Here is a 57,671-nt window from a genome sequence, read left to right on the forward strand (position 1 = left end):
CCCTGTCCCTGATCATAAATTTTAGGACCGCCGGTAATCGCTACACGTTTACCATCTTTAAAATGATAAATATCGCCACCTTTTTCGGTTGCAAGGATGCTACCATCGGGAAGAAAATCAAACCCCCATGGAATTGACATGTTTTCAGCGATAACTTCGTACTCATACTCATTTTCTGGTGAAACAGCCTCTGGTTGCTCTTTAGGAACTGGATTATTAGAGTCCTGGTTATTTGTTTCTGCTGGTTCTTCCACCTCGGCTTTATCCTCAGATTTTTGATTATCTCCGCAGGCCGAGAATGTGAAAATTAAGCCTAATAATAATAAAATTCGTTTCATAATAATTTTTTTTGTGATTAGCTCATCCTGCAGTATTAGCAAGATTCAACTAATATATAAAAAATCTAAAGTTTTTCTTGTAGACTCATAACTTTTCTTATATTTGCACCCGCTTTGAGGGATATTGATGAAGACAAAGCATCTTGAAATATTGAATTTTAACTGGTAACGTAAGTTATCAAGCTATTGGGTATAGCCCCGACTAAAAGTTGGGATAAACACTGCCCACTTATCGCGCCGAGCGCGATTAAAAAATTACTCGGGGTGTAGCGTAGCCCGGTTATCGCGCCTGCTTTGGGAGCAGGAGGCCGCAGGTTCGAATCCTGCCACCCCGACTTTTACAAGTTATATTTTAACATAAAAAAAGGGTAATTGTATGAATTTCATATAGTTACCCTTTCTCTTTGTGCTCAAAAATTAACAAATAGTGTTAAATTTTATGTGAGTTCATCGTGAGTTCACTGTAAATTTGTGAGCTTATCGTGAGCTATTTTTTTGTACTTTTAGCTTACCGGTACTTCATAATTTCGTATTGGTAGTTTGACTTTCGCCTTAATTAATTGTTTCATTTAAACAACAAAGCTATGCGTACCAGTCAAACCTTTTCCATTTCTTTTATTATCCGAAAGAAGAAAAAACAACCAGACTTAGCCATTCTCTATGCCCGAATCACCGTAAATGGTAAATCACTTGAAATTAGTTTAAAACGAACTATTCCGCTTGACAAGTGGAATCAAGCTGCTAATAAACTTACTGATAGCAGTTCTGAAAGCCGGCTAATCAATAAAAAAATTGATGAAACCAAGGCGCAGCTCTATAAAATCCAGGACAGTCTTTTAAAAGAAGGACTTCTGATCACGGCACAGACGGTCAAAGCTAGATTTCTGTGGAGTGATCAGCAACATTATACGCTTATCTATCTGATCAACTTTCATAAGGAGAAAATGGGTAATGTTTTAAAGTATGGGACTATGAAAAACTATACTACTACGGAAAACTACCTCAAAGATTTTTTAAAAGCTCAGTATCATACTTCGGATATTTATTTAAAACAGGTTGATTACCAGTTTACTTTAGGGTTTGAAAGTTTTTTAAGGGGCTTGCCAAGCCTTCAAAATAATGGAGTTATGAAACATATGGAACGTTTTAAAAAACTGATGCGCCTGGCCGAAGATTTAGATTGGATTGAAAAGAACCCAGCCAAAAAGTTTAAACTCCGATTTGACCAAGTGGATATGGTCTACCTATCCAAAGCCGAATTACAGAAGATCAAGGAAAAGGAGTTCAAAAGATCTACTCACAATATCAACCGAGATATTTTTGTGTTCTGTTGTTATACAGGTTTGCCTTATGGCAATGTCAAGGAACTAAAGAAAAAGCATATTCAGATAGGTGTTGATGGGAATAAATGGATCTACACCCGAAGGATCAAAACGAATACGATGCTCAGAATTCCCTTATTAGAAGAAGCCGAGCGTATTCTTGAAAAGTACCAGGATCATCCAAAAGTAAATTCCAGTGATATTTTACTTCCTGTCTATTCCAACCAGAAAACCAACCAGTACTTACGCGAAATCACCAAAGCGGTAAAGATAAATAAAGAACTTAGTTTCCACGCCGCTAGGCATACATTCGCAACAACGGTAACCTTAGCCAATGGCGTTCCCATAGAAACGGTATCTAAGCTTTTAGGACATACAAAATTATCTACTACTCAAATTTATGCTCGGGTAATTGATTCTAAAATTTCAAGTGATATGGATAAGTTAAGAGGGAAATTATAAAAAATATTGGCTGCTATGGATTATCTTTTTTTGAAAGCTTTGAATAACATTTTTTACTAAAATCTGGCTCTATAGAATTAATGTAATTTAACCAACCTTCAATATTTAATTTCTCGAGATAAATTTTTGAATCTACATGCTTTTGAATTTCTTCATTTTGATCATACAACTGTTTTTCAATATTCAACTTATGCAAAACATGACCTCGATATCCGAATAAACTTATAAAATGGATTTTTTGTCTTATACTCCTTTTTATTTTTTTAGGTATTCTTGGGTACATTTCGTCAAAAACGGTTAAACCGGTAACAAACTGACTTCGCCCCCTAATCATAAATTTAGTTTTTTTAGAATTAACCTTAAATCCATAAGAATTTAAAATATCTTCAATATCCTTTTCAAAATTAATTCTTCCAGAAGTAGAAAAATATAAATCATCTGCATACCTTGTGTATGATACATTTTCATCTCCTAATCGGGATAATTTTAAATCTATTTCATGAAATACTATATTCGCAATAACTGGACTTGTATGAAAGCCTTGAACTAATTGATTCTTATGGGTTACAATTTTTGAGATTTTATCACTACAGTATTCGTTGTAGCCTATGCTTAAAATTGCTGATTTAACTTTTTCTATATCTATATTTTCAAAGTATTTATCAATATCTACGCAGTATACAACCCTTTTTGCTAAATGTTCCTGAGCATTTGTTTTAGTATTTCTTCCGGGCACAAAGCCATGAACATATTCAGTAGGCTTATAAAGTTCTTTGATTTTTCCTGAAAGAATTTTCAATGTATTTACGAGTATATCTGAGACTGGACTGTAAACATACCTATAACCATTACTTCGTTTTTTTATCTTTATTTCATTAATCAAACATCCTTTTTTAAAGTCTTTCTTAGAAGTAATTTCAGTTATGTAATCATTATCAACAATAAACTGAAGACTTTCCTTTTCAATCTTTAAATGATTTGCTAAAAGCTGGATATTTACTATTTCCTCTAATTTCATAGTTAAAAAGTGACTGTTAGGGTAAGAATATAGAGTTATTTCTTCAGCGAATACGACATCGTATTCCAATTTATCCCTGAACAGCCACCATTATTTTAAATTTTCTAAAGTTATAGAATTACTGCTATTTCCCAGACGGCTTAGATATTTGAAATCATCTCCAATAACCTCAATAAATCCTATTTTTTCTTTTAATAAATTGAATTTAAAAACCTCTTGCTCTGTACTTTTCTTTTTACAAATAATATTCTTGTATATATTAAATATCAAATAATTGAAATAATCTACAATAGCTAAATTTATATTTTGTTTATTAACAATTTTAAAAGAGAGATCATAGTTTTCAAATGGAGAAAATATGCTATTTAATATTTCTTGTAAAGACCCATTTTGAATAATTTTCTCTTCAAATATAAAATGATTGGATTCATCTCTATTTTTCCTTAACCTTGGTAGAACTAACTTTTTCAACATTATTTCAATAATTTTAGCTTCACCTTGATCCTTAATGTTGGAAAAATATTTAGACTCCTTATTGAGTATTACAAAATAAGCACGAAAATTTAACAAAGGTAGTTTTTCATAAATTCTAGTTCTTACATCAAAATGATCATCAACTGCATGAAAATTTCTATTTAAAAGATCTTGTCTTACGTTTTCAAAATAGGCTTGATTTATCAAAAATTCTTTTAATGATACAAAGAAGGATTCGATATCATCTGGTGAATCGGTTTTAATGCAACCATAAAGAAATAACTTATCTTTATTTAATATAACTCCACTTTCATCAATATAATACAAATTTCTTTTTTTCACCTAATTAATATTATTGGATATTTCTAATATAGGATATTTTTAGATATATGTAATCCATTGAAGTTTTTATTGAAAATTTTACAGATTCATTTGAGAGATGAAATCGAAGAAATGAATAGCAAGAGGGTAACACGCGATGCGATGTTACATACTCCTAATACATTGTAATTCAATAATTTATGAATTTTAATCCTATCATTTTTCACGGAATTTGCGACAAATGCTCTCGCACCCCCTGTAAATAGATGGTTTTTTGCGACAAATTTCACGGAAAACTGAAATTCAAACCCACTCACCACTTTTTCTTCCAATCCGCAAAAGCTCCGTTTCAGAAAAAGAGGTTCATTACAATTTGTCTTGGACACGAGCCAAAAAGCTTTGAAGATGAATTGGTAAACAAGATGATTCTAAAAGCTTTTTAACTCAAGTCCGCTTGACAGTAACTTAAATTCACCTATCGGGATTTCATAATTCTTTAAAATGCTTCTTACCACACCTTACCTTTTGCTGCTAAGGAACAAGCTTTAAAATTATCCGGAGCGCATAAACCGCTTTGCTATTTATAGCTCCTCAATAATTTCAAAACTTGAAAATGAAGGAACATCAAAAGGTAATGCGATGGCACTGAAAGAAGTAAAATTAAATTAGCGGAATATCTAATTCATCCTTCTCTACAGTTGTTTTTCTTTTCGCCGTTAAAAGGAAAATGCTCAAGATAAAAAAAGTAAATTGTGGGCTATGTAATCTTAAATCTACTAAACCTATTTCTGATCATTTAATATTGTTGCCCTAAATATATCACAGAATGAATCATGAGAAAAATTAGCAGGAAAAGTAGTAAATCCTTATTTGTTTTTTTCCTATTATACTTTATTTATTAGTTCTACTTAAGTTCTTCATGCAAATTCGCATTCATTAGATCCGTAAATCAAACCTACCCTCAGTTACTTTTACAATATTCCCAAATTCATTTTCAGCATTAAACCAAAATTCCCCTGAAATTACTCTTGCTTCTAAGTCAAAAAATAAAATTTTTAATTCTCCAACTTGTGCAGAGTTAGTCGAATATTCCTCTCCAGGTTTTAGCGCTGAAGTCGCTTCACCTGATAAATAAGTAGCAAAGCTTTCATTACTGTTTTCATCCTTTAAATTGAATGTTTGATCTTGCAAGTTGTTAATGTCAATATCGGTAACATATAATGCGACGGAAGTAAAACGATTTGGTCCTCCATCTCTACTAAAAAAGCTTATTATAAGAATGTTTATTTGTTCATCTGGTAAGTAGTCCAATTTGGATGTAGTATTTCCGTAAATTCCGCCACCACTGGGCTTGAGTATCTTTCCATCTACTAAACAAGAAATTCCTCCACTACCGTCATTATTAATTCCAGTTAAATTATTGTCACCCTTACTACAAGAAATAAATAATATCGCTACTATTAGTATTAATAATTTTTTCATTTTAAATTAAAATTACGCAGAGGTAAAATTGATGGCTAAATATACTTCATTTATAAGATGCGCTTTATCGCAATTGGTTGCGTCAAACTAAGTGCAAATTTATACTATGCTATTTTCGACTTAAACATCTCTTTTTTCATTGCGACCACCGGGAGTAATCAAGATTGTGCCCACAGACACACATCTTGCATTACTTTTCGAATTATAGCATTTTTTATAATTAATAGTCTTGGCAATATTTTCAATGAGGCTTTTTTATATTTACAAAATAAACTAACGGAATAATGACCACAGAGAGAATACGGGAAATTTTAAAAGAAGGAGAAGGCCTTGAAATTGAATTTAAAACTTCGACATTCGAATTAAATAAAGACGTCTTTGAATCTATTTGTGCATTTCTTAACCGGAAAGGCGGTCATTTATTGTTGGGAGTTAAAGATGATGGCACTGCTCAGGGAATAATAGAAGATTGCCTGGAAGATATAAATAATAATATTGTTACCCTTGCTAACAATCCCCAAAAGCTTAACCCGCCATTCTATTTATCAACGCAGATTGTAGATTATGAAGATAAAAAGATAATTTATGTTTTTGTTCCCGAGAGCTCCCAAGTCCATAGTACCAATGGGAAAATATTTGATCGAAATGAAGATGGTGATTTCGATATTACCCGTCAAACTGAACAGGTGACCCAACTCTATCTTCGAAAGCAAAGTATTTATTCCGAAAACAAAATTTATTCTCATTTAGGTATAAATGATTTTAAACAGGATCTTTTCAGTCGGGTTCGTACCCTTGCCAAAAACCAAAGAGCCGATCACCCCTGGCAGGATATGGACAATGAAGAATTAATGCGGTCATCCGGATTATATAAACGTGATCATCAGACCGGAAAAAATGGTTACACCTTAGCTGCAGTATTATTATTTGGTAAAGATGAAGTGATACAAAGTGTATTACCACACCATAAAACAGATGCAATCCTAAGGATTGAAAATACTGATCGTTATGATGATCGAGATGATATTCGAACCAACCTGATTGAAAGTTATGATAGGCTTATGAATTTTATTAGAAAGCATTTGCCTGACAAGTTTTATCAGGAGGGCGAACAGCGAATCAGTTTGAGAGATCATATTTTTAGGGAAATCATTGGAAACCTGTTAATCCACAGGGAGTATGGGAATGCCTTTCCGGCGAAACTGGTCATTGAAAAGGAACGGGTGATTACTGAAAACTGGAACCGGCCACATGATAGTGGCATTATAGACCCTGCAAATTTTTCACCTTATCCTAAAAACCCTGTAATTGCAAAATTTTTTAAAGAAATAGGCAGGGTTGATGAATTAGGCTCTGGGGTACGCAATACTTTTAAGTATTGTGGTATTTATACACCAGGAACCAATCCTCAATTTATAGAAAACGACGTATTTAAGACTATTATACCATTAAAACCCGAGCAGAATAATATTGTTAATACTTCCAATGATTGGGAGGAAGTTCGGAATAAGTTCGGAGAAAAGTTGGGAGAAAGTTCGGAAAAGATTTTATCGTTGATTTACAGTGATCGGTATATCTCGGCCTCGGCAATGGCCGAAATAATAAATATCTCAGAAAGAGCTGTAGAAAAACAAATTGCAAAATTAAAAGAGAAAGGAATCCTCAAAAGAATTGGGCCTAATAAAGGCGGCTACTGGAAGATAATTTTTTAAACGCTTCTTGTTTAAGATAAAGAGAAAGGCTGGTCAATGGAAGTAGATTTAATAAGTTCTTTATTTAAAGGCCGAACAGATGTATTTGCAATTCATTGGCAAAAGGGAAAGAAAAGTGGATATATGCCGGCTTATAGCTACGACCCTTATATGTATCGATTGCATAAAATGAAAGGGGGCTCGTTTAAAAATTATAAAGACAAAACCCACCAACCATTAACCGGTTACCAAATTGAAAAACACCTTAACGGTAAACAATTAATAGGAATTTACCCTTTATTGAAAGATAATACTTCTTGGTTTATCGCTGCTGATTTTGATAAGCATAATTGGATTGAAGAATGTCGGAAATTAATTGAAATTTGTTCTGATAATAATTTGCCAGCGTACTTGGAAAGATCACGTTCTGGTAACGGCGGACACGTTTAGATATTTTTCGATGAATCTTATCCGGCATTTAAAAGCAGAAGAATTTTAATCAGCTTAATGGAGAAGGCTGGTTTGTTTTCCATTTTTGAGAAAAACTCCAGTTTTGATCGGTTATTTCCAAACCAAGATTATCACTCTGGCAAGGGACTGGGCAATCTTATTGCCCTACCATTCTATAAGCCGGCAATAGAGAAAGGAAATAGCTGCTTTGTTGATCCAAATTCTGAGGAGTTAACACCGTATCCTGATCACGAGAAATTCTTAAGTACAGTTGAAAAAAATTCCATTGAAGATCTTGATCAATTATATAATTTGCTAGCAATTGAAACAAAGAATAATCCAGGTATAAAAAATAGTTCAGCAACACTCCGAATAAGTCTGAAAAATACTTTGCGTTTAAATAAGTCTGGAATTAATTCAAATTTGCTCCATTTTTTAAAAGAAGAATTGAATTTTGCCAATTCTGAATTCTTTATAAAGAAAAAATCTGGCAAAAATACCTGGGGAACACAGCCCTATTTCACTTGTATTGAAGATACGGAAAAAGAGATTATTCTACCACGAGGTTTTATTGGAAGGCTAATTCGTTACTGTAATAGCAAAAAATTTTGTTATGATTTCCACGATAGAAGACAAAAACAAGCATCCGTAGCATTCTCTTTTGATATAGAACTTCGCTCACACCAGCATTTGGCAATTGAAGCGGCTTCAAAGAAAGATTTCGGAATTATTTCTGCTCCACCGGGTTCTGGAAAGACCGTAATGGGCTTGAAGATTATTGCAGAAAAAAGACAGCCAGCACTTATAGTTGTGCATAGGAAACAGTTAATGGAACAGTGGCTTGAACGAATTATATCCTTAGAATTCCTAAAAATGAAATCGGAAAAATAGGTCAGGGAAAGGCTAAAGCGGGAAAGAAAATTACCGTTGCTATGATCCAAAGTCTGGGGAAACACCTTGAGAAGCAGGAATCAAATGAATTCAGCCGATCTTTTGGTACAATAATCATTGATGAATGTCATCATATACCGGCCAAATCATACAGAAATACAATATCAAAATTTTCCTCGTATTATCAATATGGTTTAACTGCTACCCCCTTTCGAAAAGGTAATGATGAAAAGTAATCTTTGCATATTTAGGAAATAATATTGCAGAAATAAAATCTACTGATATAGATGAATACAAGCGTCCAAGGATTGTGATTAGAAATACTTCCCTGGATATTCCTTTTAATTCCAAGACCGATACATTTGAAACCTTATCAAAAATCCTGATTCATGATTCTTCCCGAAATAAACTCATTCTAAATGATGTAGAGACTGAACTAAAATTGGGAAAAAAGGCTGTTATTATTACCGAGCGAAAAGAACATATTGAAACCTTGAACCAATACCTCAAACAATCTTATGAATCTATAACTTTAAGTGGGGATGATTCTGAGGCAAAGCGTACAACCAAATGGAAACTACTGAATGAAGGGAATTACCAGGTTTTAATTACTACTGGTCAGTTTTTTGGCGAGGGCAGTGATCTTCAGAATGCTTCCTGTCTTTTCCTGATCTACCCTTTTTCCTTCAAGGGTAAGCTAATTCAATATATTGGACGCGTACAACGTTCAGAGCTTACACCAGTCATTTATGACTACCGCGATTATAAAATCGATTATCTGAACCGTCTATTTCTTAAAAGGAATAAACATTACAGACATTTTGATAAACAGGCGACTTTGTTTGATGACGAAAGATATACAATAGTTTCTTCTCAACTTTTAACGATTGACAAGAAAGTTAAAATAGCAATAACTGATCTTGATTTCCGGTATGGAGCCGTTGCCTTTAATTATCAACCTTCTGAGCTTAATAAACCCCTTGAATTTGAAATTGAAAATGATGATTTACGGCCAGAATTTGATGTTTTAAAACCTTATTTCTCCAAAACATTAAAATCAAAGTATGTTGAAGTTGAAATTTATGCAGAATACGAAAACAAGGTCTTAATGGCTCAATCGGCTTATTCAAGAGATATAGATAACATTAACCAGGAGCTTATAGAAAGTGTAAGATTCAGATTTACAAAAAAAAATATTTCAGGCAGGAATTATTCAGATAAAGCAAATGGTGGTCTATTAGATCTTGAAGATTTACAGGATAGGAATAATACAGCTCTTTACAATTCCGAAGAAGATTTAATAAATGAATTATTAAAGAATAAAGATGTAAAGCATTTTCGACAAATACGCTACTTGGCTTTAAAACACGAAAGTAATATTATGAAACTTCGGTTTGTTTTACAGCCCTTTTCGTTTGTTTTCCTGATCCTAGGAAAGGAAGCATATCATCTTATCCTGGAAACTTTAGATACTGAAGAAGCAACTTATATATGGCACTTTGAAAGATTAGAGGAACTACAGAGTGATATCAATCTGGTTGATAAAAACTTAAATCTAATTCGAAATAAAGGCCGGCAAATTTTTTTAGAATCTCCTCCTGAAAATTTTAGCAGAATTGTACACGATTACTCCAACAAGCGTAAGGGTTTTATAATTTGGAAAAGCACGCTGGAAGAAAGGCTTTTTTAAGAATCCATTATTTTTGTATCTTTATAGCACCAAAGACGATCAAATATTATTAGTCTTATTGTTCTTTCTATTTTAGTGAATGATTCGGTGAATATATCCAGAATTTAGAATACAAAGTCGCGGTTTTAAAGGTCTTGTGAAGCCTAAAAAACTTCCTGCCACCCCGACTTTTTGAGTATCAAAATAGCTCAAAAACTACCTAAATAAATGATTTTCAGTGTTTTTATAAATACTGGGGATCATTTTTTTTTGTTTGATATCAAATAAAATGTGACCTATTCGGCTACCTATTTCTTCTTAGCTTTTAATTATTCCAGGTTTTTATTATAAGTTGACCTCTACAAGTATTTCGAATTGGTTTTCTCTAAATGAAAGGCTGTAAAAAAAATAAGTTCTTAAATAAGATTTAGATCTTTCACAAGGCTAATTAAATGCGTGGTATTTCTTGCCTGTAAACCTTCTTTCAATTCTTTTAATCTCTTTTCTATGGCACTTTTGCTATTTGGAAAGATATTTTTGGATTTAAAGTGATCTTTAATTTCATCCTGGGTATATCCCTTAGATACACATTGAAGCAGATTGATTTCAAAATCATTTAAAACAAAAAGGTTGTCCTGTTTTCTTTTGGCTTCTAATACGGGAGAAATGTATGAGTTCCCTTCGCTTATGGCAATAATTGCGTTTTCAAGATCCCTCATTCCGTAGCGGTCTTTACAAACGTAAGCTTCAATATTGCTCGATTTCCATAGCGTATTTATGGTTTGTGGATGATCTTCTATTGTATTTACAAGAATTTTTAAGTTAGGGTCCAGTTCTTTTAAAATTGCTATAAGTTCCTGGCCAGAACCTATTTTTTGGTTTTGGTGATCTTGTTTAAAAGAAAGGTCGCAGATCAATAAATCGTAAGCTTGCTCATCTAAAATTGCTTTTTTTGCTAAAATATAAGCTTTGTCGCAATATTGGGCGTGGTCTACATTTTCTATTTGCAGCTTTTTGAGAACACTGGCGACTGCGAAGTTTACACTATCCAGATCTTCGGCTACTAAAACCTTCTTAAACATTATCCTAATTATTCGGGTATTTGGATTTTAGCTTTAAATCCTTCTCCCTGTTTTGTTTCAAAAGTAATTAATCCCTTTACAGATAAAATACGGTTTTCCACATTTTGAAGTCCGTTACCTACTTTAATTTCTTCAAGGCTAGCTCCTTTGCCGGTATCAGAATAACTGATTTTTAATTTTTTATCCTCGTGGAAAAAGTTAAGTGCGACAAACTTTGCTTCACTGTGTTTTTTCATATTTACCATTAGTTCCTGCAAAACACGATAGATCACGATCTTTTTTTCTTCAGAAAATTTCTCCCAATTCACCGATTTTTCTCCTTTTAGAATTAATCTCGAATTTCCGCTGATATGACTTAAATTTATAATCAGCATTTCTCCGAAATCTTCATCAGTAGCAATTTCACTATTTTCTCGTGAAATATCTCTGGTTTGTGTATAGATTCTTTCTAATTTATCCAGGTCGTCTTTGCTGGCTATCATTTCAAGTCGGCTCATAATATTATAGATATCATTAGCCAGTTCATCATGTATTTTCTTAGAGATTCTGGATTCGGTTTTGTGAACTTCCTGTATTTTTTCTTTCCTATGTTTTTGTCTAAAATAGTAAAGCATAAAACTTCCGCCTAGAATTCCTAATAAAGCCAGGGCAGAAATAATAATACTTCGCTCTCTTAGGTTCTGAGTTTCCAGGGTTTGTTTTGCGGTGAGGGCTTCCAGACCTAAGATTTCTTTTTGTTTTTGTTCCTCGTCAAACCTAATTTTCGCGAAAGTATTTTTAGCGACTAGGTTAGCCTGGTTAACGCTATCATTCAGTTTAATATAATGCTTAACTTCAGTATTGCTTTGGGAAGCAGGTGCAAGTTCAATATATTTTTCAAGAGCTTCTAATTCAGCTTGTACCGAGCTATTTTTGGTGAGCTTCAACCATCTTTTTGCATATTTTATAGCCTCATTTTTATTGCTGTTTCTATAGAATTCTACTAAATGCGTGTAGCTGGCGTCCAGACCAGATTTATCATTAATTTCCCGACGTATATTTAAAGCTTTTAGAAAATCGGATTCTACTTTTGCAGTAGAATCCTGAAGCCATTTCGTATAAGCAAGATTATCTAAATACCTCGCTTCACTTTCCTTATCTAAAATTTGTTTCTGAGTTAGCAAATCCTGAAAAGAATTAATTGCTTTAGCATAGTTACCCTGGTCCCGTGTAATTAATGCAATATTGTTTAAATAAGTAAGGTTATCCTTCTTTTTTACGGCAAATTTCAGTGCTTCATTGTATTCTCTTAGTGCATCTTCTAAAAAGCCCTGATTTCTGTAAACCATAGCTACCAGGTTATGCGCACTACTTATATAGGCGGAATCTTCTTTTTCATCTAGTAGTCTTAAGGCCTCTATGGCATTTTCCTGGGCACCGTGATAATCTGAAATTCTGGATTGCGAATTCGCCATTTCCAGGGTTCTGCGTCCCGCTTTAGAGCTGTCACCAACCGCCAGGTAAAGTTGTCTTGATTTGTAACTGTTTCTAAAAACTTCCTCCTGATCTCCCAGGTAAAATTGGATTTTTCCTTTGCGATAATATCCCATGGCAATCCAGGAAGTGTCCTCATTCAATCTTCCCGAATTAATTAGCTTTTCAGCAAAAAGACTGGAACTGTCGTATTCTTTTAACCGAGTGTGGTAGTAGATTTTGTAATCATAAAGGAGGGGGAGAAGTGTGTCCTGCTGATTGGCAAACGAAATGGATTTATTTATTGTTTCAATTATCTGCCGGGATTCAGAAATTTCCTTAGATTTTTCAAAATAAAAGGTTACAGAATCATTTCTAATTTCAGTATTATCCTCTTCCTGAAAATTTTTATTACAGGAGATTAACGAAAAAAACAAGATAAATACTGGCCAATTGATAGACCGGGAAGTGTTCATAAAGAGGTCAAAACGAATAATATGAAGTAATAAATTGAATAATAAAAAGGGAGATTAATCTTGTAGAAAAATCCCCCTTTTTATTATTGTTTGTCTTCTTCCTCTTCGTCTTTTTCCGGAATTTCTACAATGGGCTCATTATAATCTGAATCGTCATAATCGTCTTCATCAAAATTAGCCATAGTATTTTCCAGGCGTGTACTTACTTTTACCAGGTAAATGGTATCTTCAGTTTTCACTTCAACCGCTTCAATCGTTTCATTTTTAGCATTTTTAAATGCAATAATTTGGTCGTCGTCATACCCATCAGGATACTTCTCCACTAATAGACCCAGGATCTCGGGAGTTAATTTTTTGTAGTCAACAATAATTCTTTTCATAAATAAAATTTTATGAGGATGTAGTTAGTAGTTTTTAAAAATAATCTTTTTAAATTATAAATCAAGCTTTCCTGTAAAATTCAAAAGCATTCCAAATAACCTCATTTGGTACCACCTTGCAATCTATCACTGTTTCTCCAATATCTTTTAGAAGAACAAAATTTATATTGCCATGGGAGTTTTTCTTGTCATACTTCATTAAATCGATAATTTGCTGAATATCTTCTTCTGAAAATTCTACCCGATCATAAATATCCAGAATCTTATGAGTGATCTCGTCTAATTTTGTTTCCGGGAACTCCTGAAGTTCCTTTGAAATATAGGTAGCGAGAATCATCCCAATAGCAATAGCTTCTCCATGAAGCAAAGTTATTTTTTCTGAATGAGTTAAAAAATAAGATTCTATGGCGTGCCCAAGGGTATGACCGTAATTTAAAGTTTTACGTAATCCATTTTCTTCAGGGTCTTCAGTTACCACTTTAGATTTTATTTCTACTGACTCTTTAATTATCTCATCAAGATCATCTAAAGTAAGTTCGCTTAAATTAGTCACCCTATTCCAATAATCTTCGCTGCTAATTAATGCGTGTTTTAGGATTTCGGCAAGGCCGCTACGCATTTCGTTTTGAGGTAAAGTGCCTAAAAAGGCTGGCTCTATTATCACCATTTCAGCGTGATTAATTACGCCAATCTGGTTCTTAAGATTTCCCAGATCAACGCCGGTTTTGCCACCTACCGAGGCATCTACCATGGCTAATAAGCTTGTAGGCACATTAATATAATTAATGCCGCGTTTAAAAGTTGATGCTACGAAACCGCCAAGATCGGTTACCACACCGCCGCCTAAATTTATCATTAAGCTTTTGCGATCGGCATCTAGTTCAGAAAGTGCATTCCATAGACCGGTGCAGGTTTCCAGGTTTTTATTAATTTCTCCGGCTTCAATTTCTAAAATCTCAAAATTTTCAGAAGCATCAATTTTCTGGAGAAAAGCACTAAGGCAATCACGATGCGTATTGTTATCTACCAGGATAAAGACATTAGAGGGTTTTGCTTCCTTTAAGTATGCATTTATCTTTAGAAATCCATCTTCCTGATAGTAAACCGGGCCTTTCCCTGTCATATTAGACATAGTTTCTTGTAGTTTTTAGCATTTGTGATTCGGCTTCGAAAATAAGCAGAAATATTCATAATAAAATCAAACTTCAATAATTATATTTGCTCCAATTAATACACGCCCATGATAAATAGAAAAATTTTTAATGACACAAAAACAGCTTTTAAATTAAAATCTGATTTAGAACTGGATCGTGCTATCTTTTTGTTTAGTATGATGAATAAAAAGACCCTGGTAGATGCAGGTTCGTGGTTAACCAAATTCTCTTTAAAACTTCATCTTCCGGTTGAAGGACTTATTAAAAAGACCATTTTCGAACAATTTTGTGGCGGTGTTACAGAAGAGGATTGTAAGCCACTAACCAAGGACATGTATTCTAAAAAACTACATAGCATCCTTGATTATTCAGTAGAAGGTAAAGAGACCGAAGAGGAATTTGACGCCGCTCTAGATAAGAAAATGAAGCTTATAAAATTTGCAGCCAAAAGTGAAGAATTACCTTTTTCTCTTTTTAAACCTACCGGAATTGGAAGGTTCGCTATTTGGGAAAAAATCACAGAACGCATTAACCTAAGTGACGAGGAAAAGGAAGAATGGGACCGTGTTAAGAAAAGAGTAGATACCCTTTGCCAATGCGCTTATGATAATAACGTTAGGTTATATGCCGATGCTGAAGAAAGTTGGATGCAACTCGCAGCAGATGAGTTGATGGAAGATATGATGAAAAAATACAATAAGGATAAAATTCTTATTTATAATACTTTTCAATGTTACCGTTGGGATAGATTAGAGTATTTAAAAGAACTTCACGAAAAAGCTAAAGCAGAAGGTTTTAAAATAGGAGCTAAAATTGTACGTGGAGCTTATATGGAAAAGGAAAATGCACGCGCAAAAAAATATAATTATACTTCTCCAATTTGCGAAAACAAAGAAGCGACCGATGTTAATTTTAATAGCGTGATGTCTTATTGTTTAGCTAACCTCCAGGATATTCATTTATTTATTGGAACACATAATGAAGTTAGTAATTACCTGGCGTTGCAAAGTATGGAGGATAAAGGCTTGTCTTTAGACGATGAGCGTATTTGGTTTAGCCAATTGTATGGAATGAGTGACCATATTAGTTATAACCTGGCTAAAAAAGGATACAATTCAGCTAAATTATTGCCCTTTGGGCCAGTTAGGGAAGTAGTACCTTATTTATTGAGAAGAGCCCAGGAAAATACTTCGGTTAAAGGGCAAACTGGACGTGAACTTTCTCTTTTAGAAGAAGAAAAGAAACGTAGAAAAGGACAACCTACAAAACACGATAGGGGAGAGCATTAAAAGTAAAAAGCTGTTTAGAAATAAGTTTCCAAACAGCTTTTTTTATGTCTTAAAATAGAGAAAATTAAGCATCCGTTTCTTCCATGGTGTGATATACATTTTGCACATCATCATCTTCTTCCAGTCTTTCCAGTAATTTTTCAACATCTGCAGCTTCTTCAGCAGAAAGTGGTTTTGTAACCTGCGGGATTCTTTCAAATCCTGAAGAAAGTATTTCAATTCCCCGGTTTTCTAATTCTTTTTGAATGGCTCCAAAATATTCGAAGGGGGCATAAATGTGAATACCATCTTCATCTTCAAAAACTTCTTCGGCGCCAAAATCTATAAATTCCAGTTCCAATTCTTCCACGTCAAGTCCTTCAGCATTTAATCTAAAGTTGCAGGTATGATCAAACATAAATTCTACTGATCCTGAAGTTCCAAGATTTCCATCACATTTATTAAAATGAGAGCGAACATTGGCAACGGTACGGTTATTATTATCGGTAGCGGTTTCTACCAATACGGCAATTCCGTGGGGTGCATAACCTTCAAAAAGTACAATTTTATAGTCGCCCTGATTTTTATCACTCGCCCTTTTAATGGCTCGTTCAATATTATCTTTGGGCATATTAACGCTTTTCGCGTTTTGGATAACTGCTCTTAGTTTGGCATTGGTATCAGGATCTGGACCACCTTCTTTAACAGCCATTACAATATCTTTTCCAATACGAGTAAAGGCTTTGGCCATTGCAGACCAGCGTTTCATCTTACGCGCCTTTCTAAATTCAAATGCTCTTCCCATGTATTTTTAATAAAAAATTGAAGCAAAAATATAAAAAAGCTTCCAATTCAATTTAAAAATTGGAAGCTTTAAATTTTAATGCTCTTTTTTCTGAATTTAAGCCGAAGCTTCAACTATTTCTTCAATAGCTTTTGCCAGTTTAAAATCTTTTTCTGTGACACCATCGGCATCGTGCGTAGAGAGTGAAATTTCAAGTTCATTATAAACATTTCCCCAACTAGGATGGTGTTCCTGGGCCTCGGCTTCAAAAGCAATTCGCGTCATTACCGTGAAGGCATCCTTAAAATTAGCAAACTGAAAAGAAGTATGAATCGCATCGTCTTTATAAACCCATCCTTCCAGACTTTCCAGCTTTTTATTTATTTCATCTTCGCTAAGCTTTTTCATTATAATGTTTTTTGTGATTAGTTCTTTAAATTTAAGCAACTAAAGCCTGAATTTTGAATCTAAATCACTTTTAGTACAAGATTAACAACTATTGTTTAACAGAAGCCTTTGCAACTTGCTGCACCGAAATCTGAAGATTCTTAGGTAATATGTTTTCCTTAGGTAACACCGCTAACAACCGGTCGAAGTTAGAATCGTAGATATTTTTGAAAACAAGATTTTTATGACCTAAAACTTCACAAACTTCTTCAATAAAATCTTTTTGATGCACTAGATCACTACTTCCTAAATGAAAAACACCTTGTTTTTTTCTATTAATAATGTAATGAACTTGTTGCGTTAATTTCTCAATTTCGGTAACATTAATCACCACGTTTGGAAAAACCTCTATAGCTTCCCCAAGATCAATAAGCGTTTTAATTTGCTTTAATCGCGGAGAATTCTGGCCAAAAACCATGGGTAATCTTAGGATATTGTATTTATCGTTGGGCAGTCTTAAGAGTGCGTTTTCGATCTTTATTTTAAACCTTCCGTAAATACTTTGCGATAAGGTCTTGTCATATTCATAAGAAGGGAAATTGGTAAAAGCATCAAAAACATTTGCTGAAGAAATAAACAGTAATTTACATTTATGAGTGAGGATGTAATTGATGATTTCAAAATGAGCTATAATTTGCGCATCAAAATTTCCGCGAACAGCCGAAATAATTATTGTTGGCTTCAGGTTCTTAAGTAAAATCTCAATATTCTCAGTTTCCATATCAAAATGATGAAACTGGTGATTTTCTTCAAAAACGCGGTTTGGAGTGTGATAGGTACCGTGGGTATCAAAAAAGGAGCATAACTCTTTATATAAGGCATTGCCTATAAAGCCGCTTGCTCCTAAAATTAAGATTCTTTCCAAAAATTATCCTTTATAAAAGGGCAATTTCACCTGAATGGCTGGAATAGATTTTTTTCTAACTTTTATAAAAATCTTATTGCCAAATTTAGCAATTTCAGAAGGTACATAACCTAGACCAATTCCTTTTTCCAGTGAGGGTGACATTGTCCCGGAAGTTACTTCGCCAATAACCTTGCCATTTTCATCTTCAATTTCATAGCCCTGGCGTGGGATTCCACGTTCTTCCATTTCAAAAGCGATAAGCTTTCGTTTTGGTCCTTCTTCTTTTTCTTTCTTTAAAGCTTCGGAATTAATAAAGTCTTTGTTGAATTTAGTGATCCAGCCTAACTTAGCTTCAATAGGTGAAGTAGTTTCGTCTATATCGTTGCCATAAAGACAGAAGCCCATTTCTAATCTTAAAGTGTCACGGGCGGCCAAGCCAATTGGTTTAATGCCAAATTCTTCTCCAGCTTCCATCACGCGATCCCAAATTTGCTCGGCATCTTCGTTTTTAAAGTAGATTTCAAATCCGCCACTCCCGGTGTAACCTGTAGCCGAAATAATAACTTTATCAATTCCCGCAAATTCAGCAACCTCAAAAGTGTAAAATTTCATATTAGAAAGATCTACATCGGTTAAAGCTTGCATAGCTTCTGCAGCTTTAGGTCCCTGGATAGCTAAAAGGGAAAATTCATCAGACATATCACGCATTGTTGCATCCATAGTATTATGCTGCGCGATCCAATTCCAGTCTTTATCTATATTTGAAGCATTTACAACCAGTAAATATTTTTCAGAATTAATTCTGTAAATAATTAAATCGTCTACAATTCCGCCGGTTTCATTAGGCATCACTGTATATTGTGCCTTGCCGTCTACCAATTTTGAGGCATCATTAGTAGTAATTTTTTGAATAAGCTCTAAAGCTTTATCCCCGGTAATAAGGAATTCCCCCATGTGAGAAACATCAAAAACACCTAATTTTTCACGAACATTTTGATGTTCAATATTCACTCCTTCATAGGAAACAGGCATATTATAACCCGCAAAAGGTACCATTTTGGCATTTAGTTTTTTATGTCTGGCAGCTAGGGCAACTTCTTTCATTATCTCTAAAATTTTCGCAAATTTATTCATTTCACTTTGAATACAATATTAAAATAGGCTTTTTGTGAGGAATGATTAAATACTGTAGCTTTTAAAGCTTAGATAATTTTTAAGGATAAAACCTAAAATCTATTGTAAATCAATTCAAATTTTAAGTTTAGATTAGTTTTTTAAGACGAAGCTTTCAGGCTTTAATTTGTAATTTTATAAGAGTAATTTTTCAACCAAACTATTATGAAGATATTATCTGCAGCACAATTAAAACAAGCCGATGAGATTACAATTAAAAATGAAGGAATCTCGAGCACTCGATTAATGGAACGTGCAGCAAGCCTGGTTTTTAATGAAATTCATACCCGGCTGGAAGGTGCAGATATAGCTATTAAAATTTTCTGCGGAATAGGAAATAATGGTGGCGACGGACTTGTAGTTGCTCGGTTACTGCATAAGTACGGTTATAAAGTGAAAGTTTATGTGGTGAACTACAGCGAAAAACGATCTGATGATTTCCTGGTGAATTACGATCGCTACAAAAAGGAAAGTCATACCTGGCCTGATCTTATAAAAAGAAAAGAAGATTTTCCAGAGATATCGCCCGGGGATTTTGTGGTAGATGCAATTTTTGGAATTGGTCTAAATCGGCCTGCTGAGGGTTGGCTAGCAGAATTATTAGAACATGTTAACGAGTCTGGTGCGTTTTGTTTGGCGGTAGATATGCCATCGGGTTTATTTCCTGATAGGGTGCCCGGGGAAAATGATGCAGTGATAAAAGCAAATTACACCCTTACTTTTCAAACTCCTAAAATGGTCTTTTTTTTACCAGAAACAATGGGTTTTGCCGGTGAAGTACAGGTGTTGGATATTGGACTGGATCGCGACTTTCTAAAAGATATAAAACCTATTGCGCAGGTTATTGGGAAACGCGAAGCGCGACATCTTTATAAGAATAGAAATAAAAATTCGCACAAAGGAGATTATGGGCATAGTCTTGTAATTGGTGGGAGTTATGGTAAAATTGGTAGCATCGTACTTTCGGCGAAATCTACTTTACGGGCTGGTGCGGGTTTATGCAGTGTTTTTGTTCCAAAATGTGGCTATGAAATCCTACAAAGCAGCTTTCCGGAAGCTATGGTAATTACCGATGAAAGTGATATTGAACTCACAAATATTGAGACCGATTTACAACCAGATGTGATATGCTTTGGAATGGGTGCTGGGAAATCTAATAAAACCGTAAGAGCTTTTAAGGATTTATTAGAAAGAACAAAAAGTCCAATGCTTATTGATGCCGACGGATTAAATATGCTTTCTGAAAATAAGGATTTATTAGAATTTTTACCCAAAAACTCAGTATTAACACCTCATCCTAAAGAACTCGAACGGCTTGTTGGAAATTGGGATAATGATTTTAAAAAGATTGAAATCATTGAAGAATTTACCAAAAGATATAAGATTATCTTAGTGCTTAAAGGAGCTCATACTTTTGTGTTTACCGGCAAACATACCTATATCAATAACTCCGGGAATCCAGGAATGGCAACTGCGGGGAGTGGTGATGTGCTTTCGGGAATTATTTCGGGCCTAATGGCGCAAAAATATGAACCTTTGGTAGCCGCAATTTTGGGAGTTTACCTGCACGGACTCTCAGGAGATATTTGTGCTGAAAAAATTGGCTACGAAGCTTTACTTTCCGGTGATATTTGTGACAACCTGGGAAAAGCCTTTTTGGCATTAATGAAAGAAGAAGCAAAGAGCTAAAATAATTTTTACAATTGTTTAATTATTAATACTTAAAATTTCGGATTTAAATTTGGATTACTTCAATAGAAATAGGATTTTTGACGCCATAATTAAAAGGATATAAATAAAGGTTTCAAGTAATGATTTTTTGATAATATCCGAAATAAAAACATGAATATTTCCTAAGCGAAATAATATTCTTAATTGTAATAATAACAATAGATTCAGAATCAATCCTTACTACAGAAAACCATATTTTATGCAATCTCATCATTATATCTGCTCAGCAATTTTAGATTTGGAAACCATTGAAGATATTTTGGTGAATAAAAAGAAATTAGCGCTTAGTGAAGAAGCTGAATCAAATATTGAGCGATCAAGAAAATACTTAAACAAAAAAATCACCGAAAGTAACACTCCGGTTTATGGAATAAATACTGGTTTTGGAGCTTTATGCAATGTGAAAATAAGTCCGGGTAAATTAACTGAACTTCAGGAGAATCTCGTGAAATCTCACGCCTGTGGAACCGGAGATAAAGTGAATAAAGAGATTATAAAATTGATGCTTTTACTCAAAATTCAATCTTTAAGCTATGGAAATTCCGGAGTTGCTTTAGATACAGTTTTGAGACTTATAGATTTTTATAATTTTGATATCCTACCGGTAATTTATGAACAGGGTTCATTGGGAGCGTCCGGAGATCTTGCTCCTCTAGCACATTTGGCTCTGCCATTAATTGGAGAAGGGGAGGTTTATTTTGAAAATAGTATAATTAGTGGAAAAGAACTGCTTAAGCTGAAGGGCTGGGAACCTTTGCAGCTGCAATCCAAAGAGGGATTAGCTTTACTTAATGGTACTCAATTCATGAGCGCTCACGGGGTTTATACTTTACTAAAGTGCTATAAATTATCTTACCTGGCCGATCTTATTGGAGCTATTTCTATAGATGCTTTCGATTGTAATTTATCGCCTTTTGATGAATTAGTGCACTTAGCAAGGCCACATCGGGGGCAAATAAAAACTGCTGAACGTATTCGTAGATTTTTACAGGATAGTAAAATTGCCGAAAGTGAAAAAGAAAATGTACAGGATCCTTATAGTTTTAGATGTATTCCGCAGGTTCATGGCGCGAGTAAAGACACCCTTAGTTTTGTAAGAAAAACAATTAAAACAGAGATTAATTCGGTTACCGATAATCCTAATATTTTTATTGAAGAAGATAAAATTATTTCAGGAGGGAATTTTCACGGTCAACCCTTGGCTTTGGCGCTCGATTATTTAGCTATCGCTATGGCTGAGTTAGCTAATATTTCAGAAAGAAGAATTTATCAGCTAGTTTCAGGTTTACGAGGTTTGCCCGCGTTTTTAGTAGAAAATCCTGGTTTAAATAGTGGTTTTATGATTCCACAATATACTGCTGCGAGTATAGTTAGCCAAAATAAACAACTTGCGACGCCGGCCTCTGTTGATTCTATTGTTTCTTCAAACGGGCAGGAAGATCACGTGAGTATGGGAGCTAACGGTGCTACAAAACTTTTAAAAGTAGTAGAAAACTTAAACAGTGTTTTAGCGATCGAGTTATTTAATGCGTCCCAGGCTATGCATTTTAGAGAACCTGCAGAAACATCACAAAGACTGGGGGATGTTTTAAATGATTTTCGAAATGTAGTTCCAGTACTGCATAAGGATGTAACAATGGCGCCACATATAAAAGCTGCAAAATCTTTCCTGGAAAACTTTAATTTTACAGAAAATATCTTTGATTAAATTCTGAATTGAATCCAATTTATTGCTTCCTCAATTCTTTCAAAAACCTCAAAAGAATTAGGGTCTTTGTAAAATTTACGTTCAACCTTATCTGCGTTCAATCTTATAAGCCCATTATCACTAACTACTGCAATTGCTTTCAAATTTTTTGCACGGGCAGAGTCTCTGTAAACCAAAGGATCTACCGCGTAGGAGTTTTTTCTTAAAGAAATATAGCCGTAAGACCTATCTTGAAAAACTTCTTTGCCAATGGCCAATAATTTATGATTGTTTTCAGTATTGAATAGAAGACCTTCATTTAATTCGGCGATAAGAATATTCTTGAAAATGCGCACCTGCCCAAATTCTAATTCTAGATTTTCTGTAATCATTACTGTAGGGATTTATTATTTGCAAATTTAGTTTAATTCCTTATATATTATAAAAAAAAGGCTATTTGAAAATCTTATTTCAAATAGCCTTTAATAAGTGTAAGAATCTTTTAAAATATTAAGATTCTGTTTCTTCAATAGCTTTGTCTATTTTTATAGTAAGCTCATTTTTCTCTTCATCAAGATCCATAAAGATCTTATCGCCTTCAGCTAATTTTGAAGTGATAATTTCTTCCGCAAGGGCATCTTCAATATATTTTTGAATCGCCCTGTTCAGTGGTCTTGCACCATATTGTTTGTCAAATCCTTTTTCGGCAATAAAATCTTTAGCTTTATCACTTAATGTTAAGTTATAACCAAGGCTTCCAATTCTACTGAATAGTTTAACTAATTCAATATCAATAATTTTATGAATATCTTCTCGTTCAAGACTATTAAAAATCACAACGTCATCAATTCTATTCAAGAATTCAGGAGCAAATGCTTTTTTAAGAGCGTTTTCAATTACTCCTTTCGCATTCTCATCAGCTTGTGAGCGCTGCGAAGAAGTTCCAAATCCAACTCCCTGGCCAAAATCTTTTAGTTTTCTGGCTCCAATATTAGAAGTCATAATAATAATCGTATTTCTAAAATCGATTTTTCGTCCCAAACTGTCAGTTAAATAACCGTCGTCCAATACTTGTAGCAGCATATTAAAAACATCTGGATGGGCTTTTTCAACCTCATCAAGAAGAATTACTGCATAAGGTTTTCTACGAACTTTTTCAGTAAGCTGTCCACCTTCTTCGTAACCAACGTAGCCCGGAGGTGCTCCAATTAATCTTGAAATTGCAAACTTCTCCATGTATTCACTCATATCTATTCTAATAAGTGAATCGTCATTGTCAAATAGCTCACGAGCCAACACTTTAGCTAACTGAGTTTTACCTACACCAGTTTGCCCTAAGAAAATAAACGATCCAATTGGTTTGTTAGGATCTTTAAGACCTGCACGGTTTCTTTGAATGGCTTTTACCACTTTTCCAACCGCATCGTCCTGGCCAATAACCTTTCCTTTAATTTTCTTAGGAAGCTCAACGAGTTTATTACTTTCAGTTTGTGCAATACGGTTAACAGGAACTCCAGTCATCATAGAAACAACATCAGCTACGCTATCTTCATCAACCGTTTCCTTGTGCTTTTTAGATTCTTCTTCCCATTTTTCCTGCGCTATTTGTAGTTCTTTTTCAAGATTTTTCTCATCATCTCTAAGCTTAGCAGCTTCTTCGTATTTCTGCTTTTTAACGACAGAATTTTTCTTTTCACGTACTTCTTCCAACCTTCGTTCCAAATCTAAGATTTGTTTTGGAACATCAATATTGGTAATATGTACACGGGCACCTGCTTCATCCAGAGCATCTATAGCTTTGTCTGGAAGAAAACGATCGGTCAAATATCTGTTGGTTAAAGTCACACAGGCTTCAATCGCATCATCGGTATATGAAACGTTGTGGTGATCTTCGTACTTATCTTTAATATTATTAAGGATTTCAATAGTTTCTTCAACTGTAGTTGGCTCTACAATAACCTTTTGGAACCTTCGTTCCAGGGCGCCATCCTTTTCAATATACTGCCTGTATTCATCTAAAGTAGTCGCACCTATACATTGAATTTCACCTCTGGCTAAAGCTGGTTTGAACATGTTGCTGGCATCAAGACTTCCTGTGGCACCACCGGCACCCACTATGGTGTGAATTTCATCTATAAAAAGAATAATATCATCATTCTTTTCTAACTCGTTCATCACCGCTTTCATCCGTTCTTCAAACTGGCCACGGTATTTTGTTCCTGCTACTAAACTTGCAAGATCTAAAGTAACAACACGTTTGTCAAAGAGTATTCTTGATACTTTACGTTGAATTATTCTAAGTGCCAAACCTTCAGCAATAGCTGATTTACCAACTCCTGGCTCACCTATTAAAAGAGGGTTATTCTTTTTTCTTCTACTTAATATTTGCGAAACTCTTTCAATCTCTTTCTCACGTCCAACAACGGGATCCAATTTGTCATTTTCAGCCATCGCAGTTAAATCCCTTCCGAAGTTATCTAAAACAGGAGTTTTAGATTTTTTCGAAGTTTTTCCTGGCCCGCTACCACTTCCGCTAAATGGATTATCTTTTGTAGCATCATCAGTGCTGCTATCGTCATCAGAAAATGACTCGGCAGTAGGACTGTCCTGAAAATCGTTCTCATCACTAGCGATCATATATTTAAACTGATCTTTAACCCCATCATAATCTATCTTAAGCTTATTAAGTAGCTTCGTTGTGGGGTCATTTTCGTTTCTCAAAATACAAAGTAGTAAATGAGCTGTATTGATATTGGAGCTTTGAAAAAGCTTTGCTTCTAAAAAAGTCGTCTTTAATGCCCGCTCTGCCTGGCGGGTAAGGTGCAGGTTTCTTTTTTCGTTAGAAACTGCTGTAGATTCTGGATTAGCAGGGCTTAATATTTCTACTTTACGTCTTAGATGACTTAAATCTATATCTAAGGCATTTAAAATATCTATGGCTTTGCCATCTCCATCTCGCAGCAAACCAAGCATAAGGTGTTCAGTGCCAATAAAATCGTGGCCTAAACGCAATGCTTCTTCTTTGCTATATGCGATTACATCTTTTACTCTTGGGGAAAAATTATCATCCATCTTTATCTTCCTTTCTCTCTATGATTTATTCAGTACGAAACTTTCAAAAATTGTACCTAATCCTATGATATTAGCTAATTGACAAAATTACTTTCAATATTCAAAGGGTAAAATAAGGAACTTATTAACGATAGCACACTAAATATTTGTTAATAAAATTTGGTTAAACAATGCGCCAATTAGGGCTTCAACATCTATAAAATATGTAAATTGGCACGTTAGATTTTAGAACTAAAATAAACTTTACAATATGGCTGAAGGAGAAAAGCTTATTCCTATAAATATTGAAGATGAAATGAAATCGGCCTACATTGATTATTCAATGTCGGTCATTGTGTCACGTGCGTTACCAGATGTTCGTGATGGTTTAAAACCGGTACATCGCCGGGTATTATTCGGTATGTATGAACTTGGAGTACTCTCTAACCGATCTTATAAAAAATCGGCCAGGATCGTAGGGGAAGTACTTGGTAAGTATCACCCTCACGGAGATTCTTCCGTTTACGATACTATGGTAAGGATGGCCCAGCACTGGAGCATGCGTTATATGCTTGTGGATGGCCAGGGTAACTTTGGTTCTGTAGATGGCGATAGCCCTGCAGCAATGCGTTATACCGAAGCCAGGATGCGAAAAATCAGTGAGGATATGCTTGCTGATATCGACAAAGAAACGGTAGATACTCAGCTTAACTTTGACGATTCATTAAATGAGCCGGTGGTTATGCCAACGCGTATTCCCAACCTTCTTGTAAATGGAGCGAGCGGTATTGCCGTAGGTATGGCTACCAATATGGCACCCCATAATATTTCTGAAGTAATAGACGGAACCGTTGCCTATATTGAAAACAACGATATTGAGATAGATGAATTAATGGAGCATATAAAAGCTCCTGATTTTCCTACCGGTGGAATTATCTATGGTTACGATGGTGTTCGTGAGGCATTTAAAACCGGAAGAGGCCGGATTGTAATGCGCGCCAAATCTCAATTAGAAGAGATTAACGGAAAAGAATTTTTAGTAGTTACTGAAATTCCATACCAGGTGAACAAGGCAGATATGATCAAGAAAACTGCCGATTTGGTAAATGAAAAGAAAATTGAAGGGATTAGTCTTATTAGAGATGAATCTGACAGAAATGGAATGCGTATTGTTTACCAATTAAAGCGCGATGCCATTCCAAACATTGTATTAAATACCTTATATAAACATACAGCTTTACAAACTTCCTTCAGTGTAAATAACATTGCACTTGTTAAAGGAAGGCCAGAAATGCTCAATCTCAAGGATATTATTTATCACTTTGTTGAGCATAGACACGAGGTAGTAGTAAGAAGAACAGAATACGAACTTCGGAAAGCTGAAGAGCGCGCTCATATCCTGGAAGGACTTATTATCGCTTCAGACAATATAGACGAGGTGATTGCTTTAATTCGTTCTTCCAGCAACGCCGAAGAAGCCAGAAATAAATTAATTGAACGTTTCGAACTAAGCGAGCTACAGGCAAAAGCCATCGTAGAAATGCGTTTACGTCAACTTACAGGACTGGAGCAGGATAAACTGCGGGCAGAGTATGACGAAATAATGGCAACCATAGAAGACCTTAAAGACATTTTGGCGCACAAAGAGCGCAGAATGCAGGTTATTAAGGACGAACTTCTGGAAATAAAGGAAAAATACGGCGACGAAAGGCGTTCTACTATAGAATATGCCGGGGGTGATCTAAGTATTGAAGATATGATCCCGGATGAGCGTGTAGTAATTACCATCTCTCATGCAGGTTATATTAAAAGGACTTCCTTAAATGAATACAAGACCCAGAATAGGGGTGGAGTAGGTCAAAAGGGTTCTAATACCAGGAATGAAGATTTCCTTGAATACCTTTTCTCTGGAACCAACCACCAGTATATGTTATTCTTTACTCAAAAAGGTAAATGTTTCTGGATGCGGGTTTACGAAATCCCGGAAGGCAGCAAAGCCTCCAAGGGTAGAGCCATCCAAAACTTAATCAATATAGATCCAGATGATCGCGTAAAAGCTTTTATCTGTACTCAGGATCTTAAAGATGAAGAATACATCAATAAGCATTACGTAATTATGGCCACTAAGAAAGGCCAGGTTAAGAAAACTTCTCTTGAACAATATTCAAGACCTCGTACTAATGGAATAAATGCCATTACTATTAAAGAGGACGATGAATTGCTGGAAGCAAAACTAACTAATGGTGATAGCCAGGTGATGCTTGCAGTACGAAGCGGTAAAGCTATTCGGTTTGAAGAAGGTAAAACCAGACCAATGGGAAGAAATGCTTCAGGAGTTAGAGGAATTACCCTTGCCAATGATAAAGACGAAGTGGTAGGAATGATCTCAGTAGAAGATTTTAATTCTGATATTCTCGTAGTTTCTGAAAATGGTTACGGAAAAAGATCCAGCCTGGAAGATTATAGAATTACCAATAGGGGAGGAAAGGGTGTAAAAACAATTTCTATAACTGAAAAAACCGGAAGTCTTGTTGCAATTAAAAATGTTTCAGATGAGGAAGATATTATGATCATCAACAAATCTGGAATTGTAATAAGAATGGAAGTAGCAAACCTCAGAGTTATGGGACGTGCAACTCAAGGAGTTAGATTGATCAATCTTAAAGGGAATGATGCTATTGCCGCTGTCGCAAAAGTATTGCACGATGAAGATGATGTTGAGCTAATGGAAGACCCGGAAAAGACCGAAGGTGCTGATGAAAATCCAAATGGCACAACTATTGTAGACGATAGTGAAGAATAACTAAATAAAAACCAAAACAAGATGAAAACTAATATTTTTACTGTAGCGATGTCATTATTATCAGTGGCTGCCGTTGCTCAAAAAAGTGAAATTAGAAGTGCGGGTGATGCCGTAGAAGATGGCAACTATGCAGAAGCCAAAACTGAATTACAAACTGCTGAATCTATGCTTTCTGAAGCTAATGATAAATGGACAGAAAGATTTTATCTTTATAAAGGTCAGGCTTATTTAGGAAGTGGTGAAAACGCTTCTCTTGAAGACCTGGAAACAGCAGCAGAAGCTTTTAAAAAGGCTCAGGAAATGGGTAATGATGATGATGCTGTACAGGGCTTTGATCAAGTAAGAAATGCATTGGTACAAAGTGCAATTAATGATCAGAATACTGAAAATTATGAGAGTGCATCAGATAAATTGCGTTATAGCTACGAGCTTAACCAACAAGATACACTTTATCTTTATTATGCAGCGGCTAATTCATTAAACGCTCAAAATTATTCTGAAGCTCTTGAAATTTACAATGAACTTAAAGAGCTGGGCTTTGATGGTTCTGGTGTAGAATATGTGGCCACCAATGTAGAAACTGGTGAGGAAGAAATTATGCCTAAAGAGCAAAGAGAACTTATGCTCAAAACAGGAGAATATGAAAATCCTCAGGATCGTAAAATTCCTTCTAAGAAAGGAGAAATTGCTAAAAATATTGCATTAATCTATATTCAGGAAGGTGAAGACGAGAAGGCAATTGAAGCGATTAAAGATGCTAAAGCTGAAAATCCTGACAATATTGCATTACTACAGGCTGAAGCTGATGTTTATTACAGAATGGGTAATAAAGAGAAATATAATGAATTAATGCAGGAGATGGTAGAGAAGAATCCTAACGATCCTAATATTTATTATAATCTTGGTGTTACCGCAGCTGAGCTAGGTGATAACGAACAGGCTGTCGAGTATTACAAGAAAGCACTTGAAATTGATCCAGAAATGGACAATGCAAGAATGAATATTGTAGTTGCTGTTCTGGCTAAAGAGCGTGATCTTATTGACGAGATGAACGAGCTTGGTATGAGTAAGGAAGATAACAAGCGTTACGAAGAATTGGAAAATGAGCGTAAGGCTGTTTATGAAGAAGCAATTCCTTACCTGGAAGATGTAATTGAAAATGATCCTGAAAATGTTGAGGCTATTAGAACCACAATTAATATCTACACTCAATTAGGAGAAGAAGAAAAAGCAGCTGAACTTAAAAGTAAGTTAGAGTAAGCTATTCTTCAATATTATCAAAAAAACCACCGGTCTTCCGGTGGTTTTTTTTATGCTTTAAATTTAAATCCATAGAATTCAGTTTATATAAACTTGAAGTTCGATAGGGAGAAAAAAAATAAAATCTATAATTTTTGAAATTGCATTACAAGACTAATAAAAACAGCTACAAAAAGAACTAAGAAAATAATTGTAAACTGGTTATCCGCCCATATTGAATAGTAAAAACATCTCTGCAAGTAAATTAAGCTACCAATTATGATAATAGCTAATAAACTAAAACCTTTAAGAATGTTACTTTTCATAATAATCAAGATAAAAAAATTATAACACAATTTTAAATTTGGTTAAAACCACCTTTCCAAATCTTTGTAAATTATTTCAAATTGTCGATATAAATAATGACGGTTTAAGCTGTTCAAAACCTGTACCTGAGTTTGGAAAAACACCACTATCAGTATTTTAAAATACTGATATTCAAAATATTATAATTTTATTTTAATTTTATTAGGTTTATGATAGTGGTACAAAAATTCCCGGTTGGAGAAAAAAGTTCCATTAAGGGATATAAGAAATGATCTACGGCTTTTTATCTTTATTTCCTATGGTATAATAAAGTTGAGATCATCCAATCTGCTTATATTTGTTTGAGGAAATCGGTTAGAGATGAAACCAGAAATTATATCTATTGAAGAGAAATTGCAGGAACGAATTAAAGAGCTTTCCTGCCTTTATAAGGTCTCATCGGCTATAAGAGAACATAGTGTTTCTTATGAAAATACCCTGGAATCTATTGTACAGATATTAAAAAACGCCTGGCGCTTTCCAGAGCTTGCCACTGTAGAAGTTAAATGTGAAACTTTTCATTTAAGTTCCAATCCAATTCCGTTAGAAGCCTATTCGCAAACTAGTATAATTCATATTTCAGATAAAGAAATGGGTTTTATAAAAGTACATTACCCGGCTTCTGATTTATCCAAAGCGCACTTTCTGGTAGAAGAACAACGCTTGCTCGATAAAGTAGCTGATGAAATTGCATTATTTTTCGAGCGTCAAAATATTAAAATTCAGGAAGAACTTTTAAAACAAACAGCGCAGAGAAACGACCGTTTGTCTATTTTAGGAGAAATTACTGCAGGAATAGCTCACGAGCTAAATACACCATTGGGTAATATTCTTGGTTTTGCTGAATTTATTGAAGAAAAAACTAAGGAACCTCAAACTAAGCGTGATACTCAAAAAATTCTGAAATCAACTTTATACTCCCGGGAGGTTGTAAAAAAACTGATGTTTTTTTCTTGTGATATGCCACAGGATATTAAAAAAATTGAAATAAAACCGGTAATTACACAAGCGCTTTCCCTATTAAGACCAAATTTTAAAAAAGCACATATCAATTTTAATTTTAGCATCCAGGCCCCTACATTAAAAGCTCAGGTAGATGCTATACAATTAACCCAGGTTTTCTTTAACCTGGTAATTAATGCGATTTATTATTCCCCTAAACACTCTGAAATTAGTATTCAAATTAATAATGATGATATGCATTATACTATTGAAATTGCCGATGAGGGAAAAGGAATTGATCCTGAAGTAAAAGATAAGATATTTGAACCTTTCTATACTACTAAACCCTTAGGAGAAGGTTCCGGGCTTGGCTTAAGCGTAGTGCATGGTATTATAAAAAGTCACAGGGGAGAAATTAGTATTGCTGAAAACATTCCAAAAGGAACTATCTTTAAAATTAAACTCCCACTAAATCTATAATATGGCGATAAGAAAAGAAAACCTATTAATAGTAGATGATGATTTTGATATGCTGGAGGTATTAGATCGTCATCTTGAGCAGGAAAATTACCATACCTATAAAGCGGCCTCGGTGGCAGAAGCAATAGATATTTTAAAGTATAGTGAAATTAATCTATTAATCACCGATCTACAGATGCCTGGAATGAATGGGATGGAATTGGTAAAATATGCTGATGATCATTATCCCGAAATACCGAAACTTGTAATTACCGGATTCCCTTCTATAGATAATGCACTAACCGCTATAAAATCTGGCGCTTTAGACTATTTACCCAAACCTTTTACTAAATCCGAATTACTTAATTCAGTTAAAAAATCACTCTCTCAGCGCACTAAAAATTCAAAAATAGTTATGCCTAAAAAGTTGAGGCATAATTATGCTGGCATGGTTGGTTCTTCGGCAAAATTTGAAGAATTGGTTGATATTATTGAAAGAGTGAAAAATAACCGTGCTACTATTATAATAAGAGGGGAGAGCGGTACAGGAAAAGAACTGGTGGCAAGAGCAATTCATTATAAAGGCTCATTTGCTCAAAATCCTTTTATCGCTGTTAATTGCGGTGCTATCCCTGAAAATTTATTAGAATCAGAATTATTTGGCGCTAGCAAAGGAGCATATACCGGTGCGTCAGAAACCCGGGAAGGATACTTCCAGGCGGCCAATGGTGGAACTATTTTTTTAGATGAGATAGGAACGGCTTCGCTTTCTGTTCAGGTTAGATTATTACGAGTACTTCAGGAGAAAGAAGTGAGAAAACTAGGTGCACAGGGTTCAGAAAAAATTCAGTTAAGAGTTATCGCGGCTACAAACAGTGATCTAAAGGAGATGGTAGAGAAAGGCACTTTTAGAGAAGATCTATACTATCGTTTAAATGTAGTTGATATTGAAACGCCGCCTTTGCGAGAGCGAAAGGAAGATATTCTACCCCTGGCAAAAACTTTTCTTGATAAATATCAGCGAGATTATGGCAAAACCGGTTTAAAATTATCGGAAAAAACAATTGAAATTTTAAACCGATATAATTGGCCTGGCAATATACGGGAGCTGGAAAATATAATTCAACGGGCCATTATTATGAGTGAAACTGAAATTCTTCCACAGGATTTGCCGGCTTCGGTAAAATATCAGCTTCCGGCTGCAGAAGAAGAGTTAATGGCTTTAAAAGAAGTAGAAAAAAGACATATTTTAAAAGTTCTTGTAGCTGTAGATCAGAATAAATCAAAGGCAGCAGAAATCCTTCAAATAGACCGTAAAACCTTGCGAGAAAAGATCAAATAATTTTTCGGGTAGTTATCTCCCACCCGGGTAATTTCTTTTCAGCATATAAAATATTAAAGATTTTATTCATTCATATATCTAACTGAAAATCAGTTGAATAATTCTCTTATGCTCATTATTTAACCTTTTGGGCACAGCTTTAGCTTTAGTACTTTCCAAAAAGACAAACTTTATGAATATAGCTGAAATAGAGAGGCCCGCAGTTTTAGAAGAAAATGAAAAAGGGCTACAGCGTGCAGGTAGTGAACTCTTTAAAACGCTTTGTTTTAATTGCGATTTAAGACATCACTGCACGTGGAAGAATAATAGAAAGATGTATTGTGAACATTTTCAATAAAAAAATAATGATAGCGACAAAATCAATGCCCAAACAAAGTATGTATGACACGGTTATTAAACAGTTTAATAAAACTGCCGGCATCATAAATTTGAATCCGAATATTAAAAAGATTCTTGAAATTACCAATAATGAGATTGTGGTGCACTTTCCAGTTAAAATGGATAATGGAAAAGTAGAAATTTTTACCGGGTACCGCGTTCAGCATAATAATGCACTGGGACCTTATAAAGGAGGTTTAAGATATCACCCAACGGTAGATGTAGATGCCGCCAAGGCACTAGCGATGTGGATGACCTGGAAAACATCTTTAGCAGGTCTACCTTATGGTGGAGCAAAAGGTGGAATTCAAATAGATCCCCGGAATTATTCTGATTCTGAACTGGAACGAATTACCCGTAGGTTTACTTATGCGTTAGGTGAAAATATAGGGCCAGAACATGATATTCCCGCACCAGATGTAAATACAAATGCTCAAACTATGGCCTGGATTGCAGACACCTACATGTCTACAATTTCAACTTCTGAAAGGTCTCAAAACCAACACGTGGTAACTGGAAAACCAGTTGGTTCTGGTGGTTTGGAAGGCCGCGATCGTGCCACTGGTTTTGGAGTTTATTTAACTACCAAAGAATTGGTGAAATCTAAAGGTGAATCTTTAAAAGATAAAACTTTTATCGTGCAGGGATTTGGAAATGTAGGGTATTGGGCTTCAAAATTTTTAATAGCCGATGGGGCAAAAATGATATCCGTTCAGGATGCGCACGCTACTTTATTTAATGCAGAAGGTATTTCTGTAGAAAGTTTATTTGAGCATTCAAGTCCAAGAAAAGGCTCTATTCAAGGTTTTGAAGATGCAAAAGAAATTGACCCGGCAGATTTCTTTGGGTTGGAATGTGATATTTTAATTCCTGCTGCGCTGGGGAACCAGATCACAGGAGATAATGCTTACCAGATTAAAGCTTCTATAATTGCTGAGGGCGCAAATGGGCCTACCAACGAAGAAGGAGAAGCAATTCTATTAGAAAAAGGAATCACTATAATTCCTGATATTTTATGTAATTCTGGTGGAGTAATAGGTAGTTATTTTGAATGGCTACAAAACAGGAATGGCGAATTATGGGAATTGGATGAAGTGATCCTTAAACTGGAGAAAAAATTGCTTCAGGTGTTTAAGAAGGTTGAAAAAGAAGTTGAAGAACGAAATACCGATTGGCGAACTGCGGCGTACATTCTGGCTATTTCCAGAATTGAGACAGCGTATAACCAAAGGGGTATATTTCCTTAATTAAGTTTGAAACATGAAATATGATGTTATTATTATAGAAAAGGTAGAGTATGAGCTTTTAAAGCGAATCGTTTCTATGGCTCAATATTATAAAGATAGTACTTATCGTGCATCTATAGAAAAGCTAAAGAATGAACTTGATCTGGCTAAAATTGTTAATGAAGAAGATATGCCAGAAGATGTGGTTCGTTTTAATTCTAAAGTGGGAATTGCAACTCCATTTAGTGTGAATAGAACATATCAAATAGTGACCCCAGATCAAAGTAACATCAAAGAAAATAAGATTTCTATTCTAGCACCCATGGGCCTTGCCTTATTTGGTTACGCCCAGGGCGATGAGGTAGAATGGGAATTTCCTACCGGTAAAAATGCAATTAATATTGTCGCAGTTGAGCAGGTAGTAAAAAAAGTAAAAATATAAAAAATAGGGTATGATGGAAGAAAAGTTTCAGGAGCATTATGGAGAAGAAGAAATACAAATTTTAAGTATCCAGGCTGAAGCATTAGATTGGGAAGAAAACTTAATTTTTATAAGTGAAGAAATTAGTTTCTTTGGCAACATCTTAGCCTCAGGTAAGAAAACTATTAATGTTGAAATAAATAAAGAAGATGCTTCATATCTTAAGGAGCAACTGGATTTATTAAATAGGGCAAATGAGTTTCACTTAACTACATTTTTTGACTATAAAAATAAACTGGAAGGTTTAAAAGAATGTGATGATGTGCAGTGTGAAAACTTCTATTTAAAAGATCACTTAATTTTTAAAACTTCACTTCGAAAACATTTTAGAGATTTCAGGAAATTGAAGCTTTTAGTTTATAAATTCTTAAGGGTGAATTTCAATTAGTTTAGAAATTTTACTGTGTTTGTTTGATTGAGGAAGGGCGGTTAAAAACCGCCCTTTTTTTATTAGTCGATTAAGAGGAACGTAAATTCTTATTATAGCGTCTTGAATTCACTTTAAATAGTACTAAAGGAATAGCCAATGTATTAATTGCGTAATCTATGATAATTGTCATAATTATCTCATCCATAAATAGTTAATTTTAATTAATGTGAAGTCTCATTTAATAAATGAAGTAGGAGAAAGTGAGTTGAAATAATGATTCTTCTCATAGGATAAAATTGCCAGACAGGGTTGAACTAAACTAAAAAATGATTTTGCTTAATTCTACCTTGTTCTATCGGTAAAATTATCTACAAACTTAACAGATAAACATTCAGAATATTTCCCCCCAATTATTAATAACTAAAAATAGAAATAATGAAAAGAGCAGAAAACAAAGTAGTTATTGTAACGGGAGGTGCATTGGGGATTGGCCGGGAGACTTGTATTTTATTAGCTAAAGAAGGAGCAAAAGTAGCAGTGACAGATATTCTTGACCAGAAAGGAACAGAATTGGTAACCGAAATAAAAAAATTAGGGGGAATAGCAAATTACTGGCATCTAGATGTTTCTGATGAAAAGGAAGTTAAAAAAGTATATGCAGAAGTAGTCAAAGAATTTGGCAAACTTGACGCTACTGTAAATAATGCAGGTATTGCCGGTGTAGACAAACCAACCCATGAATTAACAGAAGGTGAGTGGGATTCAGTAATGAACGTGAACGTAAAAGGAGTATTTTTCTGTACCAAATATGCGATTCCGCATATGAAGAAATCTGGCGGTGGGAGTGTTGTTAATCTTTCTTCAATATATGGAATCATTGGCGCCGGGGATATTCCCCATTATCATGCTTCAAAAGGCGCGGTTAGATTAATGGCTAAAAATGATGCATTGATTTATGCTAAAGATAAAATTAGAGTGAACTCTGTACACCCCGGATTTATCTGGACCCCTTTGGTTGCAGAACTTGGAAAAGATATTCCAAATTTCAGGAGTAATTTAGACAGTCTTCATCCTATTGGGCACGTAGGTGAACCTATTGATATTGCTTATGGAATACTTTATCTAGTTTCTGATGAATCAAAATTTGTTACCGGTAGTGAATTGGTAATTGACGGAGGATATACTTGTAAGTAAGTTTTCCTGAAATATTCAGACAAATAAAATGGAAGTAGGTAAGAGGAAATTATGAATTCAGCCTTAAATGCTTTTAAAGTTAATGAAGTTTTTAGAAGTTTTCAGAGCGAGTAAGAATTAGTTATATATATTGCAGATTTTCGGCTTTATATTGTTTGTAAAATTTGCTCAAAACTGAAATACTAAGTACATTCTAAAACATTATTTAAAAAATATTAAATTAATTAGAGAAGAACTTTAGTCTTCGCTTTTAATTTAGTTAGTTATTGTTATTTTAGACAAATAGAACATATTAAGATTTAATCACTATTTTATATTTAAACATCAATTATGGGAAGACCTTCCACAAAACCTAAAGATCTGAGAGATGGATATTATATTGAAGTCCGTAATAAAAACCAAAGAAGCGGAATAAAAATCCGCCGGGATACCAAAGAGCAACTCCTTCTGGCAATAGAGGAATATAAAGAAAGTAAGGAAGTTATTGTTCTTGGTAAATCTGAAAACGGAACAATGAAAGATATTCCGGGACTTGAAAGCGGTTCTTAGCTTAAAAATGAACTGAATTCCGTTAGAATCGATTCACTTTAATTTAAAGGAATCATATTTAAGGGTATGAAGTTAATTTTGGGAGAATTGCTTATAAAAAAATCACGACTATCTCTAGCTGGAGCTACATGTGAAATTTCGTTAAAAAGGGGTAATTATATTTATATAGTTACCCTTAATTTTTAAAAATTTTAAAGTCAATTTTTTAGGGTCTTTTTCAAGGAAATTTTTTCCCGAGATGCGAATAGTAAGCTGAATAACTTCTAAAAATAATTAGTTTCATTTTAAAGAAATTTGAAATTTAATAAAACTGAAAATTTCAGCCTGGATTCAAGTACCATTAGAGTATTTTAATAATTTCAAACTAGTTGAAGTTTTACAAGATATCAAATTTAATGGACAGATTATTTCTCCTGAAACTTTTAATCTTCACTAATCTCATAAGTATTTGTTTCAAAATCATACATCAAAGTAAATTCACCCGGTGAGTCATGGCGATAATAAAAATATGGTTGAAAATCCCAATTAATTTCTGTTAAGGTAATGGTTATGAAATCTACATTCTCTCCAGTTTCTATCTTAATTCCCGCTTTTTTATATTCTTTGAATACCTGCGAAAAAGTTTCTCTTCCATTATTCGTACTTCCAGAAAAGGATATATATCTAGAAATTAAATTATTGAAACCATCAGTTTTATAATATTCAAAATCTATATCATAATCCGTCACAGAATCCTTGAAATATACCCTAGTTTCTACTAAGATATCTTCGTGAGAAGTGAGTTCGGTAAATTCATCTTCAATGGTGCAGGAAGAAGATAGGAATAGGAGAAAAATAATTAGAAAGAAGTAATTTTTCAACAGAAAAAGTTTTATTGATTTAGTTAATGCATTGGAGAATTGAAATTGCAAAATAATCAATTACTTTAATTATGTTTGAAAAAAATTTTTTTTTTGCTAATTCTTTGTAATAAAATACGAATCTTAGCATTTCTACATTAGAAATAATTTAATAAAAAATGTCACAATCTTTTCGTTGTTTGCTAATATTATTTCTTCTTAGCCTTATAAATTTTTCCGGTACTGCACAAGAAAATGACCTTGAATATGGTTTAATGAATGTGGGAATAGGAGGTGTTATAGGAGGAGTTGGGGCGGTAATCAATAAAGAGCCAGGTCAGAGATTTGGAAAAACTTTAATTAAAGGGTTTGCTCAGGGTGCACTGGGAGGTTATTTTGTTTTTGAAAGTAAAAGGTTGATTCGCAGATTTGCAACAGAAAAGAACTACAACTATATATGGCCTTCAAAACTTGTTAACGCAGCAGGAAGTTCAATCATTGAAAACGCCGCTGCAAACAGGGAACTTTGGGAACGTATGCATTTAAACTTAGCATTTAATCGAATTGAAATTGATTTTAAAAATAATTTCAAGCTGAAGTATAGAATACTGCCATTCGCATTATCTCGAGCTGCATACCTATTCACTCAGGCGAGGCTCGATGTAGATCGTAGTATGATATTTGGCACCCTGATTTTTAATCAACGAACACCAAAGATTTTGGATGAGTTGGGATATAATGGTGGGGCATACTTTAATTCAATTTTATTGAGAAGAGGAATCGGTCAAAGAACTGAGGCCCACGAAATTATTCATACCTATCAATACGAAAACTTTTCAGGAATAAATACTTTTCTTGATCGTCCAATGTCTAGGTTAGAACAGGAGAGCAAATTTGTTAGAGTTTACAATAAAATCTTTCATACCGATTTTAATGCAATTTTCAAGCAGGGATTATATAGTTTAGAGACTGAAATAAAAGGTTATAGGGAAAACTTCTTTGAAAAAGAGGCTAGATATTTTTCTGAATAAGCTGAAATTTATTGAAGATCATGTTTGCTGGAAAGTGTTTAACCGTATTTGCCAGTGGAAATTTAAATTTCAGAAGCTTTCTTTTTATATGATTATGGTGTATTATTTTTTATAATAATCAATACCGTTAATGCCTGTAATTGGTGAGATAAATCTACATTTTTCCATGAAAAATTAAATCAAATTCTATATCCCTGGATTTTGGAATCGGAGTAATAAGTTACTTGTAGAACTATATAATATTCTCCTCAAATTATTTAATTATCGATTTTCTTCATAATATATTGTTGATAACTATAGAAAAAAGTTTTTATAGGATGATTAGATTATGTATAGATTTGAAATCCCTACACTATTGTACTTAAGAGTTTACTCTCACAGAATGAAATCATACCTCATAGATGGATATGATCCAAATTCTTTTTGAGTTTTTTAGACGTTCCCTATTTCCTGATGATTTTAATATATCAGGGAGTGAAAAATAGAAAATTTATAATTAAGCGTAAATAATTCAATGTAATTGACTGCGGCGAAGCCATGTGATTTTTTCAACTTTGAAAAAACAGGGGCTATCGTACGATCAATATAAATCTTAAGTTTTTTCCATATAGGTTTGCCATGTTACAAGAACATATTTCTTTTTTCCGTTTTCATACCTGGCAAGAAAACCAAATTCATATACAAAGAGGTAAACTTCCTTCTTGCTGTTTTTCCAATAGTGCGTAAAGTAATTAGGATCGAAGCCGTGTTGTTTTAAAATGTCAGCTCTAACCGTGGCTTTCCCTGCTTTGTTGAAGCTTTTTAAAATCCTTCGATTGGTTTTTAATTGACGGTCTACTTTTGCATAGAATCCGGCAGCTCCTTCTTTGGTTTTTTGATAATGCCAGGCACTTTTACAATAGGGATCGCAAAACTTTTTATCTGGACGGCCTTCCAGTTTTTTATTACAGGCCAGACAATGTTTTTCAGTTTCCATAATTATAAAGCCGTTTTAGTCGTATAATATACGGATAATAAACGTTTTAGGGTTTAAGTCTGTTTACATTTATATACCAATAAATGCGCAGGCCATATGGATAGGAAGTATATTACTCTAAAGAATTTAATCATTGATAAAGAAAAATGTATAGGGTTAAAATTCTTTACCGATAAAGTAGTGCAGGTTATGGTGGACAACTTACCCGATGTACAGTGGAGTGAGAAGTTTCGCATGAATTATATCTTAAACACACCGGCTAACCTGGAGCTTGTTTTTAAGACCTTTCGTGGTGTTGCCTGGATCAATTGCAATCATTTTTATTCCAAGGCAAGTTTTGGACGCGAGGAAGAACCTGTGAACGTTCAACAACTGCAAAATAGGGAAGAGGTAAGTGGAAAGCGATATTGCCCTGGAAGTTACCTTAGAAAGTTAGAATTAAAGAGGTATGCCAATAGCACGATCAAAACCTATGTTTCTTGTTTCGAAACATTCATAAATCATTACAGTGACAGGGAGATAAAGGATTTGAACGAAGAGGATATAAGATTGTATCTTCAGAAATTGATACGAGAGGATTTTTCACATTCCTATATTAACCAGGCCATTAATGCTATTAAATTTTATTATGAAGTGGTACTGGAAATGCCCAATAGGTTTTATGCCATAGAACGTCCCAGACCTATAGAACAACTGCCGAAGGTCCTGGCAAAAGAGGAAATAATGGCTATTATTGAGCATACTAATAACATTAAACACCGATGTATAGTAAGTTTGCTTTATTCGGCCGGTTTAAGAAGAATTGAGCTCTTAAATTTAAAACTGGAAGATATAGATAGTAAGAGAATGGTGATTAAGGTAAGATCGGGCAAAGGAAATAAAGATAGGTTTACAATCTTAAGCGAAAAACTACTTGGTGATTTACGAAAATACTATAAAGAATGGCGACCGACTAATTTTTTGTTTGAAGGCCCTGGCAGGAAAGCCTATAGTCCCGAAAGTGTTTCGAGTATAGTAAAGAATGCTGCGAAAAAAGCGAAGATCAAGAAGCGGGTGACACCCCATATGTTACGACATTCCTTTGCAACCCATCTTTTAGAGAGTGGAACCGATTTACGATATATCCAGGTACTCCTTGGGCATAGAAGCACCAAAACAACAGAAATTTACACGCACGTGGCTACAAATATTTTTTTTAAGATTAAAAATCCATTAGATTAGTCATGTAAAGACATAATAGATATAAATGTAATACTGCATTTATACGTACGTTGTGCAAAATTTAAAAGATGAATCCAGATATAGAAGAAATTATCAAATACGACTCGGAAGGAGTAAAGATTGATTATAAACGAGAAGAATATTCTTTAGGAAGAAATATTAAAAAGTTTGAAATTTTAAAAGATATATCTGCTTTTGCCAATCACCATTCAGATGATGACAAATTTATAATTATAGGTGTTAAAGAGGAAAATGGAATAGCTAAAGAATTTTTTGATATTGAGTTGACTGATGAAGCAAAATATCAACAATTTATTTTGGAAAATATTGAACCAAAAATAAATTTTGAATATAAAGCATATGAATTCCAAGGAGTCAACCTTGCCTATTTCAGAATATTTAATAACTCTTCAAGACCGTATCTTTTTAAAAAAGATTTACAAAATCCAGTAAATAACAAGACTGAATATAGAAAAGGAGATGGCTACATAAAAATAGGATCATCTTCAAAGAAGATTGACAGATCTGATTTGGAACATATTTATAAAACTCGATATATTTCTAAAGATCGCAAACAAGACATTGAAATTAAGGCTTATTATGGCAAGCCTGGAGAAAACAGTGAACTTTATACATTCGATATAAATTACATTGATATTGAAATAATTAATAATTCAAACAAATCGATTGATTTCGATGTAGAAATGAAGGTCAATAAGAATGACCTTTTTCAATTAATACCGGAGGGCCAATTAGTTAAAGAAATTAAAGAGCAGGACAGAAAAAGAAATTCCCATTTCGGGGTAAATCTCGATTTTCATACCCCAATTTTCAATCTGGATATCAGTTTTCAGGAAGAAGATGACTTCGTGAGCATTGAAAGATATACAAGATCAAATAAAACTGCAATTAGTCTTCCCCAAAATTCTAAGGAAATAGATGTTTTTCAGGGGCATCTATTCGTTCTGCAAAAAGAGATAAATAAAATAGAAGCGACTGTTATAATTAGGAGTGATGACTTTACGAACGGTGCTCTTATAAAACAAATAATCTTTAAGAAATAAAACTTTGCACAATAACTAAGCGTTCGTGTGGCCGGAACGGCCGAACATGAACGCCCTGTTGACTAAACCGGTTCTTTGCCGGTCAGCCATATATGGGGATTAGTCTGTTTTTAGGAGGTAGTATTTGTCGGATAGTAAACCTAGCCTCTATGCAAGATATCGGCTTTTGGCTATTGACCTAAGGTCAAGCTGCTTTTTACTATGGTTTTTCCCTGGTACTTATAGGATTTAATACAATTTTGATCGTTTTGAGCCATAGGTTTCCTGTTACGCCCGGAAGGATCGTTTTTCATACTTATTTATTTGATTGTTTTCTTAGTTTTTCCATCCAGTATCCTGGTGGGCCTCGCGGGGTAAAGGTAGTAAGGGTCACCAATTTTCCTTTCTTGCATACCGGGCACAGGCGGTGTTGAAGTGGTTTACGCTCTGTGAGTTGTACTCGTCCCAGTCTTTTCTGTAGCTGGGTAAGTGTAATTTTTTTATGATAGGAACTCAAGATTCCATAATGCCGTATGCGAACAAATCCTTTGGGAAGTATGTGAAGCGCGAACCGCCTGATGAATTCTGCATCGGATAAACGCAACAAGGATTTTCTTCCCCCGTGGCGGTAGTCCTTTACAGCAAATATAACGCTTTCATTATCCAGGTTTTTAATTCTGTGGTTACTGATGGCGATCTTGTGGGTATAGCGACCGAGGTATTCCACCACCTGGGCTGGACCTAAAAAGGGTTGTTTACAATAAACTACCCAATCATTTTTAAAAAGGCTTTCGTAGAAGTCTTTGGATTGCGGTTCCAGTTCCTTGCGAAGGGAAGCCACAAAACGAGCCCTAAAAACGGTGCTCATAGCCTTAACCGGGAACAGGTATTTACCTTTGCTTTTTGCAGATTTCCATTGACCGCTTTGAGCAATACCACCCCCGGGAACAATACAGTGCAGGTGTGGGTGTAAAGAAAGGTTTTGCCCCCAGGTGTGCAGGATGGCGATCATCCCCGGTTTGGCACCCAGGAATTTATGGTTCGATGAAAAACCCTGAACCACCTGCCAGGCTAATTTGAAGAGTAGGCCATACATTTTTTTAGGTTCGTACAGGCATAGGCGGTTGAGCGCTGATGGCAATGTGAAGACCACGTGGAAGTAAGGCACGTTTAGGAGTTCTTCTTCCCGTGCCCGGATCCATTCCTCCTTTTTATGTCCCTGGCACTTGGGACAATGGCGGTTCCGGCAACTATTATAACTAAGATGGAGCCTATGGCAGGAAGGGTTGTTACAGCGGTCGATATGGCCACCCAGGGCAGCAGTGCGGCATTTACGCAAGGCGTGCAGGGTTCTTGCCTGCCAGCTGTTGTAACAGTATTTGGATAAAGATTCCGTGTTCCTTTCCAGTACCTGGGCCACCTCGTGAGCAGCAGGTTTCACGGCTACTCCTTGTAGAGCCGATCAAGCGGACTGAACGGCTTCTGCCTACCGAGTTGTGCCACGTGAAGGTAGGTGAGCGTGGTTTGGATATCTGCGTGTCCCAGTAAATCTTTGACACTGATAATATCCAATCCCATCTCCAAAAGGTGGGTGGCATAACTGTGCCGAAGGCTATGGGTAGTGATATCTTTCTGGATCCCGCTGTGTTTACGGGCTTCCCGAACGATCCATTGCACCCCCATGGCAGATAACTGGGCTGGATCACCTTTCCTGTCGTTGCCATTAAAACACCAGGTGGTAGGATGGTCTGCAGCGATATATTTTTTTAGGCCACGGATTTGCATCTGGGATAAAGGAACATAGCGGTCTTTTCTGCCTTTGCCCTGGCGGATGTGAAGCATCTTACGATCAAAATCCAGATCTTTGAGTTGCAAGCCACGAAGTTCGAAGCAGCGAAGGCCGCAGCCATAAAGCATTGCCAGTACCAACCGGTGTTTGAGAAGTTTGGGAGTTTTAAGCAGTTGTTTAATCTCGCTACGGCTTAACACCACCGGGAGTTTGTGGGGCCGTTCAATGGAAGGTAGCATGACCCGCATCGCTTTCATCCCGGAGATTCGATAGGCATAGCGAAGACCATAGACCGTATGCTTAAAGAAACTGTCCGATGGTGTTTTGTGCTGGGATTTTAGAAGGTGCAAGTAGTCCAAAACCTGTTCTTCATCGAGGTCCAGGGGACTACATTTAAAATGGAGGGACATATGCGCAAGGCAGCGGGCATAGTTGGTAAGGGTACTTTGGCTTTTGCCGGCGAGTGCTACGGAACGCTTTAATTTACGGTACAGCTGATCAAACTCGGGTACAGAATTACAGGCCCTTTCAATGAGGGTACTACTTTTTTTTCATAACTTTCAATGAATTAATTACACAATACCTAAAGGTAGTGAATAGTGATTTAGCGATCTCTTGAAGCTACCTTTAGGTTTAGTTCAACAACATATAAAAACAATGCTAAAGTTCGTCTCAAATCGAAACTCCCTGCTTGCTTGCTGCGCCTGATTTTCCTGCGGAAAATCACGCTCGCCCGCGCACAGTTTTTATACGGGACGTTGTGAGTCATCAAAAGGATTTTTCGGGAAAAAATTGAAAATAGAGAAAGCTGGTAATTTTTGTTTTTCAATTTTTGGTCGTTTAATTGGCAACTGACCGGTAAATCGGCAAAGGCTTTTATTTTTGAAAATCTATTTTCAGTCATTTTTGCATTGGCTTGTAAGAACTTTAAAAAAAAAGGTTTTTTATCGGCAATTGTAGTTTTCATCGGGAAGAAAAAAAGCTACGTGTTATAAAATCATTCAGCCGCAAGTGGCGCTTTTTTGGGTGAATTTGGATGTTTCGGCTTTCGGATTTGAAGACGTCTCACAACAAAATATAAAAACAATGCTTATTTTGGTCTTAAATTAAAAGTCCGTGCTCGCTTGCAACGCCTGATTGTCCTGCGGACAATCACGCTCGCCAGCTCGCACAGTTTTTATACGAGACGTTGTGCACAATTAGTAGAAAAAACGAATAAATGACATCAAAAATTATTGAAATCGCTCTTTTATTAATTATCCCATTGGTTGTAATTGGTATTCACGAATTAGGACATTTAATTACGGGGGTCTATCTAGGTTTTAGATTGGAGCTTTTTATACTGGGACCTCTAGGAATAAAAAGAGATGAAGATAAAATTAAAATTTATTTTAATAAAAATATTGCTCATTATGGAGGAATTACGTCAACGATACCCAGAAAAGATAGTCCTGAAAATAATAGAAAATTTGCACTAATTCTTTTAGCAGGACCAATTACATCATTATTTCTCTCCATATTCTTAGGTGCATTATATTATACCTTAGAATTTCAATTCTCAAAATTCCTTCTAATTGGATCATTAACTTCATTAGGAATATTTTTAGTTACTACCATTCCTAATAAAACAGGAATGTTTTTTACAGATAGGAAACGTTATCAGAGATTAACAAAAGATGGACCTGAAAAAGATGTGGAATTAGCTCTTTTAAGAATTATTGGAAACTATGGAAAAGACAATTCCTATAAAAATGTGAATCCAAACGATATTGAACTAGTAATTCAAGATAAAGATTATAAATATTTTGGCCTCTTCACTAAATTAACTTACGAACACGAGACAACAGGAAAATTTGACTTAACAACTAAGCGTGAATTTGAGAAAAAATCGAACGAGATGCCAAAATCTTCGGTTAAGGCAATGAGAATGCAATTAGAAAAATTATAATATAATAACTGTGCACAACATTATATAAAAACAATGCTCAAATCTGTCTCGAATCGAAACTCCGTGCTCGCTTGTTCAGCGGATTGTCCTGCGGACAATCACGCGCGCCCGCTCGCACAGTTTTTATACGGGACGTTGTATACTATTGCTGGCAGCGAATGGTCATCTTTTGAGGATCCTGGGCTTATGTTAGGAGGTATAGCTAAAGGAAATGGAAGGACATACTTTTTGGTAGCGTCCCCAAGTATTTAGCGATGAGATCGTGGAGAGTTTTTCAACTATCCAAACGTTATCACGTTACTAATACTTGTGGTTAAGGTAGTTGAAGTTTTGGAACTAGTCAATGGGGAAACTCCCTTAATTTTTTCCTTTAGCTTTACGGACAATTTTAAAAGCCCGCCCCTTATTCCACGGATGTTTAGATCTCCTTCTAAACACAATGTAAACGGGGCACGGACCTTAAAAGAAGTATTTTTATTATTGCGCTCCAATCAACAGTCCCTGTTAACCTGATCCTAGCGGATAAGATAAACAGTATACAATCGAGTAGACGGCTCCGCCGTTAATTGACGGAGTGCGCCTCTCACACCACCATACGTACGGGTCTCGTATACGGCGGTTCGATAATGAAACTTATCGATTATAGTATTCGATTAAACCAACATAACCTTTCATTTTTAAGCGTTTTATGGTAATAGTGGTACGCAAGATAGGACTCTGGGCTACAGCCCAGCCGCCCATTCGGGTGCGACTCCAGGCATAGGCTTGATCTGGATTAATACCCAATCGAATAAGGTTTTTCCGTTTTCGTTCGGGCTTTTTCCAGTGATGCCAGATGCAATACCGTAAACGATTCCTTAGCCATTCTTCCAGCTTCTTAAGCTTTCCCTGAATGGATGCCGGTTTAAAGTAATTGATCCAGCCCCTTAACAATAAGTTGATGCTGTGGATACGTTCTTCAAAGCTTGCAGGAATTGTCTTTTTGGTAATATATTTAAGTTTTGACTTAAATATTTCCCATTTTGACGCTTCTGCCACAAGCTGGTATTTGGCCTTTTCTCCTTTCTTGTAGGTTGGTACAAAACCAAATCCCAATACCTTAAAGGTTAAAGGTTTACGTATGCCACTTTTCTCCCTATTGATTGGAAGCCGGAGTTTGTCCCGGAGAAATTTGTAGATACTATTACCTACGCGTTTCGCAGCGGGTTTACTTCGAACGTAAATACTAAAATCATCGGCATATCTTACATAGCGGTGTCCTCGCTTTTCCAGTTCTTTATCCAGCTCATTGAGCAGAATATTGGAGAGCAAAGGACTTAAGGGAGAACCTTGCGGGACTCCTTTCCTGCGTTTATGCAACTTGTCGTTAATTTGTATCGGAGCTCTTAAAAATGACCGCAATAACTTTAAAGTAGCCCGGCATTTTACCTTTTTGAATATCAAGTCTAACAGTACATCGTGGGCCACTTCATCAAAGAAGCTCTTTAAATCAATATCGACGATGTTTTGGTAGCCAGAATTGATATTTTCAAGGCTCTGTGCAACGGCTTGATGGGCATTGCGGTTTGGTCTGAATCCATAACTATAATTTTGAAAGGCTGGCTCAAATACTGGTTGCAAAACCTGATGTAATGCTTGCTGAAATACCCTGTCGACAACCGTGGGAATACCGAGTAAACGTTTCTTCCCGTTGCTTTTTGGTATTTCAACTCCCAGTATTGGAGCCACCTGATATTCCCCTCGTTCTATCTGCCGGGCGTATTGTTTACCGTGAGCTTTTAGAATAGATTGGAGTCCTGTTATTTGGACGTTATCTATACCTGCTGCTCCTTTGTTGCGATACACCTGACGGAAGGCTTGGTTTAGGTTCTTTTTACTTGTTAATTCTTTAATCATTAATACTAAAACAAATTTGTTGTCTCGCTTGATCGAAGGCTATTATTCTACCGGAAGGCTATCCGTAACATAAAATAACTCCAAGGTTCATTAAAGACCATTATCGTTCAGTCCTTCACCGGCTTATCAGGTGACCGGCTACTATGACTTCGGCTGACTTCTCCATCAAGCCATCCCGTGGCTATGGAGATCTCCCCAGGTAAGAACATCTTCTTTCCCCTGATTCCTGCCGGATCTACTACTTCGGTATTCATTTCGAAAGAAATGTTTAGGACATCACAATGATGTGCTTGCTCATCCAACCTTGTAGCCTCATATCCGGTTCCTGTTCGTCAGCACCAGGGTTTGTAGTCCCGCTTCCTTCAGTCCCAACTTCGCAGTTGGCAACCTTGCGGCTTACTAATGGTTCAAGGCGTCACCCCTGCCCATAAGGGACTTGCACCCTTTAGATTAATCTTTTACCTTTCGGTAAAAGAAAAGATGCCCATGCTGGGCACACACACCATCTAACTGCAATAGCCGCGAAAATGCGCCTACAGCAGTTAGATAAACGTTGGCAACAAGCCAAAACAAACAGCTAAAATAAAAGATGAAGTCGGTAATTATAGAACCTAAGAATGAAGTATTAAAGAAGTACATCCAATATTTCTTATTTTTCAAAAAAACTGACAACAACATTCTAAACTATACTACATTCCCCAATAATAATCTTTGTCTTGCCATTTATAAAGAAAACGCTATAAATTATATCAACCATTCAAAAAACAATAATTGTATAATAACTAAGGGAAATAAAGACTTCACAAGCAGGTTTTACGGATTTCATAGCGAACCTTTCAATGTTAATATAAATTCTTCTCTTGATCAAATCTGTATTATTTTTCATCCTTCTGCTATAAGAGCATTCATTTGTGAATCCTATGACGACTTAATGGATTCGGATAATGTTTTAGAATATTTTTATGATATAAGTGTAAACGATTTAGTACAAGTATTTGAAAATAATAATTTTTCAAATAAAGCTGATAAGCTCGAACAACTATTTCTAACAAACTTAAAATATGAAGTGCCTGATAAAATAAAAGAAGCTTTGTATAATATACCGGAGCACAATAGTGACCATTTCACAGTTGACACATTAGCTAAAAACCTTAGCATAAGTACGTCAACATTGTTCCGTTTATTTAAAAATTATGTAGGACATAACCCTAAATCTTATTTGAAGACTTTACGCTTTAGAAGCGCTTTAAACGAAATTCTAAAGGAACAAAGTACGTTGACGAGAATAGGACACTTCCATAATTACCATGACCAAGCTCATTTTATCAATGACTTTAAATCCTTATCAGGTCATTCACCAAGGGAACTACGTGAAATAGCCTCAGTACAGCAAAATAATTTTACCTGGATTTATAATAAAAAATAAATATGAATGATTTTTACAATTGTTTGGACGATGAATATTCTTTTTTTGTTCTCAAAAATAGATATAATGAAACGGTTTCTGATTGTAATAAGTTTGTTTGTTGTAAGCTCAGGATTTAGTCAAAAAAACTGCTCTTGTGAAAAAGCTCTTGATAATTTAATTACCAAAATTGAAAGTGACTATCCGGGATTTGAAGAAAAAACTAAAGATTCACTGGTTTATAGCAGCTTAAAGAGACAATTAGCAAGAGAATCTAAAAATATTGATAACTCACGCTGTATTGACGTTTTAAAAAAATATACATCTTATTTTAAAGACGGTCATATTTGGATTCTACCAAATGAACAAAGAAAACCAATAGAAAATAAACAGACTGAAGAATTAGATGTAGATATTTCTAATTTTAAAAAAAGGGTTGGCAAAACAAGTGATAGTTTAGAGGGAATTTGGGAAAATGAAAATTATACGATTGGTATAAAAAAAACAGACCAAGACGAATACACCGGATTTATAATTTCTAGCAATAGTACCAATTGGAAACCAAAACAAATTAAATTTAAACTAATTGGCGAAAAAGAGGTAAATTATTATGCGTCAGACCATTCATTACATAAAGTCAATTATAAATTGTTTGAAGATTATATTCTTCACATTAACCTTTTTAAGGCAAATTTCGTTAAACAAGATGCAGGGTACAATTTGGATTCTGCAAAAATAAAAAAGGCAATTGACAAATTAGATGGCTTTTACTTTGAAAAATTGACAAAAAAAACATCCCTTATAAGGCTGTCAAGTTTCAATTATCCATATATCGATCGGATTGAAAAATTAATAGTTGATAATGAAAATCTATTTCAAAACAGTGAAAATCTGATTATTGATATTAGGAATAATGGCGGTGGAACAGACGCAGCATACCAAACGCTACTTCCCTTTTTAAGTTCAGGCCCAATAAGGAGTATTGGCACAAAACTTTTATCTACAGAAGGTCTCATTGAAGGAGTTTCAAAGTATAGGAATGAACTAGTGGAAAAGGATGCAGATGCAAATGAGGAGAAAATCAAAGAATTAGATTTAAAAATTCAGCTGTACAGGAAAAATTTGGGTAAATATATTGAAAACGTGGATGGAGCAATAACAATTGATACAATAGAAGTAGTAAAAAATAGTCCAAAACAAATTGTTATTCTTGCCGATAAAATGGTAGGAAGTGCGGCAGAAAATTTTTTGTTAAAAACCAAGCAAAGTAAAAAGGTAAAAGTTTTGGGGACTCCGACTTCTGGTGTATTAGATTATGCCAATGCTTATTTCTTCAAATTTGGTTGTGAGAACTACAAATTGTTGTTACCAACATATAAATCATTGAGGCTGCCAGATTATCCAATAGATAACATAGGGGTACAGCCAGATATATATCTGGATAACTCCATTGAAGATTGGTTACAATTTACAGTAGATTATCTTGAAAACTAAAAGGCATAAGCTGTTCTGGGCACAAAAATCTTATATTAATTTAAAATATACGAATAAAAGTGAAAAAAATAGGGTTAATTGGAGGAATGAGCTGGGAATCTTCGAAAGTTTACTATGAAATAATTAACGAAAAAGTTCGTACAATTTTAGGAGGATTCCATTCATCTAAGTGTGTTATGGAGTCCGTTGATTTCTCAGAAATTGAAAAACTTCAACACAAAAAAGACTGGAATTCATTGAACAGGTTGATGATAAATTGTGCAAAGAATTTAGAGAATGCAAAAGCTGATGTTATTGTTTTATGTACTAATACAATGCATTTATGCGGCGAAGAAATTATAAAAAATATAGACATTCCCTTTTTACATATAGCAGTAGCAACAGGGGGAAAAATTAAAGAGAAGAAAATAAATAAGGTTTTATTACTTGGTACAAAATTTACAATGGAAGAGGGATTTTTCAGAAGCATATTAAATAATGATTTTGGAATTGAAGTAATTATACCAAAGGAAAGAGATAGAAAGATTGTACATAAGATTATATATGAAGAACTCGTTTATGGGAAAATATTATCCTCATCAAAAAATGAGTATCAGAAAATAATTAATAATTCTGTTGAAACTGGAGCTCAAGGAGTAATTTTAGGGTGTACAGAAATCCCTTTATTAATCAAAGGTAGCGATGTAAATATTCCAGTTTTTGATACGACAAGAATTCACGCTGAAAGTGCTGTAGAATTTGCTTTACAATAGGGCCAGTTGCCAACACTGTATAAAAACAATGCTAAATTCATTCTCAAATCGAAAATCCTTGCTCACTTGCATAGCTGATTGTCCTGCGGACAATCACGCCCGCCCGCACAGTTTTTATACGGGACGTTGTGAGCCATTGCAGGAGTTGACAAAATTATTTAAAAATAAAATTTAAATGTTCTACAAAAAGATTCCTCTTATTAATATTTCTGATTACTTGACGTATATTAAGTATAATCCCAATAAACACTTTCAATTTGATATTGTATACAATTATATCACCCATATCCAGGTGTTCGGACATAACCTTAACACTGATACTCCTGAAATTCAGAATCAAGATGATTATGTAATTCTCTTTTATTTCAGTGAAAATATGAGAGATGTTAAGAGTAGAAAACGTCTAAAAGAATCAGAAAAACTTTTCATTTCGAAGAACTTAAAGAAAAGAACGGATCCCTTAGTTATTATATACGAATTGAAAAGGACTTGATTAAACTCCATAGTGTTTTAAAATTCTTAGTTGAGGAAATTTATCAATTTAAAAAGACCGAATTTTATCACGTTAACTTTTATGAGATTAAATCGGAATCGGATATTCAACAAATTACGCACTTTAAAATCAATCGGTTAAGAGAATTATTCAAGTAATAATGGCAGAAAAGCGACGACGGAATTAAATGTAAAAGTTCTTGATTAGCTGCCAAAACAACGGACTCACAACAACATATAAAAACAATGCTTAATTCAGTATCAGATCAAAACATTGTGCTCACTTGCTCAGCGGATTGTCCTGCGGACAATCACGCACGCCTGCTCGCACAGTTTTTATACGAGACGTTGTATACTATTGCTGGCAGCGAATGGTCATCTTTTGAGGATCCTGGGCTTATGTTAGGAGGTATAGCTAAAGGAAATGGAAGGACATACTTTTTGGTAGCGTCCCCAAGTATTTAGCGATGAGATCGTGGAGAGTTTTTCAACTATCCAAACGTTATCACGTTACTAATACTTGTGGTTAAGGTAGTTGAAGTTTTGGAACTAGTCAATGGGGAAACTCCCTTAATTTTTTCCTTTAGCTTTACGGACAATTTTAAAAGCCCGCCCCTTATTTCACGGATGTTTAGATCTCCTTCTAAACACAATGTAAACGGGGCACGGACCTTAAAAGAAGTATTTTTATTATTGCGCTCCAATCAACAGTCCCTGTTAACCTGATCCTAGCGGATAAGATAAACAGTATACAATCGAGTAGACGGCTCCGCCGTTAATTGACGGAGTGCGCCTCTCACACCACCATACGTACGGGTCTCGTATACGGCGGTTCGATAATGAAACTTATCGATTATAGTATTCGATTAAACCAACATAACCTTTCATTTTTAAGCGTTTTATGGTAATAGTGGTACGCAAGATAGGACTCTGGGCTACAGCCCAGCCGCCCATTCGGGTGCGACTCCAGGCATAGGCTTGATCTGGATTAATACCCAATCGAATAAGGTTTTTCCGTTTTCGTTCGGGCTTTTTCCAGTGATGCCAGATGCAATACCGTAAACGATTCCTTAGCCATTCTTCCAGCTTCTTAAGCTTTCCCTGAATGGATGCCGGTTTAAAGTAATTGATCCAGCCCCTTAACAATAAGTTGATGCTGTGGATACGTTCTTCAAAGCTTGCAGGAATTGTCTTTTTGGTAATATATTTAAGTTTTGACTTAAATATTTCCCATTTTGACGCTTCTGCCACAAGCTGGTATTTGGCCTTTTCTCCTTTCTTGTAGGTTGGTACAAAACCAAATCCCAATACCTTAAAGGTTAAAGGTTTACGTATGCCACTTTTCTCCCTATTGATTGGAAGCCGGAGTTTGTCCCGGAGAAATTTGTAGATACTATTACCTACGCGTTTCGCAGCGGGTTTACTTCGAACGTAAATACTAAAATCATCGGCATATCTTACATAGCGGTGTCCTCGCTTTTCCAGTTCTTTATCCAGCTCATTGAGCAGAATATTGGAGAGCAAAGGACTTAAGGGAGAACCTTGCGGGACTCCTTTCCTGCGTTTATGCAACTTGCCGTTAATTTGTATCGGAGCTCTTAAAAATGACCGCAATAACTTTAAAGTAGCCCGGCATTTTACCTTTTTGAATATCAAGTCTAACAGTACATCGTGGGCCACTTCATCAAAGAAGCTCTTTAAATCAATATCGACGATGTTTTGGTAGCCAGAATTGATATTTTCAAGGCTCTGTGCAACGGCTTGATGGGCATTGCGGTTTGGTCTGAATCCATAACTATAATTTTGAAAGGCTGGCTCAAATACTGGTTGCAAAACCTGATGTAATGCTTGCTGAAATACCCTGTCGACAACCGTGGGAATACCGAGTAAACGTTTCTTCCCGTTGCTTTTTGGTATTTCAACTCCCAGTATTGGAGCCACCTGATATTCCCCTCGTTCTATCTGCCGGGCGTATTGTTTACCGTGAGCTTTTAGAATAGATTGGAGTCCTGTTATTTGGACGTTATCTATACCTGCTGCTCCTTTGTTGCGATACACCTGACGGAAGGCTTGGTTTAGGTTCTTTTTACTTGTTAATTCTTTAATCATTAATACTAAAACAAATTTGTTGTCTCGCTTGATCGAAGGCTATTATTCTACCGGAAGGCTATCCGTAACATAAAATAACTCCAAGGTTCATTAAAGACCATTATCGTTCAGTCCTTCACCGGCTTATCAGGTGACCGGCTACTATGACTTCGGCTGACTTCTCCATCAAGCCATCCCGTGGCTATGGAGATCTCCCCAGGTAAGAACATCTTCTTTCCCCTGATTCCTGCCGGATCTACTACTTCGGTATTCATTTCGAAAGAAATGTTTAGGACATCACAATGATGTGCTTGCTCATCCAACCTTGTAGCCTCATATCCGGTTCCTGTTCGTCAGCACCAGGGTTTGTAGTCCCGCTTCCTTCAGTCCCAACTTCGCAGTTGGCAACCTTGCGGCTTACTAATGGTTCAAGGCGTCACCCCTGCCCATAAGGGACTTGCACCCTTTAGATTAATCTTTTACCTTTCGGTAAAAGAAAAGATGCCCATGCTGGGCACACACAAAGTATAAAAACAATGCGGCAACCTGTGTCTAATCGAAAGTCTTGCGTACTTGCTGCGTCTGATTTTCCTGCGGAAAATCATCGCCGGCAATCGCCGCACTGTTTTTATACGGGACGTTGGCAAATATTTAAAAGTAAAAGATGATTCAAACAAGATTAGAATTTAAGTTAAAAGCTATTCCGCTAGTATTAGTAATGCTACTTTCCATTTGTTCCTGTGAAACAAAAGAAACTGATCCTTACAAGGAACTTGTTTTCACTAAAGGATTACCTGAAACTCTTGCCCCTTTTGAAAAGGATCTACCCTTTCAAAATTTTAGTTATTCTAATTTGGAGACCGGATCTGATACCCTTCAGGCAATGTTAGGAACTTTTAATCAAGGATCAACTGTAGGATATTGGATGGCAATAGTAACAAACGGAATTCCAGCGAATTTTTCAACAGTAACCCTTGAAGAAATTGATACTTTAAATTATCGGACAAAGGATATTGATATGGAATTTAATGGGGGCAGAAATAGAATTTCAGTTCGGGTTGTGGAAATGGATTCCTCATCGAGAAAAATAAAATATGCATGGTTAGTAGATTCGAAGTTATCAAAGAAAGCCATTGTAAATAACATTGAAAAGCCACTTCAAATAAATTCTCAATTTCCAGAGATGAGTCTTGAGTCTATAAGCGGACAAGAAATTTCCTCAAATCAATTCAAGAATCAATTTATTGTAATTAATTGGTGGGCAACTTGGTGCGCACCTTGCATCAAAGAGATTCCTGGCTTAAACGAAATAGTTGATAAGTATAGAAATAATGAAAATGTAAGATTTATAGCAATTACCGATGATCAGAAAAGCAGAATAACTGATTTCTTAAAGAAAAAGGACTTTCAATATGAAATGACCTTTGCAAATTCAGAAGTGCGAAATTTGTTTGGAAATTCTTATCCTACTAATATTATTATAGATCCAACGGGTAAAATAATTTATATGCAGACAGGGGCTGGAAGTCATACTCCATCAGAGATAGAATCCTCTTTAAAACTACAATTAGAAAAATTTAACAGACAAGAATTAATTCTGGGGGAATAAGAACATTTGCCAATCGAGTAGACGGCTCCGCCGTTAATTGACGGAGTGCGCCTCTCACACCACCATACGTACGGGTCTCGTATACGGCGGTTCGATAATGAAACTTATCGATTATAGTATTCGATTAAACCAACATAACCTTTCATTTTTAAGCGTTTTATGGTAATAGTGGTACGCAAGATAGGACTCTGGGCTACAGCCCAGCCGCCCATTCGGGTGCGACTCCAGGCATAGGCTTGATCTGGATTAATACCCAATCGAATAAGGTTTTTCCGTTTTCGTTCGGGCTTTTTCCAGTGATGCCAGATGCAATACCGTAAACGATTCCTTAGCCATTCTTCCAGCTTCTTAAGCTTTCCCTGAATGGATGCCGGTTTAAAGTAATTGATCCAGCCCCTTAACAATAAGTTGATGCTGTGGATACGTTCTTCAAAGCTTGCAGGAATTGTCTTTTTGGTAATATATTTAAGTTTTGACTTAAATATTTCCCATTTTGACGCTTCTGCCACAAGCTGGTATTTGGCCTTTTCTCCTTTCTTGTAGGTTGGTACAAAACCAAATCCCAATACCTTAAAGGTTAAAGGTTTACGTATGCCACTTTTCTCCCTATTGATTGGAAGCCGGAGTTTGTCCCGGAGAAATTTGTAGATACTATTACCTACGCGTTTCGCAGCGGGTTTACTTCGAACGTAAATACTAAAATCATCGGCATATCTTACATAGCGGTGTCCTCGCTTTTCCAGTTCTTTATCCAGCTCATTGAGCAGAATATTGGAGAGCAAAGGACTTAAGGGAGAACCTTGCGGGACTCCTTTCCTGCGTTTATGCAACTTGCCGTTAATTTGTATCGGAGCTCTTAAAAATGACCGCAATAACTTTAAAGTAGCCCGGCATTTTACCTTTTTGAATATCAAGTCTAACAGTACATCGTGGGCCACTTCATCAAAGAAGCTCTTTAAATCAATATCGACGATGTTTTGGTAGCCAGAATTGATATTTTCAAGGCTCTGTGCAACGGCTTGATGGGCATTGCGGTTTGGTCTGAATCCATAACTATAATTTTGAAAGGCTGGCTCAAATACTGGTTGCAAAACCTGATGTAATGCTTGCTGAAATACCCTGTCGACAACCGTGGGAATACCGAGTAAACGTTTCTTCCCGTTGCTTTTTGGTATTTCAACTCCCAGTATTGGAGCCACCTGATATTCCCCTCGTTCTATCTGCCGGGCGTATTGTTTACCGTGAGCTTTTAGAATAGATTGGAGTCCTGTTATTTGGACGTTATCTATACCTGCTGCTCCTTTGTTGCGATACACCTGACGGAAGGCTTGGTTTAGGTTCTTTTTACTTGTTAATTCTTTAATCATTAATACTAAAACAAATTTGTTGTCTCGCTTGATCGAAGGCTATTATTCTACCGGAAGGCTATCCGTAACATAAAATAACTCCAAGGTTCATTAAAGACCATTATCGTTCAGTCCTTCACCGGCTTATCAGGTGACCGGCTACTATGACTTCGGCTGACTTCTCCATCAAGCCATCCCGTGGCTATGGAGATCTCCCCAGGTAAGAACATCTTCTTTCCCCTGATTCCTGCCGGATCTACTACTTCGGTATTCATTTCGAAAGAAATGTTTAGGACATCACAATGATGTGCTTGCTCATCCAACCTTGTAGCCTCATATCCGGTTCCTGTTCGTCAGCACCAGGGTTTGTAGTCCCGCTTCCTTCAGTCCCAACTTCGCAGTTGGCAACCTTGCGGCTTACTAATGGTTCAAGGCGTCACCCCTGCCCATAAGGGACTTGCACCCTTTAGATTAATCTTTTACCTTTCGGTAAAAGAAAAGATGCCCATGCTGGGCACACACAAAGTATAAAATCAATGCTCAAACCATTGCCAAACCGAAACTCGGTGCTCTTTTGCAGCGCTTGATTGTCCGCAGGACAATCAAGCTCGCCAGCTCGCACAGTTTTTATACGAGACGTTGTGCGGCATTGAAAACGTAGCAGAGCGCAATCGGCAACTTTAAGTTTATCAGCGAAATTGGTCTTTTCGGGATGAAAAAAAGCTACGGGTTAGCGGATAATC

General features: G+C 35.5%; 49 protein-coding genes, 1 tRNA gene and 1 pseudogene (1 of these 51 cut by a window edge). 28 read left to right on the top strand and 23 right to left on the bottom strand.

Annotated features, from left to right (window positions below; genetic code table 11):
- A protein-coding gene (locus FG27_RS16775) for a PQQ-dependent sugar dehydrogenase (RefSeq protein WP_037322424.1) crosses the window boundary here: on the bottom strand, nt 1–338 show its 5' portion. 862 nt of this gene lie to the left of the window's left edge; only the first 338 of its 1,200 coding nucleotides appear in the window; its start codon is at nt 336–338; its stop codon lies off the left edge, out of view.
- A 260-nt stretch (nt 339–598) separates the two neighbouring features.
- On the opposite strand from FG27_RS16775, the gene FG27_RS16780 reads away from it, so the two are divergent.
- Together FG27_RS16780 and FG27_RS16785 are read left to right on the top strand one after the other, a co-directional pair.
- Nucleotides 599–673, top strand: a tRNA-Pro gene (locus tag FG27_RS16780).
- Nucleotides 674–922: 249 nt separating this feature from the next.
- Nucleotides 923–2,122, top strand: a complete 1,200-nt coding sequence (locus tag FG27_RS16785) for a site-specific integrase (protein WP_037321165.1) — start codon at nt 923–925, stop codon at nt 2,120–2,122.
- Between the two features lie 13 nt (nt 2,123–2,135).
- On the opposite strand, the gene FG27_RS16790 is transcribed toward FG27_RS16785, so the two are convergent.
- From FG27_RS16790 to FG27_RS16800, 3 genes are all read right to left on the bottom strand, one after another.
- The gene (locus FG27_RS16790; protein ID WP_051935911.1) at nt 2,136–3,140 is read right to left on the bottom strand and encodes a reverse transcriptase family protein; all 1,005 of its coding nucleotides are present in this window, start codon (nt 3,138–3,140) and stop codon (nt 2,136–2,138) included.
- Between the two features lie 90 nt (nt 3,141–3,230).
- Entirely contained in the window at nt 3,231–3,956 is a 726-nt protein-coding gene (locus tag FG27_RS16795) for a hypothetical protein (RefSeq protein ID WP_037321167.1), read from the bottom strand.
- Nucleotides 3,957–4,871: 915 nt separating this feature from the next.
- Nucleotides 4,872–5,417, bottom strand: coding sequence for a DUF6252 family protein (locus FG27_RS16800; protein ID WP_037321170.1), 546 nt, complete (start codon nt 5,415–5,417; stop codon nt 4,872–4,874).
- Nucleotides 5,418–5,701: 284 nt separating this feature from the next.
- Here FG27_RS16800 and FG27_RS16805 point away from each other — a divergent pair, with 284 nt between their 5' ends.
- The 5 genes from FG27_RS16805 to FG27_RS19445 all read left to right on the top strand — a co-directional run bounded on the left by FG27_RS16805 (nt 5,702) and on the right by FG27_RS19445 (nt 10,139).
- Nucleotides 5,702–7,129, top strand: a complete 1,428-nt coding sequence (locus tag FG27_RS16805; protein WP_037321173.1) for an RNA-binding domain-containing protein — start codon at nt 5,702–5,704, stop codon at nt 7,127–7,129.
- Between the two features lie 36 nt (nt 7,130–7,165).
- Nucleotides 7,166–7,558, top strand: a complete 393-nt coding sequence (locus FG27_RS19435; RefSeq protein WP_231563345.1) for a hypothetical protein — start codon at nt 7,166–7,168, stop codon at nt 7,556–7,558.
- 57 nt (nt 7,559–7,615) lie between these two features.
- On the top strand, nt 7,616–8,449 hold the full coding sequence (locus FG27_RS19440) for a DEAD/DEAH box helicase family protein (protein WP_255351546.1): 834 nt from the start codon (nt 7,616–7,618) through the stop codon (nt 8,447–8,449).
- 41 nt (nt 8,450–8,490) lie between these two features.
- A complete protein-coding gene (locus tag FG27_RS19540; RefSeq protein ID WP_255351547.1) occupies nt 8,491–8,685 on the top strand; it encodes a DEAD/DEAH box helicase in 195 nt (64 codons plus the stop codon).
- Nucleotides 8,686–8,759: 74 nt separating this feature from the next.
- Nucleotides 8,760–10,139 carry a DEAD/DEAH box helicase gene (locus FG27_RS19445; RefSeq protein WP_231563346.1) on the top strand — a complete coding sequence of 460 codons (1,380 nt, stop codon included), beginning with the start codon at nt 8,760–8,762 and terminating at the stop codon, nt 10,137–10,139.
- 395 nt (nt 10,140–10,534) lie between these two features.
- Here FG27_RS19445 and FG27_RS16815 read toward each other — a convergent pair whose 3' ends face one another.
- The 4 genes from FG27_RS16815 to aroB all read right to left on the bottom strand — a co-directional run bounded on the left by FG27_RS16815 (nt 10,535) and on the right by aroB (nt 14,640).
- Nucleotides 10,535–11,200 (bottom strand): response regulator transcription factor, encoded by a 666-nt coding sequence (locus FG27_RS16815; RefSeq protein WP_037321174.1) that lies wholly within the window; start codon nt 11,198–11,200, stop codon nt 10,535–10,537.
- Nucleotides 11,201–11,208: 8 nt separating this feature from the next.
- Complete coding sequence (locus FG27_RS16820; protein WP_197051695.1) at nt 11,209–13,089, bottom strand: tetratricopeptide repeat protein; 1,881 nt, start codon at nt 13,087–13,089, stop codon at nt 11,209–11,211.
- A gap of 122 nt (nt 13,090–13,211) precedes the next feature.
- Nucleotides 13,212–13,508: a hypothetical protein gene (locus FG27_RS16825; RefSeq protein WP_037321178.1), complete on the bottom strand. Its 297-nt coding sequence runs from the start codon at nt 13,506–13,508 to the stop codon at nt 13,212–13,214.
- Nucleotides 13,509–13,569: 61 nt separating this feature from the next.
- Nucleotides 13,570–14,640, bottom strand: coding sequence for a 3-dehydroquinate synthase (gene aroB, locus FG27_RS16830; protein ID WP_037321180.1), 1,071 nt, complete (start codon nt 14,638–14,640; stop codon nt 13,570–13,572).
- Nucleotides 14,641–14,748: 108 nt separating this feature from the next.
- On the opposite strand from aroB, the gene FG27_RS16835 reads away from it, so the two are divergent.
- Nucleotides 14,749–15,951, top strand: a complete 1,203-nt coding sequence (locus tag FG27_RS16835; protein WP_037321182.1) for a proline dehydrogenase family protein — start codon at nt 14,749–14,751, stop codon at nt 15,949–15,951.
- Nucleotides 15,952–16,015: 64 nt separating this feature from the next.
- On the opposite strand, the gene FG27_RS16840 is transcribed toward FG27_RS16835, so the two are convergent.
- The 4 genes from FG27_RS16840 to gcvT all read right to left on the bottom strand — a co-directional run bounded on the left by FG27_RS16840 (nt 16,016) and on the right by gcvT (nt 19,112).
- Nucleotides 16,016–16,735: a YebC/PmpR family DNA-binding transcriptional regulator gene (locus tag FG27_RS16840; RefSeq protein ID WP_037321184.1), complete on the bottom strand. Its 720-nt coding sequence runs from the start codon at nt 16,733–16,735 to the stop codon at nt 16,016–16,018.
- 96 nt (nt 16,736–16,831) lie between these two features.
- Nucleotides 16,832–17,122, bottom strand: coding sequence for a 4a-hydroxytetrahydrobiopterin dehydratase (locus tag FG27_RS16845; protein WP_037321187.1), 291 nt, complete (start codon nt 17,120–17,122; stop codon nt 16,832–16,834).
- An 88-nt stretch (nt 17,123–17,210) separates the two neighbouring features.
- Nucleotides 17,211–18,026, bottom strand: a complete 816-nt coding sequence (locus FG27_RS16850; protein WP_037321188.1) for a sugar nucleotide-binding protein — start codon at nt 18,024–18,026, stop codon at nt 17,211–17,213.
- Nucleotides 18,027–18,029: 3 nt separating this feature from the next.
- Entirely contained in the window at nt 18,030–19,112 is a 1,083-nt protein-coding gene (gene gcvT, locus FG27_RS16855; protein ID WP_037322427.1) for a glycine cleavage system aminomethyltransferase GcvT, read from the bottom strand.
- Between the two features lie 234 nt (nt 19,113–19,346).
- Here gcvT and FG27_RS16860 point away from each other — a divergent pair, with 234 nt between their 5' ends.
- Nucleotides 19,347–20,870: a bifunctional ADP-dependent NAD(P)H-hydrate dehydratase/NAD(P)H-hydrate epimerase gene (locus FG27_RS16860; protein WP_037321190.1), complete on the top strand. Its 1,524-nt coding sequence runs from the start codon at nt 19,347–19,349 to the stop codon at nt 20,868–20,870.
- 241 nt (nt 20,871–21,111) lie between these two features.
- A complete protein-coding gene (gene hutH / locus FG27_RS16865; protein ID WP_037321192.1) occupies nt 21,112–22,620 on the top strand; it encodes a histidine ammonia-lyase in 1,509 nt (502 codons plus the stop codon).
- On the opposite strand, the gene FG27_RS16870 is transcribed toward hutH, so the two are convergent.
- Complete coding sequence (locus FG27_RS16870; protein ID WP_037321194.1) at nt 22,617–22,991, bottom strand: hypothetical protein; 375 nt, start codon at nt 22,989–22,991, stop codon at nt 22,617–22,619. The two genes, hutH and FG27_RS16870, sit on opposite strands and share 4 nt — an antisense overlap.
- A gap of 118 nt (nt 22,992–23,109) precedes the next feature.
- Nucleotides 23,110–25,671: an ATP-dependent Clp protease ATP-binding subunit gene (locus FG27_RS16875; protein WP_037321197.1), complete on the bottom strand. Its 2,562-nt coding sequence runs from the start codon at nt 25,669–25,671 to the stop codon at nt 23,110–23,112.
- A gap of 250 nt (nt 25,672–25,921) precedes the next feature.
- Between FG27_RS16875 and gyrA the strand changes: the two genes are divergently transcribed.
- From gyrA to FG27_RS16925, 9 genes are all read left to right on the top strand, one after another.
- The gene (gyrA, locus tag FG27_RS16880; RefSeq protein ID WP_037321199.1) at nt 25,922–28,453 is read left to right on the top strand and encodes a DNA gyrase subunit A; all 2,532 of its coding nucleotides are present in this window, start codon (nt 25,922–25,924) and stop codon (nt 28,451–28,453) included.
- A 21-nt stretch (nt 28,454–28,474) separates the two neighbouring features.
- Nucleotides 28,475–29,713, top strand: a complete 1,239-nt coding sequence (locus tag FG27_RS16885) for a tetratricopeptide repeat protein (RefSeq protein ID WP_037321201.1) — start codon at nt 28,475–28,477, stop codon at nt 29,711–29,713.
- A gap of 666 nt (nt 29,714–30,379) precedes the next feature.
- The gene (locus tag FG27_RS16895) at nt 30,380–31,480 is read left to right on the top strand and encodes a sensor histidine kinase (RefSeq protein ID WP_037321205.1); all 1,101 of its coding nucleotides are present in this window, start codon (nt 30,380–30,382) and stop codon (nt 31,478–31,480) included.
- A gap of 1 nt (nt 31,481) precedes the next feature.
- Nucleotides 31,482–32,801, top strand: a complete 1,320-nt coding sequence (locus tag FG27_RS16900) for a sigma-54 dependent transcriptional regulator (RefSeq protein ID WP_037321207.1) — start codon at nt 31,482–31,484, stop codon at nt 32,799–32,801.
- A gap of 344 nt (nt 32,802–33,145) precedes the next feature.
- A complete protein-coding gene (locus FG27_RS16905) occupies nt 33,146–34,426 on the top strand; it encodes a Glu/Leu/Phe/Val dehydrogenase (protein WP_037321210.1) in 1,281 nt (426 codons plus the stop codon).
- A gap of 13 nt (nt 34,427–34,439) precedes the next feature.
- Nucleotides 34,440–34,847, top strand: coding sequence for a GreA/GreB family elongation factor (locus FG27_RS16910; RefSeq protein WP_037321211.1), 408 nt, complete (start codon nt 34,440–34,442; stop codon nt 34,845–34,847).
- A gap of 10 nt (nt 34,848–34,857) precedes the next feature.
- Nucleotides 34,858–35,274, top strand: a complete 417-nt coding sequence (locus FG27_RS16915; RefSeq protein ID WP_156101253.1) for a hypothetical protein — start codon at nt 34,858–34,860, stop codon at nt 35,272–35,274.
- Nucleotides 35,275–35,691: 417 nt separating this feature from the next.
- On the top strand, nt 35,692–36,450 hold the full coding sequence (locus tag FG27_RS16920) for an SDR family NAD(P)-dependent oxidoreductase (protein WP_037321215.1): 759 nt from the start codon (nt 35,692–35,694) through the stop codon (nt 36,448–36,450).
- A 330-nt stretch (nt 36,451–36,780) separates the two neighbouring features.
- A complete protein-coding gene (locus tag FG27_RS16925) occupies nt 36,781–36,999 on the top strand; it encodes a hypothetical protein (RefSeq protein WP_037321217.1) in 219 nt (72 codons plus the stop codon).
- 422 nt (nt 37,000–37,421) lie between these two features.
- Here the strand turns inward: FG27_RS16925 and FG27_RS16930 are convergent, their stop codons facing one another.
- Entirely contained in the window at nt 37,422–37,859 is a 438-nt protein-coding gene (locus FG27_RS16930; RefSeq protein WP_156101254.1) for a hypothetical protein, read from the bottom strand.
- Nucleotides 37,860–38,113: 254 nt separating this feature from the next.
- Here FG27_RS16930 and FG27_RS16935 point away from each other — a divergent pair, with 254 nt between their 5' ends.
- The gene (locus tag FG27_RS16935) at nt 38,114–38,869 is read left to right on the top strand and encodes a hypothetical protein (protein WP_231563347.1); all 756 of its coding nucleotides are present in this window, start codon (nt 38,114–38,116) and stop codon (nt 38,867–38,869) included.
- Nucleotides 38,870–39,461: 592 nt separating this feature from the next.
- On the opposite strand, the gene FG27_RS16940 is transcribed toward FG27_RS16935, so the two are convergent.
- Nucleotides 39,462–39,845 (bottom strand): hypothetical protein, encoded by a 384-nt coding sequence (locus tag FG27_RS16940; RefSeq protein ID WP_037321223.1) that lies wholly within the window; start codon nt 39,843–39,845, stop codon nt 39,462–39,464.
- A 96-nt stretch (nt 39,846–39,941) separates the two neighbouring features.
- Here FG27_RS16940 and xerA point away from each other — a divergent pair, with 96 nt between their 5' ends.
- Both xerA and FG27_RS18800 read left to right on the top strand, forming a co-directional pair.
- A complete protein-coding gene (xerA, locus tag FG27_RS16945) occupies nt 39,942–41,066 on the top strand; it encodes a site-specific tyrosine recombinase/integron integrase (protein WP_051935867.1) in 1,125 nt (374 codons plus the stop codon).
- A 68-nt stretch (nt 41,067–41,134) separates the two neighbouring features.
- Nucleotides 41,135–42,130, top strand: a complete 996-nt coding sequence (locus FG27_RS18800; protein WP_051935912.1) for a helix-turn-helix domain-containing protein — start codon at nt 41,135–41,137, stop codon at nt 42,128–42,130.
- A 170-nt stretch (nt 42,131–42,300) separates the two neighbouring features.
- On the opposite strand, the gene FG27_RS19545 is transcribed toward FG27_RS18800, so the two are convergent.
- The 4 genes from FG27_RS19545 to FG27_RS16965 form a co-directional block, all read right to left on the bottom strand.
- Nucleotides 42,301–42,423, bottom strand: a complete 123-nt coding sequence (locus FG27_RS19545) for a hypothetical protein (RefSeq protein WP_255351501.1) — start codon at nt 42,421–42,423, stop codon at nt 42,301–42,303.
- Between the two features lie 2 nt (nt 42,424–42,425).
- Nucleotides 42,426–43,550, bottom strand: coding sequence for an IS91 family transposase (locus FG27_RS16955; protein ID WP_037314187.1), 1,125 nt, complete (start codon nt 43,548–43,550; stop codon nt 42,426–42,428).
- 2 nt (nt 43,551–43,552) lie between these two features.
- Entirely contained in the window at nt 43,553–44,257 is a 705-nt protein-coding gene (locus tag FG27_RS16960; RefSeq protein WP_369794080.1) for a tyrosine-type recombinase/integrase, read from the bottom strand.
- Between the two features lie 245 nt (nt 44,258–44,502).
- Nucleotides 44,503–44,865: a hypothetical protein gene (locus FG27_RS16965; RefSeq protein WP_037321225.1), complete on the bottom strand. Its 363-nt coding sequence runs from the start codon at nt 44,863–44,865 to the stop codon at nt 44,503–44,505.
- A gap of 252 nt (nt 44,866–45,117) precedes the next feature.
- Here FG27_RS16965 and FG27_RS16970 point away from each other — a divergent pair, with 252 nt between their 5' ends.
- Entirely contained in the window at nt 45,118–45,846 is a 729-nt protein-coding gene (locus FG27_RS16970; protein ID WP_037321227.1) for a M50 family metallopeptidase, read from the top strand.
- A 633-nt stretch (nt 45,847–46,479) separates the two neighbouring features.
- Here FG27_RS16970 and ltrA (FG27_RS16975) read toward each other — a convergent pair.
- The gene (gene ltrA, locus FG27_RS16975; protein WP_037314197.1) at nt 46,480–47,742 is read right to left on the bottom strand and encodes a group II intron reverse transcriptase/maturase; all 1,263 of its coding nucleotides are present in this window, start codon (nt 47,740–47,742) and stop codon (nt 46,480–46,482) included.
- Between the two features lie 589 nt (nt 47,743–48,331).
- Here ltrA (FG27_RS16975) and FG27_RS18805 point away from each other — a divergent pair.
- The 4 genes and pseudogenes from FG27_RS18805 to FG27_RS19615 all read left to right on the top strand — a co-directional run.
- Nucleotides 48,332–49,168 (top strand): AraC family transcriptional regulator, encoded by an 837-nt coding sequence (locus FG27_RS18805; protein WP_051935913.1) that lies wholly within the window; start codon nt 48,332–48,334, stop codon nt 49,166–49,168.
- A gap of 6 nt (nt 49,169–49,174) precedes the next feature.
- Nucleotides 49,175–50,641, top strand: a complete 1,467-nt coding sequence (locus tag FG27_RS18810; protein ID WP_081912640.1) for a S41 family peptidase — start codon at nt 49,175–49,177, stop codon at nt 50,639–50,641.
- 59 nt (nt 50,642–50,700) lie between these two features.
- Entirely contained in the window at nt 50,701–51,393 is a 693-nt protein-coding gene (locus FG27_RS16990; protein WP_037321228.1) for an aspartate/glutamate racemase family protein, read from the top strand.
- A 720-nt stretch (nt 51,394–52,113) separates the two neighbouring features.
- A pseudogene (locus FG27_RS19615) lies at nt 52,114–52,350 on the top strand (hypothetical protein); the annotation flags it as partial.
- Between the two features lie 381 nt (nt 52,351–52,731).
- Here the strand turns inward: FG27_RS19615 and ltrA (FG27_RS17000) are convergent.
- Nucleotides 52,732–53,994: a group II intron reverse transcriptase/maturase gene (gene ltrA, locus FG27_RS17000; protein WP_037315631.1), complete on the bottom strand. Its 1,263-nt coding sequence runs from the start codon at nt 53,992–53,994 to the stop codon at nt 52,732–52,734.
- A 643-nt stretch (nt 53,995–54,637) separates the two neighbouring features.
- Between ltrA (FG27_RS17000) and FG27_RS17005 the strand changes: the two genes are divergently transcribed.
- Nucleotides 54,638–55,582 (top strand): TlpA disulfide reductase family protein, encoded by a 945-nt coding sequence (locus FG27_RS17005; protein ID WP_037321231.1) that lies wholly within the window; start codon nt 54,638–54,640, stop codon nt 55,580–55,582.
- 104 nt (nt 55,583–55,686) lie between these two features.
- Here the strand turns inward: FG27_RS17005 and ltrA (FG27_RS17010) are convergent, their stop codons facing one another.
- Nucleotides 55,687–56,949, bottom strand: a complete 1,263-nt coding sequence (ltrA, locus tag FG27_RS17010) for a group II intron reverse transcriptase/maturase (protein ID WP_037315631.1) — start codon at nt 56,947–56,949, stop codon at nt 55,687–55,689.
- Between the last annotated feature and the right edge of the window lie 722 nt (nt 56,950–57,671).

The organism is Salegentibacter sp. Hel_I_6, from assembly GCF_000745315.1.
Lineage (GTDB): Bacteria > Bacteroidota > Bacteroidia > Flavobacteriales > Flavobacteriaceae > Salegentibacter.

Excerpts from the sequence above, each read along its gene's own strand:
- FG27_RS16785 (WP_037321165.1), top strand. The coding sequence starts at position 923 with ATGCGTACCAGTCAAACCTTTTCCATTTCTTTTATTATCCGAAAGAAG.
- FG27_RS16790 (WP_051935911.1), bottom strand. The coding sequence starts at position 3,140 with ATGAAATTAGAGGAAATAGTAAATATCCAGCTTTTAGCAAATCATTTA.
- FG27_RS16800 (WP_037321170.1), bottom strand. The coding sequence starts at position 5,417 with ATGAAAAAATTATTAATACTAATAGTAGCGATATTATTTATTTCTTGT.
- FG27_RS16805 (WP_037321173.1), top strand. The coding sequence starts at position 5,702 with ATGACCACAGAGAGAATACGGGAAATTTTAAAAGAAGGAGAAGGCCTT.
- FG27_RS19435 (WP_231563345.1), top strand. The coding sequence starts at position 7,166 with ATGGAAGTAGATTTAATAAGTTCTTTATTTAAAGGCCGAACAGATGTA.
- FG27_RS19440 (WP_255351546.1), top strand. The coding sequence starts at position 7,616 with ATGGAGAAGGCTGGTTTGTTTTCCATTTTTGAGAAAAACTCCAGTTTT.
- FG27_RS19540 (WP_255351547.1), top strand. The coding sequence starts at position 8,491 with ATGATCCAAAGTCTGGGGAAACACCTTGAGAAGCAGGAATCAAATGAA.
- FG27_RS16815 (WP_037321174.1), bottom strand. The coding sequence starts at position 11,200 with ATGTTTAAGAAGGTTTTAGTAGCCGAAGATCTGGATAGTGTAAACTTC.
- FG27_RS16825 (WP_037321178.1), bottom strand. The coding sequence starts at position 13,508 with ATGAAAAGAATTATTGTTGACTACAAAAAATTAACTCCCGAGATCCTG.
- aroB (WP_037321180.1), bottom strand. The coding sequence starts at position 14,640 with ATGTCTAATATGACAGGGAAAGGCCCGGTTTACTATCAGGAAGATGGA.
- FG27_RS16835 (WP_037321182.1), top strand. The coding sequence starts at position 14,749 with ATGATAAATAGAAAAATTTTTAATGACACAAAAACAGCTTTTAAATTA.
- FG27_RS16840 (WP_037321184.1), bottom strand. The coding sequence starts at position 16,735 with ATGGGAAGAGCATTTGAATTTAGAAAGGCGCGTAAGATGAAACGCTGG.
- FG27_RS16845 (WP_037321187.1), bottom strand. The coding sequence starts at position 17,122 with ATGAAAAAGCTTAGCGAAGATGAAATAAATAAAAAGCTGGAAAGTCTG.
- gcvT (WP_037322427.1), bottom strand. The coding sequence starts at position 19,112 with ATGAAAGAAGTTGCCCTAGCTGCCAGACATAAAAAACTAAATGCCAAA.
- FG27_RS16860 (WP_037321190.1), top strand. The coding sequence starts at position 19,347 with ATGAAGATATTATCTGCAGCACAATTAAAACAAGCCGATGAGATTACA.
- hutH (WP_037321192.1), top strand. The coding sequence starts at position 21,112 with ATGCAATCTCATCATTATATCTGCTCAGCAATTTTAGATTTGGAAACC.
- FG27_RS16870 (WP_037321194.1), bottom strand. The coding sequence starts at position 22,991 with ATGATTACAGAAAATCTAGAATTAGAATTTGGGCAGGTGCGCATTTTC.
- FG27_RS16875 (WP_037321197.1), bottom strand. The coding sequence starts at position 25,671 with ATGGATGATAATTTTTCCCCAAGAGTAAAAGATGTAATCGCATATAGC.
- gyrA (WP_037321199.1), top strand. The coding sequence starts at position 25,922 with ATGGCTGAAGGAGAAAAGCTTATTCCTATAAATATTGAAGATGAAATG.
- FG27_RS16885 (WP_037321201.1), top strand. The coding sequence starts at position 28,475 with ATGAAAACTAATATTTTTACTGTAGCGATGTCATTATTATCAGTGGCT.
- FG27_RS16895 (WP_037321205.1), top strand. The coding sequence starts at position 30,380 with ATGAAACCAGAAATTATATCTATTGAAGAGAAATTGCAGGAACGAATT.
- FG27_RS16900 (WP_037321207.1), top strand. The coding sequence starts at position 31,482 with ATGGCGATAAGAAAAGAAAACCTATTAATAGTAGATGATGATTTTGAT.
- FG27_RS16905 (WP_037321210.1), top strand. The coding sequence starts at position 33,146 with ATGATAGCGACAAAATCAATGCCCAAACAAAGTATGTATGACACGGTT.
- FG27_RS16910 (WP_037321211.1), top strand. The coding sequence starts at position 34,440 with ATGAAATATGATGTTATTATTATAGAAAAGGTAGAGTATGAGCTTTTA.
- FG27_RS16915 (WP_156101253.1), top strand. The coding sequence starts at position 34,858 with ATGATGGAAGAAAAGTTTCAGGAGCATTATGGAGAAGAAGAAATACAA.
- FG27_RS16920 (WP_037321215.1), top strand. The coding sequence starts at position 35,692 with ATGAAAAGAGCAGAAAACAAAGTAGTTATTGTAACGGGAGGTGCATTG.
- FG27_RS16925 (WP_037321217.1), top strand. The coding sequence starts at position 36,781 with ATGGGAAGACCTTCCACAAAACCTAAAGATCTGAGAGATGGATATTAT.
- FG27_RS16935 (WP_231563347.1), top strand. The coding sequence starts at position 38,114 with ATGAATGTGGGAATAGGAGGTGTTATAGGAGGAGTTGGGGCGGTAATC.
- FG27_RS16940 (WP_037321223.1), bottom strand. The coding sequence starts at position 39,845 with ATGGAAACTGAAAAACATTGTCTGGCCTGTAATAAAAAACTGGAAGGC.
- xerA (WP_051935867.1), top strand. The coding sequence starts at position 39,942 with ATGGATAGGAAGTATATTACTCTAAAGAATTTAATCATTGATAAAGAA.
- FG27_RS18800 (WP_051935912.1), top strand. The coding sequence starts at position 41,135 with ATGAATCCAGATATAGAAGAAATTATCAAATACGACTCGGAAGGAGTA.
- FG27_RS19545 (WP_255351501.1), bottom strand. The coding sequence starts at position 42,423 with ATGAAAAACGATCCTTCCGGGCGTAACAGGAAACCTATGGCTCAAAAC.
- FG27_RS16965 (WP_037321225.1), bottom strand. The coding sequence starts at position 44,865 with ATGAAAACTACAATTGCCGATAAAAAACCTTTTTTTTTAAAGTTCTTA.
- FG27_RS16970 (WP_037321227.1), top strand. The coding sequence starts at position 45,118 with ATGACATCAAAAATTATTGAAATCGCTCTTTTATTAATTATCCCATTG.
- ltrA (WP_037314197.1), bottom strand. The coding sequence starts at position 47,742 with ATGATTAAAGAATTAACAAGTAAAAAGAACCTAAACCAAGCCTTCCGT.
- FG27_RS18805 (WP_051935913.1), top strand. The coding sequence starts at position 48,332 with ATGAAGTCGGTAATTATAGAACCTAAGAATGAAGTATTAAAGAAGTAC.
- FG27_RS18810 (WP_081912640.1), top strand. The coding sequence starts at position 49,175 with ATGATTTTTACAATTGTTTGGACGATGAATATTCTTTTTTTGTTCTCA.
- ltrA (WP_037315631.1), bottom strand. The coding sequence starts at position 53,994 with ATGATTAAAGAATTAACAAGTAAAAAGAACCTAAACCAAGCCTTCCGT.
- FG27_RS17005 (WP_037321231.1), top strand. The coding sequence starts at position 54,638 with ATGATTCAAACAAGATTAGAATTTAAGTTAAAAGCTATTCCGCTAGTA.
- ltrA (WP_037315631.1), bottom strand. The coding sequence starts at position 56,949 with ATGATTAAAGAATTAACAAGTAAAAAGAACCTAAACCAAGCCTTCCGT.